Annotated in this window: 50 protein-coding genes (2 of these 50 running past the window's edge); 26 read left to right on the forward strand and 24 right to left on the reverse strand. The window is 77.4% G+C overall.

The window, feature by feature from the left end:
* A protein-coding gene (locus WDV85_RS11865; protein ID WP_339570808.1) for a hypothetical protein crosses the window boundary here: on the reverse strand, positions 1-224 show its beginning. Its footprint begins 367 nt before the window's first position; only the first 224 of its 591 coding nucleotides appear in the window; it begins with the start codon at positions 222-224; its stop codon lies beyond the left edge, outside the window.
* A 100-nt stretch (positions 225-324) separates the two neighbouring features.
* Positions 325-1,191, reverse strand: a complete 867-nt coding sequence (locus WDV85_RS11870; protein WP_339570809.1) for a TrmH family RNA methyltransferase — start codon at positions 1,189-1,191, stop codon at positions 325-327.
* Between the two features lie 125 nt (positions 1,192-1,316).
* On the opposite strand from WDV85_RS11870, the gene WDV85_RS11875 reads away from it, so the two are divergent.
* Positions 1,317-2,174, forward strand: coding sequence for an alpha/beta fold hydrolase (locus WDV85_RS11875; protein ID WP_339570810.1), 858 nt, complete (start codon positions 1,317-1,319; stop codon positions 2,172-2,174).
* Between the two features lie 110 nt (positions 2,175-2,284).
* On the opposite strand, the gene WDV85_RS11880 is transcribed toward WDV85_RS11875, so the two are convergent.
* Positions 2,285-4,090, reverse strand: coding sequence for an immune inhibitor A domain-containing protein (locus WDV85_RS11880; RefSeq protein WP_339570811.1), 1,806 nt, complete (start codon positions 4,088-4,090; stop codon positions 2,285-2,287).
* A gap of 235 nt (positions 4,091-4,325) precedes the next feature.
* Between WDV85_RS11880 and WDV85_RS11885 the strand changes: the two genes are divergently transcribed.
* The gene (locus WDV85_RS11885; RefSeq protein WP_339570812.1) at positions 4,326-5,321 is read left to right on the forward strand and encodes a mechanosensitive ion channel family protein; all 996 of its coding nucleotides are present in this window, start codon (positions 4,326-4,328) and stop codon (positions 5,319-5,321) included.
* Positions 5,322-5,423: 102 nt separating this feature from the next.
* On the opposite strand, the gene WDV85_RS11890 is transcribed toward WDV85_RS11885, so the two are convergent.
* From WDV85_RS11890 to WDV85_RS11915, 6 genes are all read right to left on the reverse strand, one after another.
* On the reverse strand, positions 5,424-5,789 hold the full coding sequence (locus WDV85_RS11890) for a cupin domain-containing protein (RefSeq protein WP_339570813.1): 366 nt from the start codon (positions 5,787-5,789) through the stop codon (positions 5,424-5,426).
* Positions 5,786-7,033, reverse strand: a complete 1,248-nt coding sequence (locus WDV85_RS11895; RefSeq protein ID WP_339570814.1) for an MFS transporter — start codon at positions 7,031-7,033, stop codon at positions 5,786-5,788. The genes WDV85_RS11890 and WDV85_RS11895 overlap by 4 nt, the downstream gene beginning before the upstream one ends.
* Before the next feature lie 67 nt (positions 7,034-7,100).
* Positions 7,101-8,219: a sulfate/molybdate ABC transporter ATP-binding protein gene (locus WDV85_RS11900; protein WP_339570815.1), complete on the reverse strand. Its 1,119-nt coding sequence runs from the start codon at positions 8,217-8,219 to the stop codon at positions 7,101-7,103.
* Positions 8,216-9,031, reverse strand: coding sequence for an ABC transporter permease (locus WDV85_RS11905; RefSeq protein ID WP_339570816.1), 816 nt, complete (start codon positions 9,029-9,031; stop codon positions 8,216-8,218). The genes WDV85_RS11900 and WDV85_RS11905 overlap by 4 nt, the downstream gene beginning before the upstream one ends.
* Positions 9,028-9,837, reverse strand: a complete 810-nt coding sequence (modA, locus tag WDV85_RS11910; RefSeq protein ID WP_339570817.1) for a molybdate ABC transporter substrate-binding protein — start codon at positions 9,835-9,837, stop codon at positions 9,028-9,030. Before modA ends, WDV85_RS11905 begins: the two co-directional genes overlap by 4 nt.
* Positions 9,834-10,241 (reverse strand): TOBE domain-containing protein, encoded by a 408-nt coding sequence (locus WDV85_RS11915; protein ID WP_339570818.1) that lies wholly within the window; start codon positions 10,239-10,241, stop codon positions 9,834-9,836. The genes modA and WDV85_RS11915 overlap by 4 nt, the downstream gene beginning before the upstream one ends.
* Before the next feature lie 72 nt (positions 10,242-10,313).
* On the opposite strand from WDV85_RS11915, the gene WDV85_RS11920 reads away from it, so the two are divergent.
* Both WDV85_RS11920 and WDV85_RS11925 read left to right on the forward strand, forming a co-directional pair.
* Positions 10,314-10,535, forward strand: a complete 222-nt coding sequence (locus WDV85_RS11920; RefSeq protein WP_339570819.1) for a FitA-like ribbon-helix-helix domain-containing protein — start codon at positions 10,314-10,316, stop codon at positions 10,533-10,535.
* Positions 10,536-10,538: 3 nt separating this feature from the next.
* A complete protein-coding gene (locus tag WDV85_RS11925) occupies positions 10,539-10,925 on the forward strand; it encodes a type II toxin-antitoxin system VapC family toxin (protein WP_298805326.1) in 387 nt (128 codons plus the stop codon).
* A gap of 23 nt (positions 10,926-10,948) precedes the next feature.
* On the opposite strand, the gene WDV85_RS11930 is transcribed toward WDV85_RS11925, so the two are convergent.
* Positions 10,949-11,926, reverse strand: coding sequence for a pirin family protein (locus tag WDV85_RS11930; RefSeq protein WP_339570820.1), 978 nt, complete (start codon positions 11,924-11,926; stop codon positions 10,949-10,951).
* A gap of 262 nt (positions 11,927-12,188) precedes the next feature.
* The gene (locus tag WDV85_RS11935; protein WP_339570821.1) at positions 12,189-12,776 is read right to left on the reverse strand and encodes a DoxX family protein; all 588 of its coding nucleotides are present in this window, start codon (positions 12,774-12,776) and stop codon (positions 12,189-12,191) included.
* A 322-nt stretch (positions 12,777-13,098) separates the two neighbouring features.
* Here WDV85_RS11935 and WDV85_RS11940 point away from each other — a divergent pair, with 322 nt between their 5' ends.
* Complete coding sequence (locus tag WDV85_RS11940; protein ID WP_339570822.1) at positions 13,099-13,617, forward strand: DUF427 domain-containing protein; 519 nt, start codon at positions 13,099-13,101, stop codon at positions 13,615-13,617.
* Between the two features lie 103 nt (positions 13,618-13,720).
* On the opposite strand, the gene WDV85_RS11945 is transcribed toward WDV85_RS11940, so the two are convergent.
* Complete coding sequence (locus tag WDV85_RS11945) at positions 13,721-15,535, reverse strand: alkaline phosphatase D family protein (RefSeq protein ID WP_339570823.1); 1,815 nt, start codon at positions 15,533-15,535, stop codon at positions 13,721-13,723.
* A gap of 382 nt (positions 15,536-15,917) precedes the next feature.
* On the opposite strand from WDV85_RS11945, the gene WDV85_RS11950 reads away from it, so the two are divergent.
* Complete coding sequence (locus WDV85_RS11950; protein WP_298805338.1) at positions 15,918-16,310, forward strand: universal stress protein; 393 nt, start codon at positions 15,918-15,920, stop codon at positions 16,308-16,310.
* Positions 16,311-16,369: 59 nt separating this feature from the next.
* Complete coding sequence (locus WDV85_RS11955; protein ID WP_339570824.1) at positions 16,370-17,326, forward strand: acetamidase/formamidase family protein; 957 nt, start codon at positions 16,370-16,372, stop codon at positions 17,324-17,326.
* A 178-nt stretch (positions 17,327-17,504) separates the two neighbouring features.
* Here the strand turns inward: WDV85_RS11955 and WDV85_RS11960 are convergent, their stop codons facing one another.
* Entirely contained in the window at positions 17,505-19,196 is a 1,692-nt protein-coding gene (locus WDV85_RS11960) for an ABC-F family ATP-binding cassette domain-containing protein (RefSeq protein ID WP_339570825.1), read from the reverse strand.
* 187 nt (positions 19,197-19,383) lie between these two features.
* Between WDV85_RS11960 and WDV85_RS11965 the strand changes: the two genes are divergently transcribed.
* Positions 19,384-19,569, forward strand: a complete 186-nt coding sequence (locus WDV85_RS11965; protein ID WP_339570826.1) for a hypothetical protein — start codon at positions 19,384-19,386, stop codon at positions 19,567-19,569.
* Positions 19,570-19,628: 59 nt separating this feature from the next.
* On the opposite strand, the gene WDV85_RS11970 is transcribed toward WDV85_RS11965, so the two are convergent.
* Together WDV85_RS11970 and WDV85_RS11975 are read right to left on the reverse strand one after the other, a co-directional pair.
* Positions 19,629-21,275, reverse strand: a complete 1,647-nt coding sequence (locus WDV85_RS11970; RefSeq protein WP_339570827.1) for a SpoIIE family protein phosphatase — start codon at positions 21,273-21,275, stop codon at positions 19,629-19,631.
* 288 nt (positions 21,276-21,563) lie between these two features.
* Positions 21,564-22,931 carry an NAD(P)/FAD-dependent oxidoreductase gene (locus WDV85_RS11975; protein WP_339570828.1) on the reverse strand — a complete coding sequence of 456 codons (1,368 nt, stop codon included), beginning with the start codon at positions 22,929-22,931 and terminating at the stop codon, positions 21,564-21,566.
* A gap of 242 nt (positions 22,932-23,173) precedes the next feature.
* Here WDV85_RS11975 and WDV85_RS11980 point away from each other — a divergent pair, with 242 nt between their 5' ends.
* The 4 genes from WDV85_RS11980 to WDV85_RS11995 all read left to right on the forward strand — a co-directional run bounded on the left by WDV85_RS11980 (position 23,174) and on the right by WDV85_RS11995 (position 30,072).
* Positions 23,174-25,210, forward strand: coding sequence for an MDR family MFS transporter (locus WDV85_RS11980; protein WP_339570829.1), 2,037 nt, complete (start codon positions 23,174-23,176; stop codon positions 25,208-25,210).
* Between the two features lie 186 nt (positions 25,211-25,396).
* The gene (locus tag WDV85_RS11985; RefSeq protein ID WP_339570830.1) at positions 25,397-27,280 is read left to right on the forward strand and encodes a hypothetical protein; all 1,884 of its coding nucleotides are present in this window, start codon (positions 25,397-25,399) and stop codon (positions 27,278-27,280) included.
* Positions 27,281-27,361: 81 nt separating this feature from the next.
* A complete protein-coding gene (locus WDV85_RS11990; RefSeq protein ID WP_339570831.1) occupies positions 27,362-27,931 on the forward strand; it encodes a DinB family protein in 570 nt (189 codons plus the stop codon).
* A 38-nt stretch (positions 27,932-27,969) separates the two neighbouring features.
* On the forward strand, positions 27,970-30,072 hold the full coding sequence (locus tag WDV85_RS11995; RefSeq protein WP_339570832.1) for a hypothetical protein: 2,103 nt from the start codon (positions 27,970-27,972) through the stop codon (positions 30,070-30,072).
* Here the strand turns inward: WDV85_RS11995 and WDV85_RS12000 are convergent.
* On the reverse strand, positions 30,048-31,559 hold the full coding sequence (locus WDV85_RS12000; protein ID WP_339570833.1) for a serine hydrolase domain-containing protein: 1,512 nt from the start codon (positions 31,557-31,559) through the stop codon (positions 30,048-30,050). The genes WDV85_RS11995 and WDV85_RS12000 overlap by 25 nt on opposite strands.
* A 240-nt stretch (positions 31,560-31,799) precedes the next feature.
* Between WDV85_RS12000 and WDV85_RS12005 the strand changes: the two genes are divergently transcribed.
* The 7 genes from WDV85_RS12005 to WDV85_RS12035 all read left to right on the forward strand — a co-directional run bounded on the left by WDV85_RS12005 (position 31,800) and on the right by WDV85_RS12035 (position 37,277).
* The gene (locus tag WDV85_RS12005; protein WP_339570834.1) at positions 31,800-32,813 is read left to right on the forward strand and encodes an AraC family transcriptional regulator; all 1,014 of its coding nucleotides are present in this window, start codon (positions 31,800-31,802) and stop codon (positions 32,811-32,813) included.
* Between the two features lie 102 nt (positions 32,814-32,915).
* Positions 32,916-33,578: an NAD(P)-dependent oxidoreductase gene (locus WDV85_RS12010; RefSeq protein WP_339570835.1), complete on the forward strand. Its 663-nt coding sequence runs from the start codon at positions 32,916-32,918 to the stop codon at positions 33,576-33,578.
* A complete protein-coding gene (locus WDV85_RS12015) occupies positions 33,575-34,099 on the forward strand; it encodes an anthrone oxygenase family protein (RefSeq protein WP_339570836.1) in 525 nt (174 codons plus the stop codon). The genes WDV85_RS12010 and WDV85_RS12015 overlap by 4 nt, the downstream gene beginning before the upstream one ends.
* Before the next feature lie 31 nt (positions 34,100-34,130).
* Entirely contained in the window at positions 34,131-35,168 is a 1,038-nt protein-coding gene (locus WDV85_RS12020) for an NAD(P)-dependent alcohol dehydrogenase (RefSeq protein ID WP_339570837.1), read from the forward strand.
* Positions 35,165-36,019, forward strand: a complete 855-nt coding sequence (locus WDV85_RS12025) for a DUF4386 domain-containing protein (RefSeq protein WP_339570838.1) — start codon at positions 35,165-35,167, stop codon at positions 36,017-36,019. Before WDV85_RS12020 ends, WDV85_RS12025 begins: the two co-directional genes overlap by 4 nt.
* Before the next feature lie 11 nt (positions 36,020-36,030).
* Positions 36,031-36,837 (forward strand): hypothetical protein, encoded by an 807-nt coding sequence (locus WDV85_RS12030; protein ID WP_339570839.1) that lies wholly within the window; start codon positions 36,031-36,033, stop codon positions 36,835-36,837.
* Positions 36,837-37,277 carry a hypothetical protein gene (locus WDV85_RS12035; protein WP_339570840.1) on the forward strand — a complete coding sequence of 147 codons (441 nt, stop codon included), beginning with the start codon at positions 36,837-36,839 and terminating at the stop codon, positions 37,275-37,277. Before WDV85_RS12030 ends, WDV85_RS12035 begins: the two co-directional genes overlap by 1 nt.
* A gap of 42 nt (positions 37,278-37,319) precedes the next feature.
* Here WDV85_RS12035 and WDV85_RS12040 read toward each other — a convergent pair whose 3' ends face one another.
* A complete protein-coding gene (locus WDV85_RS12040) occupies positions 37,320-37,922 on the reverse strand; it encodes a DUF4126 domain-containing protein (protein ID WP_339570841.1) in 603 nt (200 codons plus the stop codon).
* A gap of 104 nt (positions 37,923-38,026) precedes the next feature.
* Positions 38,027-38,971 carry a DUF368 domain-containing protein gene (locus WDV85_RS12045; protein ID WP_339570842.1) on the reverse strand — a complete coding sequence of 315 codons (945 nt, stop codon included), beginning with the start codon at positions 38,969-38,971 and terminating at the stop codon, positions 38,027-38,029.
* A 131-nt stretch (positions 38,972-39,102) separates the two neighbouring features.
* On the opposite strand from WDV85_RS12045, the gene WDV85_RS12050 reads away from it, so the two are divergent.
* A complete protein-coding gene (locus WDV85_RS12050) occupies positions 39,103-40,143 on the forward strand; it encodes a hypothetical protein (protein ID WP_339570843.1) in 1,041 nt (346 codons plus the stop codon).
* Here the strand turns inward: WDV85_RS12050 and WDV85_RS12055 are convergent.
* The 3 genes from WDV85_RS12055 to WDV85_RS12065 all read right to left on the reverse strand — a co-directional run bounded on the left by WDV85_RS12055 (position 40,070) and on the right by WDV85_RS12065 (position 43,063).
* Positions 40,070-40,978, reverse strand: a complete 909-nt coding sequence (locus WDV85_RS12055; RefSeq protein WP_339570844.1) for an SMP-30/gluconolactonase/LRE family protein — start codon at positions 40,976-40,978, stop codon at positions 40,070-40,072. The genes WDV85_RS12050 and WDV85_RS12055 overlap by 74 nt on opposite strands.
* Positions 40,975-41,427, reverse strand: coding sequence for a pyridoxamine 5'-phosphate oxidase family protein (locus tag WDV85_RS12060; RefSeq protein WP_339570845.1), 453 nt, complete (start codon positions 41,425-41,427; stop codon positions 40,975-40,977). The genes WDV85_RS12055 and WDV85_RS12060 overlap by 4 nt, the downstream gene beginning before the upstream one ends.
* A gap of 94 nt (positions 41,428-41,521) precedes the next feature.
* The gene (locus WDV85_RS12065) at positions 41,522-43,063 is read right to left on the reverse strand and encodes an MDR family MFS transporter (RefSeq protein ID WP_339570846.1); all 1,542 of its coding nucleotides are present in this window, start codon (positions 43,061-43,063) and stop codon (positions 41,522-41,524) included.
* Positions 43,064-43,200: 137 nt separating this feature from the next.
* Between WDV85_RS12065 and WDV85_RS12070 the strand changes: the two genes are divergently transcribed.
* The 3 genes from WDV85_RS12070 (at position 43,201) to WDV85_RS12080 (ending at position 46,869) form a co-directional block, all read left to right on the forward strand.
* On the forward strand, positions 43,201-43,887 hold the full coding sequence (locus tag WDV85_RS12070; RefSeq protein ID WP_339570847.1) for a TetR/AcrR family transcriptional regulator: 687 nt from the start codon (positions 43,201-43,203) through the stop codon (positions 43,885-43,887).
* Between the two features lie 96 nt (positions 43,888-43,983).
* Positions 43,984-46,173, forward strand: a complete 2,190-nt coding sequence (locus WDV85_RS12075; RefSeq protein WP_339570848.1) for a diguanylate cyclase domain-containing protein — start codon at positions 43,984-43,986, stop codon at positions 46,171-46,173.
* Between the two features lie 132 nt (positions 46,174-46,305).
* A complete protein-coding gene (locus tag WDV85_RS12080) occupies positions 46,306-46,869 on the forward strand; it encodes an HPP family protein (protein ID WP_339570849.1) in 564 nt (187 codons plus the stop codon).
* Positions 46,870-47,040: 171 nt separating this feature from the next.
* Here WDV85_RS12080 and WDV85_RS12085 read toward each other — a convergent pair whose 3' ends face one another.
* Positions 47,041-48,660: an MFS transporter gene (locus WDV85_RS12085; protein WP_339570850.1), complete on the reverse strand. Its 1,620-nt coding sequence runs from the start codon at positions 48,658-48,660 to the stop codon at positions 47,041-47,043.
* Positions 48,661-48,864: 204 nt separating this feature from the next.
* Here WDV85_RS12085 and WDV85_RS12090 point away from each other — a divergent pair, with 204 nt between their 5' ends.
* Complete coding sequence (locus tag WDV85_RS12090; protein WP_339570851.1) at positions 48,865-53,049, forward strand: lectin-like domain-containing protein; 4,185 nt, start codon at positions 48,865-48,867, stop codon at positions 53,047-53,049.
* Positions 53,050-54,349: 1,300 nt separating this feature from the next.
* Here the strand turns inward: WDV85_RS12090 and WDV85_RS12095 are convergent.
* Positions 54,350-55,117, reverse strand: coding sequence for a hypothetical protein (locus WDV85_RS12095; protein WP_339570852.1), 768 nt, complete (start codon positions 55,115-55,117; stop codon positions 54,350-54,352).
* Between the two features lie 160 nt (positions 55,118-55,277).
* Here WDV85_RS12095 and WDV85_RS12100 point away from each other — a divergent pair, with 160 nt between their 5' ends.
* Positions 55,278-55,931: a DUF6226 family protein gene (locus tag WDV85_RS12100; protein ID WP_339570853.1), complete on the forward strand. Its 654-nt coding sequence runs from the start codon at positions 55,278-55,280 to the stop codon at positions 55,929-55,931.
* A 161-nt stretch (positions 55,932-56,092) separates the two neighbouring features.
* Here the strand turns inward: WDV85_RS12100 and WDV85_RS12105 are convergent, their stop codons facing one another.
* The gene (locus WDV85_RS12105; RefSeq protein WP_339570854.1) at positions 56,093-56,419 is read right to left on the reverse strand and encodes a hypothetical protein; all 327 of its coding nucleotides are present in this window, start codon (positions 56,417-56,419) and stop codon (positions 56,093-56,095) included.
* Between the two features lie 589 nt (positions 56,420-57,008).
* Here WDV85_RS12105 and WDV85_RS12110 point away from each other — a divergent pair.
* Positions 57,009-57,064, forward strand: partial view of a hypothetical protein gene (locus WDV85_RS12110; RefSeq protein WP_339570855.1) — the beginning only. The gene runs 268 nt beyond the window's last position; 56 of the gene's 324 nt are visible here — the first part of the coding sequence; its start codon is at positions 57,009-57,011; the stop codon falls past the right edge of the window.

Here is a 57,064-nt window from a genome sequence, read left to right on the forward strand (position 1 = left end):
AGGCGCCGCGCGAGCCGGTACGCGCAGACGACCGCGAGCGCGGCGCCCGCCGTCGCGACGACCCAGACCAGCACCTGCGCCCAGGGGCGCACCGCGCCGTCGCCGTCCACGGCCACCGGCAGGGCGTAGACGTAGCCGACGCAGGCCCACGCCGTCGCGCCGGCGGTGAGGGGCAGCGCGAGGCGCCGCGGGGCCGGCGCTGCGTCGCCGTCTGCTCGAGCCACGGCGCATCCTCGCCCCGAGGGAGGCCGTCCGTCAGCCCTGTCCTCGGACGGGTCAGTCGGCGCCGGGCGCCCGGCGGCGTCGGAGCGCCGCCCCGAGGCCTCAGCGCCGCCGCGGGAACCCGCGCTGGCGCGCCACCTCGTAGAGCGCGACGCCCGCGGACGCGGCGGCGTTGAGCGAGGACGCCGCGCCGCCGATGGGGATGGCCGCGACGTGGTCGCAGGCCCGCCGCCACGCGGCGCTCATGCCCGTGGCCTCGGTGCCGACGACGAGGACGACGGGGCCGGTGAGGTCGAGCGCGTCGAGGTCGGCGCCGCGGTCGTCGTCGGGAGCGGCCTCGTCGGTGCCGACGACGCGCAGCGGGACGCCGCGCTCGCGGTGGCGCGCCACCCACGCCAGCACGTCCGCGGGGGCGGGCACCGCGACGACGGGCAGCGCCAGCGCCGAGCCCGTCGAGGCCCGCAGCGCGCGGGAGTCCGTGGGGTCCGCGGCCCGCCCGCAGACGACGACGCCGTCCGCCCCGAGCGCGTCCGCCGAGCGCACGGCCGAGCCGAGGTTGCCGGGGCTCGCCGGCCGGTCGAGCACGAGGACGAGCGCGTCGGGGCCCACGGGGATGCGGTCGAGGTCGTCGGGCGCCGTCCGCGCCACGAGCACGAGCTCGACGCCGTCCTCGCCCTCCTCGGCGTCCTTCTCCGCGAGGACGGCGAGCAGCTCCGGCGCCATGCGCGCCCGGACGGCGCCGGGGTCGGCGCGGTCCCACACGTCCTGCGCCCAGGGGGACAGCCGCCGGTCCAGCGGCGCGAGGACGGCGGCGAGCGGCCAGTCCCGCTCGACCGCCACGGTGATGGGGCGCACGCCCTGGACGAGCATCTCCCCGGCGCGGTGGCGCTTCGAGCGGTTGCCGCGCAGCGCCTCCCACTGCTGGAAGCGCGCGTTGCGGGTGGTGATGCGCAGGACGTCGGCGGGCACGGGAGGAGGGTCCCAGACGCCGCTGCCCGCGTCGTCGCCCGAGGTGGCGACCGCTGGGCGTGCGACCCCAGCCGTGCGGTGCTGGGGTCGGGGCACCCGACCCGCGCGCACGGAAAGGACCCGCCATGCCGAAGCTGCTCGTCGCCCGCGACGACCGCACCGACGTCGAGATCTGCTACGAGGACCAGGGCACCGGCCGGCCGGTGGTGCTCGTGCACGGCTGGCCGCTGTCGGGTCGCTCGTGGGAGGCGCAGGTGCCCGCGCTCGTCGGCGCGGGCCACCGCGTCGTCACCTACGACCGCCGGGGCTTCGGCGACTCCTCCCGCCCGTGGCACGGGTACGACTACGACACCCTCGCCGCCGACCTCCACGCGCTGCTCGAGCACCTCGACCTGCGCGACGCCGCCCTCGTCGGCTTCTCCATGGGCGGCGGCGAGGTCGTGCGCTACCTCGCCCGGTACGGCACGGAGCGCGTCTCGCGCGCGGTGCTCGCGGCCGCCGTGCCGCCCTACCTCCTCCAGACGGACGACAACCCCGACGGCGGGCTCGACGAGGCGACCATCGCGCAGTTCGAGGAGGGGGTCGCCACCGACCGCCCGGCCTTCCTCGAGACGTTCGTCGAGAGCTTCTTCACGGCGGGCGACGAGGTCGTCGTCAGCGACGCGCAGCGCCGCTTCGCCTGGACGCTGGCGCAGGCGGCCTCGCCGCGGGCCACGCACGCGTGCGTCGCCGCCTTCGGCCGCACCGACTTCCGCGACGACGTCCGCGCCCTCGACCTGCCGCTGCTCGTCGTCCACGGCGACAGCGACGCCGTCGTGCCGTTCGAGGTGAGCGGCCAGCGCACCGCCGAGATGGTCGAGGGGGCGCAGCTCGTCGTGGTCGAGGGCGGCCCGCACGGCATCAACGCCTCGCACCCGCGGGAGTTCAACCGCGCGCTGCTCGACTTCCTCGGCGGGGAGACGACGGCGGCGCGCGCGAGCTGACGGGCCGGCGGCCCGCAGGACGCGCGGAGGGCCCCCGCCCCGACCGGTGCGGTCGGGGCGGGGGCCCTCGTCGTCCTGCTGAGTGGTGCTCGCCGTCGCGGGGCGGCGGGTCAGCGGACCTGGACGGTCATCATCCCGTTGCGGTTGGACTGGACGACGCGGATCTGCGTGCCCGTGCCGGCGACCTTGACGCTGTTCTGCGGGGCGGCCGGGTCGTAGTACGCCATCGGGTCCGAGTCGTCGAAGACGGCGACCGCCGGCCGCGAGGGGACGTCGAGCGTCGTCATGCCCGCCGCGGTCTCGCGGTGGAGGCTGATCGGGTCCGTGGCCTCGGTGCCGAAGGTGGCGTCGAAGGTCTGGATCCGGTTGCGGGCCACCGTGCCGTCGGACCACCGCAGGGCGGCGGGCCGGGCGTCGACGGGCAGGGCCAGGCCCTCACCCGGGTGGCGCAGCGTCTGGTTGTTCGTGAAGGCGGTGTTCCAGTACGTCACGGACAGGCCGTCCTGGTACGGGAAGTGCTCGACGCGGTCGGGGGAGGAGAGGGGCCAGCCGAAGTTGTACGGGCCGGTCGCCAGCGTGCGGTCGTAGCCGACGTACTGGCGGTTCTCCGCGAGGTAGTAGCGGGCGTTGCCGGCGGCGTCGGGGCCGAGGTCGACGACGAGCGCCTGCGCCTTCTTCGTCGCGTGCTCCGCGACGCCGAGCTGGTGCGTGGACCTCTCACCGGCACGGGCCACCTCGTAGTCGAGCCACCCGAGCTGCAGCTTCTCCCAGGCGCCCATGTGGTTCGGGACGGTGCCGATGGCCTCGGCGCCGTCGCCCATCCACGAGCCGGAGCTCATGAGGGTCCAGAAGCCGGTGCCGTTCTCGCCGCCGCTGGTGTCGTAGAGGTCGGGCAGACCGAGGTCGTGGGCGTACTCGTGCGCGAAGACGCCGAGGCCGCCGTTCTCCGGCTCCGTCGTGTAGTCGCGGATCCAGAAGCTCGACTCGCCGACCTGGACGCCGCCGAACTTGTTGAACTCGGGGCCGTCGGTGCCGTAACCGCGCTGGCCGACCGACCAGCGGTGCGCCCAGATCATCCACTTCGGGGCGCCGGCGGACTCGTCCTCGCCCGCGCGGACCGCCTGGAAGTGGTCGATGTAGCCGTCGGGCTCGTCGAAGACGCCGTCGCCGTCGTAGTCGTAGCGGTCCCACTGGTCGAACGTCGCGAGGTACTCGTCGACCTCCGCCGGGGTCTTCCCCGTGGCGAGCTGGTCGGCGTACCAGGCGTCCGCGCTGTCCTGGATGAAGCGCGTCATGTCCGTCTGGCTCTCGGTCATGCCGTAGCTCGCCGAGCTGTAGGGCACCGTGACCCAGTCGCTGACGTCGCCCTCGACCGTGTAGCGGCCGCTGGAGAGCTCCTCGTAGACGCCCGTGAACGAGTCGCCGCCGTCGCCGCGCGCGTCGAAGAACATGTCCATGAAGTGGTCGCGGCCGAGGTCCGGCTCCCAGTACGTCGAGTTGTCGACGCTGCGGTCCGGCTCGGGGATCTCCCCGGCCTTCGGCCCGGACGCCGGGGCGTCGGGGAAGCGCGGGTCGGCCTGGTCGCCGAACTCGACGAGGAAGGTGAGCAGCTGGTCGGTGTCCTGCACGCCGTACTGCACCCACTGGCCCGGGGCGACGCGCACGGACGTCCCGCCGCCGCGCTGCTGCGGCGTCGCCTCGCCGGAGAGGACCATCGAGACGGCCTCCTGCTGCAGGGCGCGCTGCTCGGCGACGACGGGGTCGGGCCGGTCGTCGACGCGCTCGGCGCCCTGCGGGGCGGGCGCGGCGGCGGGGGCGCCCGAGGCGGGCGCCGCGACGGCGGTGGACGAGACGGTGGTCGCGAGCAGGGCGGCTGCTGCCGCCCCGCCGACGACCGCGAGGGTGCTACGGCGCACGGGGGTCCTCCGGAGAAGGGGTCGTGGACGGGTCGTCCTGCGGCGGGGTGCTGCGGGTGGGCAGCGTCGTTTCATCCCTTTCGGGATGCTTGTTCCCCGCCGACGCGCTACCCGACCATACGATCGACGGTGTGTCGAGGCCCCCCTCGCAGATCGGCGGCCGCCGGGGCCGAGCCGGCCCGCCGTACGCTCGGCCCGTGGACCACCCCCGTCGGCGCCCGCGCGGGAGCGTCCGGTGAGCCTGCTCGCGACCGTCCCCGACGTCGTCGGCACCGAGTCCGGCGCCGTCCAGGTCCTCGGCGTGACGCTCATCGGGGTCAGCGCGACGACGGCGGTCAAGCTTCTCTTCACGGGGCTCCTGCTCGCCGCGGTCCTGCTGCTGCGGGCGGGCGCGCTCGTCGTCGTCCGCCGCGCGCTGGGTGGCGACGTCGCCGACCAGCGCCGCTTCTGGGCGCGCCAGGGCCTGCAGGTGGTCGCGGCCGTCGTCCTCGTGCTGGGCGTCCTGTCGATCTGGATCACCCCGGAGACCGACGTCTCGACGGGCATCGGTCTCGTCACGGCCGGTCTGGCCTTCGCCCTCCAGCAGGTGGTCCTGTCCCTGGCGGCGTACGTCGTCATCCTCCGCGGCGACACCTTCGGCGTCGGCGACCGCATCGAGATGGGCGGCGTGCGCGGCGACGTCGTCCGCCTCGGCTTCCTGCGCACGACGATCATGGAGATGGGCCGCCCGCCCTCGGTCGCGTCGTCCGACAGCGCCTCGTGGGTGCACGCCCGGCAGTACACGGGCCGGCTCGTGACGGTCGGCAACGGCGTGATCTTCTCCGAGCCCGTCGCCAACTACACCCGCGACTTCCCCTACCTGTGGGAGGAGATCGCACTGCCCGTGCCGTACGACGCCGACCGGCACCGCGCCGAGGAGGTGCTGCTCGCCGCGGCGCGGGCGCACGCCGTCGTCGACGACCCGGGCGCGCAGGCGGCGCTGGCCCGCATGCGCGCGCACTACGCGATGGCCGACGCGTCCCTCGACCCCGCCGTCTTCTGGCGGATGACGGACGGCTGGCTCGAGATGTCGGTGCGCTTCCTCGTGCCGCACCGCGGCGTCCGGGCGGTCAAGGACGCCATGGCCCGCGACGTCCTCGCAGGCCTGGACGCCGCCGGCATCCCGATCGCGTCGACGAGCATCGACGTCGTCGACGTGCTGCGGCGCGAGGAGCGGCGCTCGGGCAGCTGACGCGGGCCGGACCTGCTCGGCGCTCGTGACCGTGCACGGTCACCTCCGACGAGCAGGTCGTCAGCAGGCGCCGGTCGTCACGGGCCCTCCGCGGTCTGTCTGTCAGGGCAGCTCGCGCAGCGGGGACGTCAGCGGGCCGCCGGCGTCCCCGGTGTTGACCGTCCCGGCCCGCTCGAGGAGCACGGCGTGCACCTCCTCCTCGGCGCGCGGGCGGTGCTCGACGCCGCGCGGGACGACGAAGACGTCCTGCGGCCCGAGGACGACGTCGCGGTCGCGCAGCTCGATCGTCAGCCGGCCGTCGAGCACGAGGAAGAGCTCGTCGGTGTCGGGGTGGGTGTGCCAGACGAACTCGCCCTGGAGCTTCACGACCTTGACGTCGTGGTCGTTGACGGTCGCGAGCCGGTGCGGCGCCCAGTGCTCGGTGATCGCCGCGAGGGCGTCGGTGGTGCTGCGCACGTCGTCGCTCACGGCTCGAGGCTCGCAGCCCTCCGGCCGGTCGGCGAGGCGGGCCGCGTCCGGCGCCCGCGGCCGAGGGCGAGGGTCAGCGCGAGCGCGCCGACGGCCAGGGCGGCGCTCGTCGTCGTCAGCAACGCCTCGTCCCGGGCCAGCAGCAGCCCGCCCGTCCAGGCGCCGACGGCGATGCCCGCGTTGAAGGTCGCGTTGACGACGGCGGGGGCGGCGTCGGGGACGGCGGTCGCCCGCAGCGCCGAGAGCTGCAGGAGCGAGGGCAGCGCGCCGAAGGCGGCTCCCCAGGCGACGACGACGAGCGCCGTCGCGACGGGGGAGCCCGACGCGGGCGCGAGGGACAGCAGGCAGCCGGCGAGCAGGCCGACGGCCAGGCGCAGGGCGGCGACCGGGTGGCGGTCCCCGGTGGCGCCGGCGGCGACGAGCCCGACGACGCCGGCCGCGCCGTACCCGAGCAGCACGAGGCTCACGAGCGCCGTCGGGACGCCGGCCTGCAGCACCAGCGGCGTGACGTAGGTGTAGGTCCCGTAGTGGCCGACCATGAGCACGACCGTCACCCCGGCGACGAGCAGCAGGGCCGGCCGGCGCAGCTCCCCCAGGACCGAGGGGCGGGCGGGCGGCGCCCCTGAGGCGCGGGGCTGCGGGGCGTCCGCCGGGAGGACGAGCGCTGCAGCGACGGCGAGCCCGGCCAGGACGAGGGCCACGCCGGTGAAGGCCCACCGCCACCCGAGGGCCGTCCCGACGGCCGTCCCCAGCGGGACCCCGAGCGTGAGGGCGAGCGCGACGCCGCTGTTGACGAGTGCGACGGCCCGGCCGACCCGCCGGGGCGGCGTCACGGCGACCGCGACGGCGACGACGACGGAGAAGACGGCGGCGTGCGCCAGCCCGCAGAGCAGCCGGGCGGCCAGCGCCCACCGGTGGTCGTCGGTGAGGGCGACGGCGAGCGTGCCGACGGCGTAGAGCAGCGCGAGCCCGACGAGCACCCGCCGCTGCGGCCAGCGCGCGACGAGCGCCGTCACGGGCAGGGCCCCGACCGCCACGACGACGGCGTAGGCCGACACCCAGGTGCCGATCGCCGCCTCGTCGACGCCGAAGTCGCGGGCCAGCTGGGGCAGGAGCCCGACCGGCAGCACCTCCGTGGTGACGGCGGCGAAGACCACGGCCGCGAGCAGCAGGAGGGTGCCGAGCGGGAGGCGGTCCGCGGTCCGGGTGGGCGCACCGGCGGCGGGCGGGCCGGGCGGCGTCACCGCGGCACCGTACTCAGCCGTCGAGCGGCGTCCGGAGGACCTGTTCGACGGAGGTGGTCGTGCACGGTCACGAGCGTCGAACAGGTCCCCCGCGGCGGCTCTCGGGCGTGCCCGCCCGGACGGTCGCTGCTGCCCCGAGGTCGAGCTCCAGGCGGTCGCCGGGGCCGAGGGCTGCAGCACGGCCGGCGGGGAGCGCGACGACGGCGCCCGGCCACCCGTCGTCGGCGTCCGCCCCACGCACGAGGACGACGCCGCCTCGCGGCTCGAGCCCGGCCACCGTCGTGCGGACGGGGGCAGCGCTGTCGCCCGCGGCGGGCACGAGGTCGTCCGGCGCCAGGTGCACGAGCGCGGCGTCGCCGGGCCGGCAGCCGTCGGCGAGGCGGCCGGGGACGAGGCGGCCGTCGTCCGTGCGCAGCCCGCCCTCCTCCGCGGTGCCGCGCAGGACGGTGAGCCCGGACAGGCGCGCGGCGAAGGCGCTGCGGGGGGTGGCGAGGACGTCGGCGGCGGGCCCGGCCTCGACGACGCGGCCGCGCTCGAGGACGACGGCGCGGTCGGCGAGGGCGAGGACGTCGAGCGGGTCGTGCGTGACGAGCAGGGCGGAGCGGCCCTCCGCCCGCAGGACCTCGCGCAGCAGCTGGCGCAGCGCCGGGGCCGCGGCGACGTCGAGGGCGGCGAGCGGCTCGTCGAGCAGGAGCAGCCGCGGCTCGGCGGCGAGCGCCCGCGCGAGCGCGACCCGCTGCGCCTGCCCCCCGGACAGCTGCGCGGGCCGGCGGTCGGCGAGGTCGCCGGCGCCGACCCGGTCGAGCCAGCGCCTCGCCGTCGCGCGGGCGTCGGTCCGGCCAGCCCCGCGGGCTCGTGGTGCGAAGGCGGCGTTCTCGAGGGAGGTGAGGTGGCCGAAGAGCAGCGGGTCCTGCGCGAGCAGCGCGGTGCGACGCCGGTGCGGCGGCACCCACGTGCGCGCCGCGCCGTCGTCGCCGGCCTCGGCGAGGACCTCGCCGTCGAGCACGACGCGCCCCCGGTCGGGGCGCAGCAGCCCGGCGACGAGGCTCAGCGCCGTCGACTTCCCCGCGCCGTTCGGGCCGAGGAGGGCGACGACCTCGCCGGGGGCGACCGCCAGGTCGATGTCGAGACCCCGCGCGTCCACGGCGGTGCGCAGGGCGAGGCCGGCGACGTCGCGGCCGCTCACAGCGCCGGCCGCCCGCGCACGGCCACGACGACCACCGCGGCGACGACGACGAGGAGCAGCGCGAGGGCGACGGCGGCGTCCGGGTCGGTCTCGCGCTGCAGGTAGACCTCGAGGGGGAGCGTCCGCGTCGTGCCCTGCAGGCTGCCGGCGAAGGTCAGGGTGGCGCCGAACTCTCCGAGCGCCCGCGCGAAGGACAGCACCGCCCCCGAGGCGAGGCCGGGCAGGACGACGGGCAGCGTCACGCGCCGCAGCACCGTCCACGGGCCCGCGCCGAGGACGGCGGCGACCTCCTCGTGGCGGTGGCCCGCCGTCCGCAGCGCCCCCTCGAGGCTGACGACGAGGAAGGGCAGCGCGACGAAGGTCTGCGCGAGCACGACCGCCGCCGTCGTGTAGGCCACCGAGACGCCGAGCGCCTCGAGCTGTCCGCCGAGCAGGCCGCGCCGGCCGAAGGCGTAGAGCAGCGCGAGCCCGCCGACGACCGGGGGCAGGACGAGCGGCAGGAGCACGAGGGAGCGCAGCACCCGCAGCCCGGGCAGCGACGTGCGCGCCAGGACGAGCGCCATCGGCACCCCGAGCAGCACGCACAGCGCCGTCGCCGCGGCCGACGTGCGCAGGCTGAGGGCCAGCGCCGCGCGGGAGGCCTCGCTCGTCAGCAGCGCCGGGAGCTCGGCCCAGTCGACCCGCAGCACGAGCGCCGCGAGCGGCAGCAGCACGAGCAGGGCGCCGACCGCCGCGGGCACGAGCACCCAGCGCGGCAGCTCGGCGCCGGCGCTCGCGGGACGCCGCCCTGCCGTGCGCGGGACCGGGCTCACGACCCGTCGGGCGCGCCGAAGCCCGCCTCTGCCAGGACCTCTCGCCCCTCGGGCCCGGTGAGGAGGTCGACGAAGGTCCGCGCGGCCTCCGGCTCGGCGGCGTCGTCGAGCACCGCGACGGGGTAGGTGTTCACCGCGCCGTCCGCCGCGGGCACCTCGACGGTGCGGACGGCGTCGCCCGCCCGCCGCGCGTCGGTGGCGTAGACGACGCCGGCGTCGGCCTGCCCGCTCGTCACCGCGCCGAGGACGTCGGTGACGGAGCCGGCCTCGCTGACCGGGGACAGCGCGGTGCCCGTCAGCTGCTCGAGCCGCGCCGTCGCCGCGCCGCACGGCACCTGCGGCGCGCAGACGACGACGGCCAGGCCGGGGCGGGCGAGGTCGGCGAAGGAGGCGACGCCGCCGGGGTCGTCGGGCGGCGTGACGACGACGAGCGTGCCCGTCGCGAACGGCGCCGGGTCCGCGGCGAGCCCGGCGTCGACGACCCGCTGCATCGTGCGCTCGTCGGCCGTCGCGAGGACGTCCGCGGGCGCGCCCTGCTCGACCTGCGCGGCGAGGTCGGAGGAGCCGGCGAAGGACGTCCGCACGGTGAGGCGGGGGTGCTCCTGCTCCATGACCGTCGCGAGCTCGCCGACGACCTCCGTGAGCGACGCCGCGGCGAAGACGGTGAGCGTGCCGTCGAGGTCGTCGGCGGCGGGGGCGGGGGCGGTCGCCCCCGCGGGGGCGGTGTCGGGCGGGGCGTCGCCGTCGCTCCCGCACGCGGCGAGGAGCAGGACGGCCGCCGCGAGGCCGGGCAGCACCCGCCTCACGACGCGCCTCGCGGGGTCTCGACGACGACCGTCGTCGCCTTGACGACGGCGACGGCGACCGTGCCCGGCTCGAGCGCCAGCTCGCGGGCGGCGTCGGCGCTCATGAGCGAGACGACGGCGTGCGGGCCGCACTGCACCTCCACCTGCGCCATGACGCCGTCGACGACGACGCGGGTCACGAGCCCGACGAAGCGGTTGCGCGCCGAGCGCGCGACGCCGGTCGGGTCGCTCGCCGGGGCGCCGGCGTGCTCGCGGGCGTGCGCGGCGAGGGCGGCGCCGTCGACGACGAGACGGCCGGCGTCGTCCTTGGTCGCGTCGAGCGCACCCGTGTCGACCCAGCGGCGCACGGTGTCGTCGCTGACGCCGAGGAGATCGGCGGCGTCGCGGATCCGGAAGTGCGGCACGAGAGCCAGCCTAGAGCCGCGTGTGCGGCTCTGTATCCGCCCGCCATCCCAACGCTGCTAGCGTTTTGCGACATGGCGACCCTGTACCTGCGGAACGTCCCCGACGAGGTCGTCGACCGCCTCCGTCGCCTCGCGGAGCGGGAGGCCACGTCGGTCAACGCCGTCGCGCTGCGCGAGCTCGCGAGCTCGACGCGTCGCGTCGACAACCCCGCGCTGCTGCACGACCTCCCGGACCTCGGCGTCCGGCCGTCCGACTCGGTCGACGCCCTGGACGCGGCGCGCGAGGGACGCTGACCGGTGGCCGTCGTGCTCGACGCCTCGGCGGCGGTGCACGGGCTCCTCGGTGACGGGGACGCCCGTGCGCTCATGGCGACCGAGGTCCTCCACGTGCCCCACCTGGCGGACAGCGAGGTGGCGAGCGTCCTGCGCCGGCACGTCTCGGCCGGGCGCCTCGCCGTCGACGACGGCCGGCGCGCCCTGGTCACGTGGGGTCGCCTGGGGGTGACGCGGCACCCCGCGGTGGGGTTGCTCGACCGGGTGTGGGAGCTGCGCGGGAACGTCACCGCCTACGACGCCACGTACGTCGCGCTGGCGGAGGAGCTGGGGGGCGCCCTGGTCACGGGAGACGCCCGCCTCGGCCGGGCCCCCGGCCTCCGGTGCGACGTGCTCGTCGTCCCGGGCTGACCGACCGGGCGCCGGGCGGTCCGTCAGTCCCGGCGCCGCCGCGGCACCAGCCGCACGCCCGGCAGCGGCGGGGCGGGGATGCGCGCGTCGCCGTGGCCCGCGACGACGCCGAAGCGGGCGCTGCGCTCCTCCCACTCCTCGCGGGCGGCCACGACCTCCTCGTGCGTGCGGGCGACGAGGTTCCACCACATGAGGAGGTCCTCGCGGAAGGGCTCGCCGCCGAGCAGGAGCACGCGCACGTCGCCCCGGACCTCGAGCGCGAGCTCGGTGCGGCCGGTGCCGAGGTGCAGCAGGCCGGGGCGGGCGCCGTCCGGCAGCAGGGGCGCGCCGTCGACGTCGAGGTCGGCGGGGTCGCCCGTCAAGAGGAGGACGGCGTGCTCGTCGCGCGGGTCGAGCGGCAGCACGGAGGTGCCCGGGCGCAGCGCGACGTCGGCCGCGAGCGCGCGGGTGTGGACGAGCGCCGGGGACTCCGCGTCACCGAGCCGCCCGACCATGACCGTGCTCGACGACGCCGGCCCCTCGAGCACGGGCAGGCGACGGTGCTGCTCGAAGCGCGGGGCCTGGTGGCGCACCTCGTCCGGCAGGGCGATCCACAGCTGGACGCCGGAGAGCTCGGCGCCGTCGTCGGCGATCTCCGAGTGCGAGACGCCGTGCCCGGCGGTCATGAGGTCGAGCTCGCCGGGGCGCACGACGACGTCGCTGCCGGTGCTGTCGCGATGGCGGATCGGGCCGGACAGCGGCCACGTGACGGTCTGCAGCCCGGTGTGCGGGTGGGGAAGGACGCGCATGGGCGCCGTCGACGGGCCGTACCGGTCGACGAAGCACCACGCGCCGACGGTCGGGACGTCGCGCTGGGGGAGGGTCCGCTCGACCTCCGTGCCCCGGACGCCGCCCAGCGGCACCTTGCGGGCGGTGAGGAGCTCGCGCCGCGGACCTCCGGCCGCGCCCATCGGCTCGGCGGGCACCGCGTGCTCGGTGGGGCGGGTGTCGAGGTCGCTCACGACGTCCTCCTGCGGGGGTGGCCTGGCGTCCATGGTGGACGACGTCGCACCCGTGCACGAGGGGGCGAGTCGTCGCCTGTTCGCCCCGGAGCGCGGGGGGGGGGGGGGGGGGGGGGGAGGGACANCGACGTCCTCCTGCGGGGGTGGCCTGGCGTCCATGGTGGACGACGTCGCACCCGTGCACGAGGGGGCGAGTCGTCGCCTGTTCGCCCCGGAGCGCGCGCGGGGCGGGCGGCTGACGGCCCGCCCCGCGCGGTGGCGATCAGGCGCCGGTGGACTCCGCCTGCTCGGCGGCGGCGACCTGCTCGGCCTCGGTCGTCTGCTGCTGCGCGGCGGCCGCGGCGACGGCCTTGCGGCGCTGGGTGATGACGTGGGCGGCGGCCAGGCCGAAGAGCGGCAGCGTGACGGCGGCCATCCACGGCTTGTCGAGCTTGTGGCCCAGGGCGTGGTCGAGGGAGTAGCGGCCCGGGCCGGCGACGGCGAGGGCCGAGCCGACCGTCGCGAGGACGGCGTTGTACTCGAAGCCGCCGTCGGTCACCCAGAAGCCGGCGGGGCCGTGCACGGTGCCGGCCGTCGTCATGGTGGCGGCGGCCGCGGCGCCGGCCGCCGGCGTCGCGAGGCCCAGCGCGAGGGCCGCGCCGCCGCCCGCCTCGCCGAGGCCCGCCATGAGGGCGCTGCGCTTGCCGGGGGCGAAGCCCATGGACTCCATGGCCCCGCCGGTGGCCTCGAGGCCGTAGCCGCCGAACCAGCCGAAGAGCTTCTGGGCGCCGTGGGCGAAGAGCGTGCCGCCGACGCCGGCGCGCAGCGCCAGGAGGCCGAGGTCGGTGCGCTTGCTGCGGTGGTGCGTCATGGGATCTCCTCGCCGACGCGGCGACGTCCGCCGGTCGACCGGTCGTGACCGCCGGTCGGCGGTCCGTGGTCGGTGTCGGCGACGTCGGTGGCGCCGCCGATGACGGTACGTCGATCTAGTTGAGCGCACAAGCAGCCGTCGCGGGACGGGCCGTCCGGAGGGTCGCTCCGCGCCGACCGGAGCGCTCGTCCGCCGGCGGAGCGCCGCTCCGGTCGCCCGCCGGAGCGGGCGGCCGCCGTCGTCGCCGCCCGCCACGCTCGCACGCCCCGGTCGGCAGCGCCCGCCCGCGCCGGTGCCCCGCCGGCGGCGCAGACTGCTCGTCGTGAGCCCCGCCCGCCGTCCTCAGCCCGTGCCCCCGGGCCCCGGCCAGGAGTCCGTCTGGGACTACCCGCGCCCGCCCGCCCTCGTCCGCAGCGAGCGCCTCGTCGAGGTGCGCCTGTCCGACGACGGCCCCCTGCTCGCGACGACCCGCCGCGCCTGGCGCGTGCTCGAGACGAGCCACCCGCCGACCTGGTACGTGCCGCGCGAGGACGTCGCCGACGGCGTCCTCGCCCTCTCGGACGCCCCGGCGACGACGTGCGAGTGGAAGGGGCGGGCGACGTACTGGGACGTCGCGGAACCCGGTGGCCGTGAGCCCCGCCGCGCGGCGGCGTGGAGCTACGAGGACCCGACGTCGCGCTTCCGCGACCTCGCGGGCGCCGTCGCCTTCACGCCGTCGCAGGTCGTCGCGACGGTCGACGGCGAGCGCGTGCGCCCGCAGGAGGGCGGCTTCTACGGCGGCTGGGTGACGGACGACGTCGTCGGCCCCTTCAAGGGCGGCCCCGGCACCTGGGGCTGGTGACCGGGGCGGCCGCACCCGCGGCCGGCCCGCCGTCGAGAAGGAGGTTGTGGTCACCCGCGGGACCCCTCGGTGACCACGGGCTCCGTCTCGACGGCGTCCGGGCTCAGGCGAGCAGCACCTCGCGGTCGTGCCGCAGGCGGACGTCGTCCGGGCGCCGCACCTCGGTGCCCGGCCCCCGGCCCGGCTCGGCCTTCTCGAAGACGACGCGGGCGCCGGGGCCGGTGAGCTCCAGCGTGGCGAAGCCGTTGCCGAACATCGGCCCGGTGGTCGAGCGCCAGGAGACGTCGAGCGGGGCCGCGCCGACCGAGCGCCGCAGCAGGCGGCCGAGCAGCCGCGCGGGCGCCGTGTGCAGCACCCGGAAGGTCGTCGTCAGGCCCTTCGGCAGGGCGTTGCGCAGCGGCGAGCTGACCACCTGGACGACGGGCGAGCGCACGCCGCGCTCGACGGGGTAGCGCAGCGGCGCCACGTAGCCGTGGTGGACGTCGCCCGAGAGCAGGAGCACCGAGCTCGGCGCCCGCCCGAGCCGGCCGGCCGCGACGTCGCCCAGGCGGTCGACGAGCCGGTGGAAGGAGGACTCGAAGGCGCCCCAGTGCTCGAGGTCCACCGCCTGGCGGATGGCTTCGGCGTGCGGGCGGAAGCGCTCGCCCCACGCGCCCGCCGACGCCGTCTCGGCGTTCCACAGCTCGACGTCGTGCAGCGCCGGCTCGAGCAGCACCGGCAGCGAGGCGGCGACGAGCAGGTGGTCGACGTCGCCGGTGAGGTGCTCCTCGACGTCGGCCCACTCCTGCTCGTCGAGCATCGAGCGGTGCTCCTCGGAGAGCACCCGGCCCGAGCGGGTGTCGACGACGACGAGGCGCGTGCGCCCCATGTCGCGGACGTACGACCACTCCGAGGTGCCGCCGCCGTCGATCTGCTCGTCCGCGGCGGCGGCGAACTCCCGCAGGACCTCGGCGGCGTCGCCCTCGCGGCCGACCTCGCGCACGCGGGCCCACAGCTCGTCCTCGGCGAGCCGCGACGGCATGAGGTTGCCCAGGTGCTGGTGCAGCCAGTACGCCGCGTAGGCGCCCACGATGCGCTCGCGCCACCACGGCAGCCGCTGGACCTGCTCGCGCCACGTGCGCGAGGTGTTCCAGTCGTCGCGGACGTCGTGGTCGTCGAAGATCATCGCCGTCGGCGTCGTGGCGAGCAGCCAGCGCACCTCCGGGTCGGCCCAGCTCTCGCGGTAGAGCCAGGTGTACTCCTCGAAGTCGCCGATCTCGTCCTGCGGCTCGGCGTCCCCGCGCTTCTCGCGGATGCGCGTCCGCAGGTACGGCGACAGGCCCTCGTCGGCGTAGACCTGGTCGCCCAGGAGCAGGAGGAGGTCCGGCAGCTCGCGGCCGGCCTGGCACTCGGCGGACAGGGCGACGAGCGCGTCGACGCCGACGCCCTCGGGGTGCTCCTGCGCCGTCCGGGTGAACGGCGGCTCCATGGGACGGTCGACGCGGCAGGAGCCGAGGGCGATGCGCAGCCGCGGGTCGCCGCCCGTGCTGCGGGTCTCGCCGCCGGGCGCCGGCAGGGGCCGCACGGTCGGGGCCGGGCGGGGGTCGTCGGGCAGCGGCCACGCCCGCTCGCCGTCGAGCTCGACGACGTAGGGCACCTGCCGGTCCGGCTCCAGGCCCTCGACGACGACCAGCGCGTAGTGGTGGCCGCCGACCGTCACCGTGCGGTCGCGGCCGACGGCGTCCCCGGCCCGGACGACGACCTCGCCGCGGCGCGCCGCCTCCACCCACACCGTGGCGCTCGTGCTGTCGACGTGCCGCAGCAGGGGGCCGAGGACGAGCGGGCCGTCGTCCCGCGTGCCGGGCGGGGTGGGGTCCGCGCCCGCGCCGTGGCCGTCCGCGGGCTCCTCGTGCGGACCCGCCGGGTCCCTCGTCGTCACGCGCCGATGGTCGCAGGCGCCCTCGGGTCCGGCGCAGGGACCACCCGTCCGGGGGCGGGCGCCGCCCGGCCGGGCGGGCTGACCCGGGCCGCGCGGGGCGCGGCGGGGCGACGCACGCCCCGCGCGGCGCGCCGGGGGCGCTCGCCCGCGAGCGGGGGCGCCTGGTCCAGCGTCGCACCGCGCCGTGCGCGCGGCGCCCGGGGGCGGCGCGGGGCCGAGCGGGGCGGGGGCGGCGCGGGCCGGGCGGTGCGTCGGCGGCGGGGCATGTCCTAGGGTCGGGCGACCCTCCGGCGTGCGTCCGAGCCGACGTGCTGCGGCGTCGTCCGGGGGCCGCCGTCCTGGGCGCCGAGGCGGGCGCCACCGTCCCCTGCGAGGAGGCCCCGTGAGCGTCGTGGTCGGCTACGTCCCCAGCCCCGAGGGTCGGGTCGTGCTCGAGCGCGCCATCGCTGAGGCCCGGGCGCGCGGTACGCGGCTGGTCGCGCTCAACGTGCCGCGCGCCGCCGAGTTCGCGCAGGACTTCGTCGCCGACGCCGACGACCTGCAGCACCTCGACGAGGCGCTGGCCGCCGCGGGGGTCGAGCACGAGGTCCGCCGGGGCGCGGGCGACGAGACGCCGGCCGACACGCTGCTCGACCTCGTCGAGGAGGTCGGCGCCGACCTCGTCGTCATCGGGCTGCGCCGTCGCTCACCCGTCGGCAAGATGATCATGGGCAGCACGTCGCAGCGCGTGCTGCTCGACGCCCCCTGCCCCGTGCTCGCCGTCCAGTTCGACTGACGCCCCGGCACCGCGCGGGGCCCGACGAGGGGCCGCCCCGGCCCCGGAGAGCAGGCCCCGTGAGCCCGCTGCCCCTGCCCCGCGGCCCGCACCACCGCCGGTCCCACGCCGTCTGGGACGCCTCGCTCGAGCCCCTGTCCGTCGTCGCCTCGGGCGACGAGGTGGAGGTCGTCGCCCAGGAGGCCTCCGGGGGCCAGCTCCGGCCCGACAGCACGGCCGACGAGCTCCTCTCCCTCGACATGACCTCGCTCAACCCCGTCGTCGGGCCGTTCGCCGTCGAGGGCGCCCGTCCGGGGGACGCGCTCGTCGTCGACGTGCTGTCCATCGGCCTCGACACGTGGGGGTGGACGGCGCTCATCCCCGGCTTCGGCCTGCTCGCCGACGACTTCCCCGAGCCGTACCTGCGGACGTCGGCCGTCGACTCCACGCCCGGGGGCGGCGGGGTCCAGCTGCTGCCCGACGTCGTCCTGCCGCTCTCGCCGATGGTCGGGACGCTCGGCGTCGCCCCGCCCGAGCCCGGCCCGCACCCCGTGATCCCGCCGACGCGGTGGGGCGGAAACCTGGACGTCCGCGACGTGGGACCGGGCGCCCGCGTCGTCCTGCCGGTGGGCGTCGAGGGAGCCCTCTTCTCGCTCGGCGACGTCCACGCCGTCATGGGCGACGGCGAGGTCTGCGGCACCGGCGTCGAGACCTCCGCCGTCGTGCGGGTGCGCCTCACCGTCGCGCCCGGGCGGGCGCCGCGCTCGCCCGTCGTCATCACCGACCGGCAGAGCCTCCGGCTGGAGACGACGGTCGCGACGACCGGCGTCGGGCCGGACCTCGTGGAGGGCGCGCGCGACGCCGTCCGCCAGGCCGTGGACCTGCTCGTCGAGGAGCGCGGCACGAGCCGCGAGGACGCCTACCTCCTGCTGTCCCTGGCGGCCGACCTGCGCGTGTCCGAGGTCGTCGACGCGCCGAACTGGGTGGTCACCTGCCACGTCCCGCGGCGTCTGCTCGCCGGCTGGCCCCACGTCTGACCTGCCCCACCCCCCCGCACCTCGTCGTCGAAGTGCCCCTGAGGGGCGCCTCACGCCGCACTCTGACGACGAAGTGCCTTCAGGGGCCTCTCACAGCGGCACTTCGACGGCGAAGTGCCCTCGAGGGGCGCCCCTCGGCGGCGATGTGACGACGACGTGCGGTGTCCGCGCGGCGGGGTCAGCGCTCGGTGACGGCGCCCGCCGCGACGTCCCAGCGGCGGGTGAGCTGCACGGCGTCGAGCATCCGGCGGTCGTGGGTGACGAGCAGGAGCGTGCCCGTGTAGGCGTCGAGGGCCGCCTCGAGCTGCTCGATGGCGGGCAGGTCGAGGTGGTTGGTCGGCTCGTCGAGGACGAGCAGGTTGACCCCGCGGGCCTGCAGCAGCGCCATCGCGGCGCGCGTGCGCTCGCCGGGGGAGAGCGTCGCCACGGGCCGCAGCACGTGGTCGGCGCGCAGGCCGAACTTGGCGAGCAGGGTCCGGACGTCGGCCGTCGGCCAGTCCGGGACGTGCGCCGCGACGGCGTCGAGCACCGACGGCGCCGCCCCTGGGCCGCTCCCGGCGGCGGCACCGGCGCCCGCTCCCTGCAGCGCCACCGCGCCCAGCGACCGCCGCGCCTGGTCGACCTCGCCGACGGCGACCCCCGAGCCCAGCCCGCCGTCGCCCTCGTCGAGCGGGGTGCGCCCCAGCAGCGCGCCGAGCAGCGTCGTCTTGCCCGAGCCGTTGCGGCCGGTGACGCCGATGCGGTCCCCGACGTCGACCTGCAGGTCCAGCGGCCCGAGCGTGAACGAGCCCCGCCGGACGACGGCGCCCCGGAGCACGGCGACGACCGACCCCGAGCGCGGCGCCGCGGCGATCTCGTACCGCAGCTCCCACTCCTTGCGCGGCTCGTCGACGACGTCGAGCCGCTCGAGCATCCGCTCGGTCTGGCGCGCCTTGGCGGCCTGCTTCTCCGAGCCCTCGCGCGCCTTGTGGGTGATGTGCTTGTCGCCGTCGCTCTTCTTCTTCACGGCGTCGCGCACGCCCTTGGCGAGCCAGTTCCGCTGCGTGCGGGCGCGGTCGGTGAGCGCCTGGCGACGGTCGTCGTACTCCTCGTACGCCTCGCGCGCGTGCCGTCGGGCCGTCGCCCGCTCCTCGAGGTAGGCGTCGTACCCGCCGCCGAAGACGCTGACCTGCTGCTGGGCGAGGTCGAGCTCGACGACGCGGGTGACGACGCGCGAGAGCAGCTCGCGGTCGTGGCTGACGAGCACGACGCCGGCCCGCTGCTCGACGAGGAAGCGCTCGAGGCGGGCGAGCCCGTCGAGGTCGAGGTCGTTCGTCGGCTCGTCGAGCAGGACGACGTCGAACCGCGAGAGCAGCAGCGCCGCCAGGCCCACCCGCGCCGCCTGACCGCCGGACAGGGACGTCATGGCCGCCGAGGTGGCGACGTCGAGCCCGAGGTCGGCGAGCACGGCGCCGGTGCGCTCCTCGAGGTCCGCGCCGCCGAGGGCGAGCCAGCGCTCGAGCGCCTCGGCGTAGGCGTCGTCGGCGTCCGGCGCGCCCTCCGCCAGGGCCGCGGCGCCCGCGTCCATCGCCTCCTGCGCCGCGGCGACGCCCGTGCGCCGGGCCAGGTGCGCGAGGACGTCCTCGTCGGCGCGGCGCTCGACCTCCTGCGGCAGCCACCCCCGGACGGCGCCGGGCGGCGTCGTCGTGACCGAGCCCTCCTGCGGCTCGTCGACGCCCGCGAGCATCCGCAGCAGCGTCGACTTGCCCGCCCCGTTGGCGCCGACGAGCCCGACGACGTCGCCGGGCGCGACGACGAGGTCCAGCCCGGAGAAGAGGGTGCGGTCGGCGTGCCCGGCGGCGAGGCCCCGGGCCACGAGGGTGGCGCTCATGGGCCCCATGGTCCCAGCGGCCCCGGGCCCCGGTCGACGGACTTCCGCCGCGCGCCGGCGCCCGCGGCTCGGTAGACACGGGGGTCGGCGGTACGGGGGCCGGGCGCGCGGCGACGGCGTCCGTCACCCGTCCGCAGCATCGACCTCGACCCGAGGGTCATCACGACCCCCTACCCAGGAGGACACCGTGCCCTTCCTCGTGACCATGTTCCGCCGCTGGGTCCTCGTCGCCGTGGCGCTCCCGCTCGCCGGGAAGCTCCTCGGCCACCTCGCCGGCCGGCTCCGCGCCAGCCGCGGCGAGAGCGGCGTCACCAGGGCGCTGGACTCCGCGAGCCGCGCCGCCTCGCGCAAGCGGCGCCGCGAGAAGCACTGACCCCGCGCTGACCCACCGACCCGGCGGCTGTCCCCCCGTCCCGGGCTCCAGCGGTGGGATCAGGCGGTGGGAGCGGGCGGCGCGTCGTCGTGCAGCCGCACGGCCAGCAGGGCGACGTCGTCCTCGGCGTCGAGCGCGAGCCGCACGACGAGCTGGTCGAGGAGCTCGGGCAGGGGCAGGTCGCCCAGCTCGGCGAGCGCCGCCTCGAGCGCGGCCGTGCCCTCGCGGACGCCGAGGTCGCGGCGCTCCACGAGCCCGTCGGTGTAGAGCAGCACCGTGGCGCCCGGCTCGAGGGCGACCTCGGTGTCCCCGCGCGCGAGCTCGGGCAGGACGCCGAGCATGAGGTCGCCGGCGCCGCGGAGGTCCAGGACCTCGCCGTCGGCGCGCCGCAGCAGGGGCGCGGGGTGCCCGGCCCGGCTCCAGCGCAGCGTCCGCGAGCACGGCGCGTCGTCGGCGGGCTGCTCGACGTGGAGCACCACCGCCGTGGCGGTGCGGCCCGGGTGCAGCCGGTCCATGGCCCGGTCGAGGCGCTGCAGGAGCGCCGACGGCGGCTCCACCCGGTCGGCCGCGAACCCGCGGAGCATCGAGCGGAGCTGGCCCATCGTCGCGGCCGCTCCGACGTCGTGGCCGGCGACGTCGCCGATGACGAGGGTGGTGCCCCCGTCGGGGGCGTCCAGCGCGTCGTACCAGTCCCCGCCCACGCGGGCCGTGCGCGCCGCCGTGCGGTACAGCGCCGCGAGCTCGAGGCCGTCGCGCTGCGGGAGGTCGGTGAGCATCGCCCGCTGCAGCGTCTCGGCGACGTGCTGGCGCTGCTCCAGCAGCGTGGCGCGCTGGATGGCCTGCGCCGTGTAGCCGGCGAAGACCGACAGCAGGCCCCGCTCCTCGCGGCTCATCGCGTGCTCCTCCGCCCACGTGACGGCGAGGGTGCCGAGCACGGCGTCGCCCGCGATGAGGGGCAGGTGGGCCAGGGCGTGCACGCCGGCCGTCTCGAGGTCCGGCCCGAGGTCGGGGAAGTCGGCGAGGGCCTCCTCGCGGCTCTCGTGCAGGTGCGCGCGGCCCGTGCGCGCCGTCGTCGACGGCGGCGTGTGCGCCTCGAAGGGGAAGACGGCCCAGGCCTCGGCGGTCTCCTCCGGCAGCGGGGCCAGGCTCACGTAGCTCATGGACCGCTCGTCGGCGGCGATGAGCGCGATGCCGGCGAAGCTCGCGTCGAAGCCGGAGAGGGCGACGCGCGCGACGACGTCGGCCACCTCGGCCACGGTCCGCGGCCGGGCGACGGCCTCGGACAGGCGCAGCAGGAGGTGCGCGCGGTCGAGCGCGCGCTCGAGGTCCTCGGTGAGGCGCGCCGCCTGGCGGTCGCGGGCGCGCCGCGCGTCGGTCGTGCGGGCCGCGAGGACGACCTCGCCGTCGTCGCCGGCCGTCGCCTCGCCCTCGAGCCACAGCTCGAGCCCGGAGTCGTAGCCGTCGAAGGGCGTGGGCTCCTCGACTGCGCGCGCCGTGGCGATCGCCGTCCGCAGCAGGCCGTCGCGCGCGGGCCGCAGGTCGTCGAGGTGGTGGCCGACGACGTCGGCGACGGCGCCGCCCAGGACGGCCACGGCGCCCTGGTTGGCGTAGGTGACGACGTCGGAGGGGTCGACGACCACCAGGCCGTCGCGGGCGCTGTCGAGGGCCCGCAGCAGCGAGGCCGGTGCCTGCGCCGGTGCCTCCACGTCCACCTCCTCCTCGCGCCACCGCCCCGCGGCGGCCGAGGGGGCCGAGCGCCCCCGTGCCCGTCGACCCTAACGGCCGGGCGCGGCCCGCACCGGCCGCTCGGGGGAGTCCCCCCGCCCGGGGACGCCCGCGGCGGCGGTGGGCGCGGGGTGGTCGGGGCCCGGGGAAGTGGCCCGGGGTGCGGGCGCGCGGACGGGCGACCCCGGACGCAGCGGACCGCCCGCGGCGGGTGCCGCGGGCGGTCCGGGAGGGCGCGGTCAGCGCCCGGTGACGCGGGGGAGGGCGCCTCAGGCGGCGCGGCCGGCCTGCTTCTCGAGCTGCGGGTCGCGCTCGGCCTTCGGCTCGTCGGACTCGTGCCGGCCGGCCTGCGGCACCCGGCGGGGCTCGCCGACGATGACGTTCTGCATGCCGGAGCGGGAGACGTAGTGCGAGGCGATGTTCGTCAGCGCGGCCAGGCGGTTGCGGAAGGAGTGCAGCAGCGTGATGTGCAGCCCCATCCACATGAGCCAGCCGATCGCGCCGGTGAACTTGCCCTTGAAGGGCCACTTGATGTCGGCGACGGCGCTGTAGCGGCCGACGATCGCCATCGTGCCCTTGTCGCTGTAGGAGAAGGCCTCGGTCGGCTGGCCGGCGAGGAGCTTCTTGACGTTGGCGGCGGCGTGCTTGCCCGTCTGGATGGCGGGCTGCGCCAGCTGCGGCAGGGGCGCACCGTCGACCGCGCCGACGTCGCCGACGGCGAAGACGGCGTCGCTGCCCTGGATGCGCAGGTCGGGGTCGGTCTGCAGCCGGCCGCCGCGGCCCTGGGGGAAGCCCCACTCCGACAGCGACTTCGGCGCGGAGACGCCGGACGTCCAGATGGTGAGGGCCGAGGGGATCTCCTCGCCGCCCTTGAGCAGGACGACGTCCTCGCGGACCTCGGCGACGGCCGAGCCGAGCCGCAGCTCGACGCCGCGCTGCTCGAGCGAGCGGCGGGCGTACTGGCGCAGCGAGTCGTCGAAGGGCGCCAGGACGAAGTCGAGCATCTCGATGCAGACGACCCGCACGCGCGAGGGGTCGAGCTCGGGGTAGTTCTCCGCCACGTAGGTGTTGCGGAGCTCGGCGATGGCGCCGGCCATCTCGGTGCCGGTGGCGCCGCCGCCGACGACGACGATGCACGGCGGCTCCCCGCCGGTGTGCTTGGCGGCCGTCTCGAACGCCGTCATGAGGCGGTCGCGCACCTCGACGGCGCCGTTGCGCGTGTACATCGTCAGCGTGTGCTCCTCGGCGCCGGGGATGCCGAAGTAGTTCGCCGCGATGCCGCTGGAGACGATGAGGTAGTCGTAGGCGACGTCGTCGCCGCCCTCCATGCGCAGGACCTTGTTCTCGGCGTCGACGCCGGTGGCCGTGCCCTGGCGGAAGCCGACGCGACGGCGACCGCCGGTGAAGGTGCGCAGCGAGTAGGTGACGTCACCGGGGTTGAGCCCGCCGGTGGAGACCTGGAAGAGCAGCGGCTGGAAGGTGTTGTAGGCGTTCTTGTCGACGAGGAGGACGTCGGCGTCGACACCGTCGAGCTCGCGGACGGCCGACAGGCCGGCGAACCCGGCGCCGAGCACGACGACCTTCGGTCGGCCGGTGGTGCGGCCCTGGGGTCGACCCGTGGTGGCGGTGGTGGACAAGAGGACTCCTCGGGGCGCTCTGGCGGACTCGGGCGGCTCTGGCGGGCCCCAGCGTAGGGACAGCGGGTGACCTGCGTCTCGTCAGGGTCGCCCCGCTCGCCCCGACCCGTCCCCGTGCGTCTCCGAGCGCAGGTGCGCGGACGAGGGCGAGGGGCCCGGGACCGGGGGCGGTCGGGTGCCGTGGGCACCTACCCTCTGCGCTCGGGGGACGTCCCTCCCGCCGACCGCTCGCGAGGACCGCCATGAGCCGCACCAGCCCCGCCACCGCCCCCACCGGGGGAGACCCCGCGCCCACCCCGCCGGAGCGGCAGCAGCGGGCCGACGCCGCGCAGGAGCGCCGTCGGCAGCGCGCCGCCGCGAGCGCGCCGGCGGGCGAGGACGGCGGCTTCTCCCACCGCCAGGTCCTCACCGTCCTCGGCGGCCTCATGCTCGGGATGTTCCTCGCGGCGCTCGACCAGACGGTCGTCTCCACGGCCATCCGCACCATCGCGGACGACCTGCAGGGCTACGACCTCCAGGCCTGGGCCACCACGGCCTTCCTCATCACCTCGACGATCTCGACGCCGCTGTACGGCAAGCTCTCCGACATCTACGGCCGCCGGCCGTTCTACCTCGGGGCCATCGCCGTCTTCGTCCTCGGCTCGGCGCTGTGCGGCGTCTCGACGTCGATGTACGAGCTGGCCGCCTGGCGCGCCGTGCAGGGCGTCGGCGCCGGCGGCCTCATGTCGCTGGCGCTGGCGATCATCGCCGACCTCGTGCCGCCGCGGGAGCGCTCGCGCTACCAGGGCTACTTCATGGCCGTCTTCGGCACCTCGAGCGTCCTCGGGCCGGTGATCGGCGGCTTCTTCGCGGGCCGCACCGAGATCCTCGGTCTCGACGGCTGGCGGTGGATCTTCTGGGTCAACGTGCCGCTCGGGCTGCTCGCCTTCGCCGTCGTCGCCCGGGTCCTGCACCTGCCGCACGAGCGGCGCGAGCACCGCATCGACGTGGCCGGCGCCCTCGCGCTCGTGCTGTTCCTCGTGCCGCTCCTCGTCGTCGCCGAGCAGGGCCGCTCCTGGGGCTGGGGCAGCGGGGGCGCGCTGCTCGCCTACGGCCTCGGCGCCGTCGGTCTCGTGGCCTTCGTGCTGGCCGAGCGGCGCATCGGGGACGACGCGCTGCTGCCGCTCGCGCTGTTCGCCAACCGCACCTTCCTCGTCGGCGGCCTCGGCAGCGTCGTCGTCGGCATGGGCATGTTCGGCGGGCTGCTGCTGCTGCCGCAGTACCTGCAGATCGTCGGGGGCAGCACGCCCACCGAGGCCGGGCTGCAGATGGTGCCGCTCGTGCTCGGGATCATGACCGGCGCGCTGTCCTCCGGCATCGCCATCTCCCGCACCGGCCGCTACAAGGTCTTCCCCGTGACGGGCGCCGTCCTGCTCACCGTCGCGCTGCTCTCGCTGTCGCGCGTCATCGGCGCCGACACGCCCTACTGGCAGCTCGTGCCCTTCATGGTCCTCACCGGCCTCGGCCTCGGCTTCAACTTCCAGCCGGTCGTGCTGGCGGTGCAGAACGCCGCGGGCCCGCGCCAGACGGGCGTCGCGACGTCGTCGGTCACCTTCTTCCGCCAGATGGGCGGCACGCTCGGCACCGCGGTCTTCCTCTCGGTGCTCTTCACCCGGCTGCCGGGCGACATCCGCAGCTCGGTGCAGGAGGCCGCCGCGGCCGACCCGCAGCTCGCGTCGCGGCTGCAGGACGTGCCGACGGCGCAGGGCGCGCTCTCCGACACGTCCTTCATCCAGCAGCTGCCCGACGCCGTCGCGGCGCCCTTCCGCGCCGGCTTCTCGACCTCCATCGACGCCGTCCTCCTCATCGCGGCGTGCGTCGTGGCGGTCGGGATCGTCGTCATGGCCTTCCTGCCGCAGGTGGAGCTGCGCTCGCAGTCGGGCCTGCAGGCGCGCGCCGCCGACGGCAGGGCCGGCGCGGACGCGGGCCCTGGAGCAGGTGCAGGCGCGCAGCCGGAGGCGAGCGCGCCGGACGACCGGGACGCCGGCGCCGACGCCGCGCTCGCGGGCGCCGCCGCCCTCGGCGGCTCCGACGGCGCCGCCGGTGACCGCCGCAGCGCCGCCCCCGCCCCGTCGGACGGGGGAGACGGGGCCGACGGCACGGGCGCCCAGCGCGCCGAGGCCGTCGAGGGGCCCGGCGACGCCGGTGCGCCGCGGCCGCGCCACGCGCGCACCGACGCCGAGGTCGACGCCGAGCCCCGCTCCTCGCGGTCGTCGGGCGAGGGCGCGCACCGGGCCTGACGGTGGCGCGGGCTCCGCGGGCGCCCGGCCGCCACGGACCTGCCGCCACGGACCTGCGCCGCGCCGGCGCCGTCCGGGGCGCCGGGTGAGGCGGACGCGGAGAACCCCTCGAGTCGGCGCCCGGCGTGCCGATGGAGGACCTGGCGGCTGCTGCCGCCGCACGTCCCCGCGCCCGAGGAGCCCGCCATGAGCCGCACCGCCGAGACGACCGGTCCCGCCGACCGCGCCGCCACGAGCAGAGCCGCCACGAGCAGGGCCGCCACGAGCAGGGCCGCCACGAACGGGCTGACCGCTGCGGCCGGTCGGGTGCGGGCGCTCGTCCTCGCCGGGCTCGCGCTCCTCGCGTCCCTGCTCCTCGGCGCGCTGCCGGCGCACGCCGAGGCCGCTCCCGCCGACGCGACCGTCCTCCCCGGCGGCTCCGTCGTCGTCCCCGCCGCGACCGCCGCGGGCGACGACGCCCGGTGGCAGCTCGTGGGGACGCCGGACGCCTCGCTCGTCCGCGCGGCCTCCGTCGACGCCGCCACCGGCGAGCTGTCCGTCGAGGTGGCCCCCGGCTACCGCGGGCGCCTCGTCCTCGTGCGCCGCGCCGTCGACCGCGCGGCGGGCACGGCGACGGACCCCGAGCGCGTCGTCCTCGACGTCGCCGGCGACGCGCCGCTGGCCCCGGGCGAGCGCCTCCGCCTCCCGCTCGCGGCGGACGGCACCGCCGACGTCGCGGTGCCGCTGCCCCCGCTCGAGGACGGCGCGAGCTACGCCGTCGAGGCGGGCCCGTCGGTCGTCGCCGACGTCGACCCGGCCACCGGTGACCTGCGCGTCGCCGCCTCCGCCGCGGGCGCGAGCTCGGTGACCGTCGTCGCGACGGCGGCGGACGGCACCGCCGGCGACCCGCTCGTCGTCCCGGTGGACGTGGCGCCGTCGCTGCCCGGCCTGGCGGGCGCCACCCGCGCCGACGCCCCCGTGCTCCTGCCGCTCGCGGCGGACGACGTCGACGTCGCGGTGCAGCAGCCCGCGACCGGCGCCGCGGCCGCCGTCACGCCCGACGGCCTGGAGGTCGACCCGCGCGGGACGAGCGGCGCCCTCGCCCTCGCCGTCCTGCCCTCGGCGGGCGGCGTCGTCGGCGACCCCGCCCCGGTCGTCGTGGCGGTGGCGCCCGTGGTCGCCCCCGTCGAGCTGGCCGGCGCCCCCGGCGACGTGCTGCGCGCGCCCCTCGCCGTGCTCGGCACGGGCGTCGTCGTCAGCGTGCTCGACGACGCCGGCGGCGCCCTCGCCGTCGAGGGCGACGAGCTCGTCGTCACCGTGCCCGCCGGGGCCGCGGGCGAGCTGCGCGGCTCCATCACCGGCGTCGACGCCGACGGGCTGGTGGGCGACCCCGCCGACGTCGTCGTCGCCGTCAGCGGCCCGACATCGGCCGAGGAGGCGCCGGCCGAGGAGGCGCCGGCCGAGGAGGCGCCGGTCGAGGAGGCGCCGGTCGAGGACGCGCCGGCCGTGGAGCCGCCGTCCGAGGACGCGCCGCTCGAGGAGCCCACCGAGGCGCCGTCCGCGGACGTCGTCGAGGAGCCCGGGGCGCCGTCCCCCGTCCTCGCCCCCGCCCCCGCGGCCGACGACGTCGCCCCGGCGCCCGTCCACGGGCCCGAGGACGTCCTGCGCACCCAGGGCCTCGTGGCCGCGGCGGTCGCACCGGCACCCGGCCCCGCCGACGGCGAGGACCTCGTCGCCCGGGCCGCCGCCGCGAAGCTCGCCGACGAGGAGCTGCGCGCGTCCCGGGCCTTCTCCGCGACGACCCCCCCGGCGCCGGCGCCGGCCATGGAGCTCGCCGCGACGACCGCACCGGCGCCCGCGGGCACGCAGCTGGCACCCGGCCTCGTCCTCCTGGACAGCTTCAGCACGGCGAGCCCCACCACGACGACGACCGCCGTCCCCGCCGGTGCCCTCCCGACGGCCCCGGTGGCGGCCCTGCCCCGCACGGGCGGCGAGCTCGCGGCCGGCGGCGCCCTCGGCGGCCTGGCCCTCCTCCTCGGCCTCGGGCTGCTCGTCGCCGGACGCCGGCGCCTGCAGGTGGGTCGCGGCTGACGGGACCCACGCGGGTGGGCCGTCAGGGCGGCTGCCGACCCGGCGTGCCGGCCGTCGGTGGTGGCTGCCAGCATCGCGCGGGTGATCGAGGACGGGGTGGTCGACGGCGGCAGGCCGCTCGCGCACGGCTGGCTCCCCGGGCCCGGTGACGACGAGCCGCCCCGCGCGGCGGGCGAGGTCCGCGACGTGCTGCTCGCCCAGCTCGAGCTGCACCGCGCGCGCCTGCTCCGGAAGGTCGAGGGGCTGACGGAGGAGCAGCTGCGCCGCTCGGTCCTGCCCTCGGGCTGGACGCCGCTGGAGCTGCTCGTCCACCTGGACGCCGTCGAGCGCCGATGGCTCGTGTGGGGGTTCCTCGGCGAGCCGCTGGCCGACCCGTGGCGCGACGAGGGGCCCGACGGCCGCTGGGCCGTCCCCGACGGCGCGAGCGCGGCCGCCGTCGTGGGCGCCCTGCGCGCGCGGTGGGAGACCTCGCGCGCCGTGGTGGCCGACGTCCCGCTCGAGCGGCGCTCCGCCGTCGGGGGCCGCTTCGCCTCGGCCGATGAGGCGCCCACCCTGGGGTGGGTCCTCCTCCACCTGCTGCAGGAGACCGCCCGCCACGTGGGGCAGCTCGACGTCGTCCGCGAGCTCCTCGACGGGCGGACGGGCGAGTGAGGGCCGCGCCGTGGCGGCGCGGGCGCACCCCCGCGCCCGTGGAGCCGCCAGCGCCCCTGGCGGCGGCGGAGTCGTACGCCTCCCCGGCGGCCACCTGCGACGTCGTCATGCGCGGCGGCGTCACGAGCGGGGTCGTCTACCCCTGGGCCGTGTGCGAGCTGGCGCGGCACCACCGCCTCGTGCGCGTGGGCGGCACGTCCGCGGGCGCCGTCGCGGCCGCGGCCTCGGCGGCCGCCGAGCACGGGCGCCACGGGGGCGCCTCCGGGCGCGGCGGCTTCCCCGTGCTCGCGCGCCTGCCGGGGGACCTCGCCTCGGCTCGCCGCGGCCGCTCCCGCCTCTCCACGCTCTTCGCGCCGCAGCGCGCGACGGCGCCGCTCCTGCGGCTGCTCCTCGCCGTCCTGGCCGCGCGCGAGGCCGGGTCGCTCGCCGCCCGCGCCCGCGCCGCGCTCACCGGCGTCGGCGCCGCGGCCGTGGCTCCCGGCGGCTGGTGGCGGCTCCTCCTCGGCGCCGCCCCGGGCCTCGTCCTGCTGGTGCTCGCCGCGTCGGGCGGTGCGTCCGCCGCCACGGCCGTCCTCGTGGCCGTCGTCGGCGTCCTCGTCCTGCTCGCCGGCACGGCCGCGGGCGCCGCGGCCGTGCACCTGCGGGCGCTGCGCGTCGCCGTCCCCGCCAACCTCTACGGCGTCTGCTCCGGCATGCCCGCCGGTGACGCGCCGGACGACGACCGGGTCCTGGCCCCGTGGCTCACCGACCTCCTCGACGAGGCCGCCGGCCTGCCCGAGGGCGGGGGACCGCTCACCTTCGGGCACCTGTGGGCGGGCCCGGGGGCCGAGCCGCTCACGGGTCTCGAGGAGGCGCCGGACGACGCCGCGGTGCGGCTCGAGGTCGTCACCACCTCGGTGACGCACGGGCGGCCCGTGCGCATGCCGCTGGGCGCGCGGCGCGACGGCGTCCCGCCCCTCTACGTCGACCCGGCCGAGCTGCGGCGGCTGCTGCCCGAGCGCGTCGTCGCCTGGGTCGAGGAGCACCCGCCCCCGCTGCCGGAGGACCCGGCCGAGCGGCTCGAGTGCCGGGCGCGCGACGCCCTCGCGCGCCCGCTCGTGCCCCTGCCGGCGTCGGCGGACCTGCCCGTCGCCCTGGCCGTGCGCACGAGCCTGTCCTACCCGCTGCTCATCAGCGCGGTGCCCTTCCACGTCCTCGACCTCGAGGAGGGCGCCGGTGCGCTGCGGCGCGTCGCCGCGGCGGTCGACGACGTGCTCTCGTCCGCCACCTCCTCCGGGTCCTCCGGGGCGCCGGGCGCCGCTCCGGGCGAGGAGGACCCGCTGGGGGCGGTCCTCGTGCGCCTGCCCGGCGAGGTGCTGCCGACCCGGCGGGTGTGGACGACGGACGGCGGCGTCACGAGCAACTTCCCCGTGCAGGTCTTCGACGCCTTCGCGCCGTCGCGGCCGACCTTCGGCATCACCCTGCGCCCGCAGCGCCCCGGCTCCCCCGTGGGAGGTCCGCTGGACCCGGGCGCACCGGGTCCCGCCGACGACGCCCTCGCCCCGGTGCTGCACCCGCTCGAGCCGGGGGCCGACGGCGCACCCGCCGGCGTCCTGCGCTTCGCGGGCGCCGTGCTGTCGACGATGCAGGACTGGTCCGACACCGTGCAGCTGCCCCTGCCGGGCGTGCGGGACCGGGTGGCGCAGGTCGAGGTCCCCGCGGGGGACGGCGGGTGGGACCTGCGGATGCCGCCCGAGGCCATCGCCCGTCTGGCCGGCCGCGGCCGCGAGGCCGGGGTCGCCCTGCGCGAGCGCTTCACCACCGCGGACGCGTCGGGGTGGACGGGGTGGGAGGTCCACCGGTGGACCCGGCTGCGCGCCTCGCTGCCCCTGCTCGAGGAGGCCGCCGGCGAGCTCGTGGCGGCTCTCGACCCGGCGACCGCGGGCCCCGGCGAGCAGGACCTGCGCGAGATGCTGCGCCTGCCGCCCGAGGAGGTGCCGGTGCACCCGTGGACCGGCCGGTCGCAGCGGCGGCGCGCGCAGCGGGCCCTCGCCGGGCTGCTGGAGTCCTCGCCCGCGGGCGTCCCCCCGGAGGACCGGCTCGGTGCCGGCGCCCCCCAGCCGCCGCTGGCGCTGCGCTACGGGCCGCGCGACGGCGTCTGAGGTGCTGCCGGCCGGCCCACGGGCGCCCGCGGGAGCCGGCGGCCGGGCCCCGTCAGGGCGATCCCCAGCCGGAGGACGGCCCACAGCACCCCGGTGGCGGCGCCGGCGACGAGCACGAGCGCGAGGTCGGGCTGGAAGAGGCCGAGGGTGGCGACGGTGGTCCCGAGCAGGCGCGGGACCAGGTCGAGGACCACCCACGCCCCTGCCGTCGTCGTCAGCAGCGGGAGACCGATGCTGAGCACGCCGGCGGGTCCCCGCTTCGCGCGGATCGCGTCCCGGTGCCGCCACGCCCACGCCGCGCTCAGCACGTAGCCGACAGGGAGGAGCACGAGGGAGGCGAAGAGCAGCGACCGGGGCCAGCGCGGCCCGGCGTCGACCTCCGCGAGGCCCAGGGCCGCGGCGGTGACGCGGTCGCGCAGCACCGTGGTCTCCCCGACCCCGACGCCGCTGCCGGCGTTGACGAGGACCACGGCCGCCCGGCCCTCCGCGGGCACCATCGTCGCGAGCGTCTCGACCCCCGGGGTCGAGCCCGAGTGCCACACGGTCCCCCGGTCGCTGTCCACGGACCACCCGAGGCCGTACCAGGGCGACGCCCCGCCCGCCGGGCTCGTGAGCAGCGCCTCGCCCCGCGCGCTCACGACGTCGTCCTCGCCGTCCACCATGGCCGCCAGGTAGCGCGCCACGTCCCGGGCGCTGGCCACGACCCCGCCGGCCGGGGCGCCCGCCCGGTCGGTGCCGTCCTCCGGCAGCGGGTGCTTCGTCCAGAACCACGGCCGGTGCCCCGTCGCCATGACGTCGTGCGTCCGTCCGTCCGCCACGAAGCTGTCGTCCATCCCCAGGGGCCGGAGGACCTCCTCGGTGACGTAGCGCTGGTACGTCCGCCCGCTCACCTCCTCGACCAGGCGGCCCAGCACGAGGTACCCGGCGTTCGAGTACTCCCACCGCTCGCCGGGCGCTCGCGCCGGACCGGCGGCCGCGAGCCGGGCGACGCGGCGCTCCAGGTCGTCCTCCGCCCCACCCCGACCGGGGCTCCCCTGGCGCGTGGAGAAGCCCGCCGTGTGGCTGAGGAGCTGGCGGACGGTGACGTCCGCAGCCGGGCCGCCCGCGAGGGAGGCGACGTAGCGCGAGGCCGGAGCGTCCAGGTCGACGTCGCCCGCCTCGACGAGCTGCACGACGGCGAGCGCGGTGACGCCCTTGGTGATGGACCCGAGGGCGAAGGGCGTGGCCGGGGTGACGCGCTCGTCGTCGCCGAGCCGGGCGACCCCGGCGGCTCCCGCCGGGCCGACCTCGCCGTCGAGGACGACGGCCCAGGCGACCCCCGGGGCGCCCGAGGCGTCCAGCTCGGCCGCGACGACCTCCTCGACCGCTCGCGCGACGCCCTCGGCGCTCTGCGGCGCCGAGATCGCCGTCGTCCGGGCCCCGGAGGGCCACGGCGGGGCGACGGCCAGCACGAGACCGAGCGCGAGCGCCGGGAGCAGCAGCCTCACGTCCTGCACCTCCTCTGCCGGTCGTCGTGCGGAGCCGGGGAAGGTACCCGCTCGCGGCGGGCCCGGACCGGGGCACTCCGGCCCTGTCTCCCCCTGCGGCCGCCGTCGGAGCCTGGGCCGAGCAGAGCCCGAGCGCCGCCGCGGGCGCCCGTGGTCCGGAGGCCGGAGGTGGCGCCGGGGCGACGGCAGGGCGGCGCCGACGACGCCCGGCGGGTGCGAGCGTCCGGGAGGGGGAGACCGGTGCCAGGGCAGTCCACCGGCGTGGTCCGGCTGCTGGTCGCCGCCTACGGCGGCCCGCTGGAGCGCGCGGACCTGCTCGCGGACGTGGGGCTGGCCCCGGCCCCCCGGCCCGACGACCCCCTCGTGGTGCCCGCCGACGACGCGTGGGCCCTCCTCGAGCGGATGGCCGCGCACGGCGGGGCGGACCTGCCGGCGCGCTTCGCCGCGGCCGTCTCCCCGGACCACTACGGGGTGCTGGGGCTGTGCGTGAAGACGGCCGCCTGCCTGCGGGAGGCGCTGGAGCGCGTCGTCCGCTACTTCCTCGTCGTCACCGACACCGCCACGTACGAGCTGCGCGAGACGGCCGGTGGCGCCGACCTCGTCATGCGCCGGGAGGGCGACCGGCCGGGCCTGCTGCTGGCCGACGAGTGCGGGCTCGCCGCGCTCGTCTCGGTGCTGCGCCAGGTCGCGGTCGCGCCCGTGCGCCCACGGGCCGTCTGCTTCCGCCACCCGGCCCCCGCCTCGACGGCGGACCTGCGCCGACTGTTCGGCTGCTCGGTCGCCTTCGGCGCCCCGGAGGACGTCGTCGTCCTCGACGAGGACGTGCTGCGCACCCCGACGCGGCTGGCCGACGAGGGCCTGTCGGACTTCCTCCTGGCCGGCCTCGACGAGGAGTGGCGGCGCACGCGGGAGTCGACGACCTTCGAGGGCCGCGTGCGCGAGGCCGTGGCCGCGAGCCTGAGCGGAGGGGTGCCGCTCCTGGCGCGGACGGCCTCCCGCCTCGGTACGAGCGAGCGCACGCTGCAGCGCCGGCTCGCCGAGCGCGGCCTGGCGTACTCGGGGCTCGTCGACGAGGCGCGCCGCGAGGTGGCGGAGCACCTGGTGGAGCGCACCGGCACGCCGTTCGCCGAGGTCGCCTACCTCGCCGGCTTCTCCGAGCAGAGCGCCTTCTGCCGGGCCTTCCGGCGCTGGACGGGCACCACGCCCTCCGCGCGCCGGTCGGCCGGCCGGCCGGCGGGCGCGCGCGCCGGCTGACCGCGCGCGCCACCGCGGGGGGCGTCCGGTGTCAAGACCGGCGGGCACGGGCGCTCCTAGCGTCGGAGCAGGTCGAGGGACGCCAGACGGAGGGAGCCGGACGTGTCCGAGCCGAGCAGCGTCGCGGTCGTCGGCGCCACGGGCGGGACGGGCCGGGAGGTCGTCGAGCGGCTGGCCGCCGACGGGCACCTCGTGACGGCGTTCGCACGCACCGCGCACCGCCTCGCGCGGGAGGTCGACGGCGTGGTGACGATGGACGGCGACGCCACCGACCCTGAGGCGGTCGGCGCCGCGGTCGCCGGGCAGGACGCCGTCGTCGTCACCCTGGGCATCGCCGAGAACCCGCTGCGGGTCCGGCTCACCGGGCCGGCGCGCACCCCCGCGGACGTGCGCTCGCGCGGCACGCGCACGGTCGTCGAGGCGGCGCGGCGCCACGGCGCGCGGCGCCTCGTCGTCCTGAGCAGCTTCGGCGTCGGTGAGACGCGCCGGCTGCTCCGCCCGCTCGACCGCCTCGTCCTCTCCGCGCTGCTGCGTCCGCAGATCGCCGACACCGAGGCCCAGGAGCGGGTCGTCCGCGAGAGCGGCCTCGAGTGGGTGCTCGTGCGCCCGGTGCACCTCGACGACGGACCGGCGTCCGAGCCCCTCGTCGCGACCGGCGGCGACGTGCGCGGCTGGCGCGTCAGCCGCGCGTCGGTGGCGGGGGTGCTGGCCGAGGCCGCCACGAGCCGGAGGTGGACCGGCAGCGCCCTGGCGGTGTCGGGATGAGCGGTGCCGGGGCGAGCGGGGTCGACCTGTCCGTCGTCGTCACGTCCACGACGGTCGCGGCCGCGGTGTGCACCGGTCTGGTCGCGGGCCTGCTCGGCGGCTTCGCCGTCCTCGTGATGCCCGGCCTGCGCGCGCTGGGCGACCGCGAGCACGTCGCGGCGTTCCGCGCCGTGGACGGCGTCGTCCAGCGCGGCTCGCCGCTCTTCCTCGTCGCGTGGGGCGGCTCGGCCGTGCTCCCGGTGGTCGCGGCCGGCGTCCGCGTCGCCTCCGACGGCGGCCCCTCCCTCGCGCTGCTCGCGGGCGCCGCCGCGGTGTCGCTCCTGGCGGTGCACCTGCCGACGGTCGCCGTGCACCTGCCGATCAACCGCCGGGTCCAGGCGGCCGGCCGGGCCGCACCGGGCGCACCCGCCGCGGCGTCCCTGCGCCACGAGCTGGAGCACCGCTGGTCGCGGTGGAACCGCGTGCGCGCGCTCGCCGCCCTCGCGGCTCTGCTCCTGCTGCTGCTCGCCCTGGTCCGGTGACCCACCGGGCCTCGACCCACGAGGAGGAGAGATGACCGCGACCGAGCCCCGACCTCCCGGTGCGCCACCGGACGGCGCGCGCCCGCCCACCACCCGTGCCGTCGGCCAGCGGGCCTACGGACCGCCCGACGGGCTCCGGCTCACCACCGTCCCGCGGCCCTCGCCGGGGCCCGGCGAGGTGCTCCTCGAGGTGCGCGCGGCCGGCGTCGACCGCGGCGTCTGGCACCTGGTGACGGGCCGCCCGTACCTCATGCGCGTGCTCGGCTTCGGCCTGCGGCGCCCGGCGCGCCCCGTGCCCGGCCGCGACGTCGCGGGGGTCGTGCGGGAGGTCGGGCCCGGCGTCACGGACCTCGCCCCGGGCGAGGAGGTGGTCGGCTTCGGCGCGGGCGCCTTCGCCGAGCACTGCCTCGCCCGCGCCGACCAGCTCGTGCCGAGGCCCGCCTCCCTCGACCCCGTGCACGCCGCCGCCCTCCCCGTCTCCGGGGTGACCGCGCTGCAGGCGGTCCGCGACCGCGCCCGCGTCCGGCCGGGGCAGCGCGTGCTCGTCCTCGGCGCGTCCGGCGGGGTCGGCTCCTTCGCCGTGCAGGTCGCCGCGGACGCCGGTGCGCACGTCACGGGCGTGGCGAGCGGGGCGCGGACCGAGCTCGTGCGCTCCCTCGGCGCCGACGAGGTCGTCGACCGCGCGCAGCGGGACCCGCTGGACGGGTCCCGCCGGTACGACGTCGTCGTCGACACCGGGGGGAGCAGGCCCCTGCGGCACCTGCGACGGGCCCTGGCGCCGCGCGGCGTGCTCGTCGTCGTCGGAGGGGAGGGGGGCGGCCGGCTCCTCGGCGGGGTCGACCGCGGCCTGCGGGCCGCGCTGTGGTCCCTCGTCTCGCGCCGGACGATGGGCACCTTCGTCGCCGCCGAGCGGCAGGCCGACGTCCGCGAGCTCGTCGCCATGGCCGCCGACGGCCGCCTCGCGCCCGCCGTCACCCGCACCTACCCGCTCGAGCGGGCCGCGGAGGCGGTCCGGGACCTCGAGCTCGGTCGGGTCCGCGGGAAGGCCGTGCTGGAGGTGGCCCCGTGACCGCGCGCACCGCAGCTCCCCGCGCCGCCCCGGCTCCCGCGGGTCCGCCCGCCGGCGCGGCGCCGTGGGCCGGTGGGGCGGGGGCGACGACGTCGCCGCGCCGGGCCGCGCTCGTCGCCGGCAGCGGGTACGCCGGCATCTTCGTCCTCGCCGTCCTGGCGAACTTCGTGGTGCTGGAGGACGTGCGGGGCGCGGGCGACCCCGCCGCGGTCGCGCGGGCGGTCGCCGACCGGGAGGTCCTCGTGCGGGCCGCCGCGGCCGCCTTCCTCCTCGTCGCCGTCCTCGACGTGGTCGTCGCCTGGGCGCTCGACGTGCTCCTCGCGCCCGTCCACCGCGACCTGTCGAGGCTCGCGGCCTGGCTGCGGCTCGTGCACGCCGTCCTCATGGGCGCCGGCGCCTCGGTCCTCGTCGTGGCCGCCGGGCCGGCCGGCGGGGGGACGACGACGCCGGCCCAGCGGGCCCAGCAGGTGGGGCTGCTGCTGGAGGTCTTCGACGTCCTCTGGCTGGCCGGTCTCCTCGCCTTCGGCGTCCACCTCGTGCTGCTGGCGGTCCTCCTGGGGCTCTCCCGCCGGGCGCCGGTGCTCCTCGGCGCCGTCCTCGCCGTCGCCGGGGGCGCCTACGCCACCGACACGCTCGCCCGGTACCTGCTGCCCGCCTACGAGGACGTCGCCGCCGTCCTCCTCGTCGTCGTCGCCGTGCCCTCGGTGCTCGGCGAGCTGGCGCTCACCGTCTGGCTCCTCGTGCGGGGCGGGCGCCGTGTGGCGGGCTCCGCCCCGGCGCCCGCCCGGGCGCCCCGCGGGACCGGCGGCCCCGCGCGCCCCCGTCCGTCCGGCCGTCCCGACCACCCGTGAGGAGACTCGTCATGTCGGCCCCCGCCCAGCCCCAGCCGCCGTCCTCCCGGAGGCCGCGCCCCGGGCGCGGCGCGCCCGAGCCCGCCGCCGACCCGCACGAGACCCCCGCGGGTGCCGTGCTCGTCGACCCCGCCCCCTCCTCGCGAGGGACCGCCGCCCGCGCCGGCGCCGTCGCCGCGCTCGTCAAGGCCGCCACCTACCTCCTCGGCCTCGGGCTCGTGGGGCTCTACCTCGCCCCCCGCGGCTTCGTCGAGGCGCAGGGCGACCCGGAGGCCTCCCTGGCCTTCCTCCTCGAGCACCGGGTGCTCCTCCACCTGTGGTACCTGGCGCTCTACCTCGTCGGCGGGGGCGCTCTCGTCGTCCTCGTGCTGGCCGTGCACCAGCGGCTGCGCGGGGCCGCCGGTGGCCTCGCGCTGCCCACGGCCACGGCCACGGCCACGGCCCTCGGCCTGGTCTGGGCCGGTCTCCTGCTGGCGTCCGGGCTCGTCGCCCTCGTCGGCCAGAGCGCCGTCGCGGACCTCGCCGTCGTCGACCGTGACCTCGCGGTGGCGACGTGGTCGTCGGTCGTCGTCGTGCAGGACGCCCTCGGGGGCGGCGTCGAGGTGGTGGGCGCCGCCTGGGTCTTCCTCGTCGGGGTCCTCGCCCTCCGCTCGGGCCGGCTCGGGCGCAGCCTCGGCGTGGTGGGGGTGGGGCTGGGTGTCGTCGGCGCCCTGACCCTCGTCCCGGCGGCCGCCGACGTCGCCGCCACCGCCTTCGGGCTCGTCTTCATCGCCTGGTTCGTCCTCGCGGCTGTCGAGCTGCTGCGGACGAGACCGTGATGCGCGCCGCGAGGAGCGCGGCGGTCGCGGCCGCCGCCCTGCTCGGCGGGGTCGCCGTCGTCCAGGCCGGGGCCGCGGCGGGTGCACCCGTCGGGGCCCACCTCTACGGCGGCCGCGCTGCCCACGTCGACGGCGTGCTGCCCGCGGGCCACCGGGTCGCGAGCGGGGGCGCTGCCCTGCTGCTGCTGGGCCTCGCCGTCCTCCTCCTGGTGCGCGCGGGGCTCCTGCGCGCACCCCTGCCGCCCGCCGCCACCGGGCGGGCGACGTGGCTCCTCGTGGTGCTCATGGCCGCGAGCACCGTGGCCAACGCGGCCTCGACGAGCGCTGTCGAGCGGTGGGGCATGGGGTCCGTGACGGCGGCCGTGGCGCTCCTGGCCGCGGTGGTCGCCCGGTCGCCGCTGCCCGACGCGCGCGCCGTCGGCGTGCCCGACGGGCGCTGACGGGACGCTCGGCGGGGCGGACGCGCCGGCGCCGCGGGACCCTCAGACCGGGCGCACGGCCCGGCGCCGTCGCCGCCGGCGGACGACGGCCACGGCGACGGCGACCAGCACCGCCAGGGCGACGAGCACCAGCACGGGCGCGAGCAGCGCGGAGGCCACGAGCCCGAGGGAGAGGGCGTCCTCGGCCGCCGAGGCCACGGGGGCGCCGACGCCCGCCGTCGTGGCGTTCACGGCGGCCCGGCCCGCGGCCTTCAGCAGGTGGACGACGAGCGCGACCGCAGCGCCCGCCAGGACCGTCGTCCAGTCCACGCCCGCGAGCCACGAGGCGTCCCCTCCGGCCGCGACGGCGCCCCCGCCGTCGGCCCCACCCGTCCCGGCGCTCGCCGCCACCCCGCCGGCGAGCGGCCGGACGACGGTCTGCAGCGCGTCGTTGACGTGGTCGACGCCGGGCACCTTGTCGGCGAGGGCCTCGACGAGCAGCAGCACGGCGAGGACGGCGAGCACGCCCGGATCCGAGAGCCACGCCCACCCGTCGGGGAGCGCGACGACGTCGGTCCACCGCGCGGCCGCGCCGAGCAGGAGCAGGGGCAGCCACGCGTTGAGGCCGGCGGCGCTCGCGAGGCCCGCCCCGGTCAGCAGCTCCACGGGTCCTCCTCCGGCGGTCGGCGCGTCGTCCACGGTACGGACGCGCACCGGGCGCCGCGCGGCGCAGGGCGCGGCTCAGGAGCGTCCGCCGCCGGGCGTCGGCGTCAGCGCGCCGCGCGAGGCTCGTCCGCGGTGGAGGAGGCCGGGTCCGCCCCGCCGACCAGCCGCTCGACGACGAGCAGCGCGACGACGACGGCCGCCCCGGCGAGGGCCAGCCCGAGGATCGCCAGCACGTCGCCGGAGGGCGCCAGCACGTCGCGCTCCTCGGTCTGCCAGGGCCACAGGGCGCGCAGGGAGCCGGCCATGAGGCCGGTCATGACGGCGAGCGTCACGGCCCGGTGGGTGGAGAGCAGGTGCTGCAGCAGCCGCACGAAGAGGGCCAGGCCGATGACGGCGCCGAGCGCGAAGGCACCGAGGTAGCCGAGGTCGCGCGCGTTGACGGCGGCGATGGTCGGCTCGTAGAGGCCGACGGTCGCGAGGAGGAAGGAGCCCGAGACGCCCGGCAGCACGAGGGCGCAGATGGCGACAGCGGCCGCCAGCGAGACGACCGGCAGCGGCGGGTCGGCGGCCGAACCCGGGGGCAGCCCGGTGAGGACGAACGCCAGGACGGCCGCGACGACGGCGACGACGACGAGCCGCGCCGTCCAGGCCCGCCCGACCATCAGGGCCGGGACGCTGAGCGAGGCCAGGACGAGCCCGGCGAAGACGGCGCGCGAGCCGACGGGGTGGTCCTCGAGCAGCGGCTCGATGAGGGAGGCGCCCACGACGACGGCGACGACGGTGCCGAGCAGGAGCGGGACGACGACGAGCCAGGTGCCCTGCGCCAGCTCGGCGCGCGCCCCGCGGACGTCGCCCGTCACGAGCCGGCGGAACGCCGTGACCGTGTGGCCGGCCGTGTCGATGAGAGTCTCGTAGACGCCGGTGATGAGGGCGATCGTCCCGCCGCTGACCCCGGGCACCACCTCGGCGGCGCCCATGAGCATCCCGCGGCCGACGTGCAGCGGCACGTGGCTCACCGGCGTGCGCGAGCGCTGGTCCTGCGTCGTCATGGGAGGACCGTAGGCGGTGGTCCCTCGCGGAGGTGGCGGCACGAGGACGGCGCAGGCCCGTCCTCGTGCAGCCACCTCGGTCGTCCACAGGCCTCGACGCACGCCCCGGCCGGTCGGTCCAGCCTCGTCGCGTGCCGAGGACGTCGTCGCTGCCCGCCTCCCTGGCCGCGCTGGCGTCGCAGCAGGGCGGGTGCCTCTCCCGCGCGCAGCTGCGCGAGCACGGCGTGGACGCCGAACGGGTGGCCTCCGAGGTGCGTGCCGGGCGCTGGTGCGTCGTCGGCCCGCTCGTCGTGCGCACCTCCACCGGTGAGCTCGACGTCGCCGCGAGGCGGTGGACCGCGGTCCTGTCCGGCGGGTCTGGGGCCGCCTTGGCGGGGCTGTCGGCGTCGGAGGTCCACGGGCTGCGGGGGTGGGAGCGCTCGTCGGTCCATGTCCGCGTGGCCCGGGGGCACCGGCTGCCCGCGCTGGCCGGCACGACGGCGACGTCGAGCCGCCGGACCGCGCGGGTGGTGCGACGCGGGGGCCTGCCCGTGCTCGCCGTGGAGGACGCCGCGGCGGAGGCGGCGGGCGCGGCCCGTTCGGCGGCCACGGCAGGGGGTCTGCTGGCGGCGGTCGTCCAGCAGCGGCTGACGACGCCGGCGCGGCTGCGCGCAGCCGTCCTCGTCGCCGGGCAGGTGCGGCACCGCCGTGAGCTGCTCGCCGTGCTCGACGACGTGGAGGGCGGGGCGCAGGCGCTGTCGGAGGTGCGGTCGGTGCGCCTGTGCCGGACGGCGGGTCTGCCGGCGCCGGCGCAGCAGGCGGTCCGGCGCGACGCCACGGGGCGCCGTCGCGACCTGGACGCCCTGTGGGAGGTGGAGGACGGGCGCCGCGTCCTGCTCGAGGTGGACGGCGTCGGGCACGTCGAGGAGGCCCGCTGGTACGACGACCTGCTGCGCGCCGCGGAGGTCACCCGGCCCGGCGAGGTGGTGCTCCGCCTGCCCGCCCGAGCGCTGCGGGTCGAGCCGGAGCGGGTGGCGGCGCTCCTGCGGCGCCATCTCGAGCCGGCTGGCAGCACCAGGACGGCGCAGGCCCGTCCTCGTGCAGCCGACCTCGGCCGGCTCAGCGCGGGGCGAGCACGTGCGCGGCGTCGCGCACGCGCGTGCGCAGCCGGTACAGGCTCGTCGAGGCGGTGACGAACACGTCGGTCCCGCTCGGCCCGCCGAAGCAGAGGTTGCTCACGACCTCGCCGACGGGCACGCGACCGACCTCGGTGCCGTCGGGCCGGATGACCACGAGCGAGGTGTCCGCCGTCGTCCAGACGTGGCCGTGCTCGTCCACGCGGATCCCGTCGGGCAGCCCGGGGTCCACCTCGGCGAGCACGCGCCCGCCCGCGCAGCGGCGCCCGTCGACGACGTCGTAGGCGTGGACCGCGTGCCCGTCACCGGGCGGGTCGTCGTCGCGGGTGGGGGCGCGGGAGGAGTCGGCGACGTAGAGCACGCGCTCGTCGGGGGAGAACGCCAGCCCGTTGGGCATGGCGACGTCGGTGACGACGGCGTCGAGCTCCCCGGTGGCCGGGTCGAGGCGGAAGACGTGGTGGCCGCCGTACTCCTCCTCGCCGGGGTGGCCCTCGGCCCGGCGGTGGATGCCGTAGGAGGGGTCGGTGAACCACACCGTGCCGTCGGAGCGGACGACGACGTCGTTCGGCGAGTTGAGGCGCTGCCCGCGCCAGGCGTCGACGAGCCCGGTGACGACGCCGTCGCGCTCGACCTCGACGCGCCGGCGGCCGTGCGAGCACTGCACGACCTCGCCGTCGAGGCCGAGCGTCCGGCCGTTCGTGAACTCGACGTCGTCGGCGAGGACCCCCCACGCGCGGGTGGGCTCGTGCCACTCCATGACGCGGTTCCCCGGGATGTCGCTGCACCGCACCGCGCGCCGGGCGGGCACCCACAGGGGGCCCTCGGCCCACGTCATCCCGCCGCCGAGGCGCTCGACCGCGGCCCCGGGAGGCAGCAGGTCCGCGAGCGTCACAGGTACATGCTGCCGTCGGCGAACCAGGGCCCGCCGGACGTGATGCGCCGCCCCGTGACCCGGTGCGGGATGACGCGCACCCAGTGCTCGCGCTCGCCCGGCGCCCAGGGCTCCACGCCGGTGCGGCGGGTGCGCTCGGCGAGGTCGGCGGCGTGGTCGTCGCCGACCTCCTCGGCCAGCCCCTGCACGAGCACGCTCCAGCCCGTGCGCGTGGAGCGCTCGGTGTGGTCGACCTGGAAGGCCACGTTGCGGTGGTCGACGCGCTCGCGCAGCGCCTCGCCGGTGCGCACGACGACGACCCCGCCGCTCATGGCGAAGTTCACCGGGACGACGAGCGGGTGCTCGCCCTCCACCACGGCCAGCCGGCCGACCACCTGCGTGCCCAGCAGCTCGTGGCACTGCGCCGTCGTGAGCTCCTCGAGCTTGTTCTCGTGCGGCCTCGTCGCCATGGCTCCCCCTCCGTGCGGCGTGCTCCTCGGGGCCAGGAGACCACCTCCGGGGCCCGGTCACCACGGGACCTCCGGCCCGGGCTGCCTCCCGGCGTCAGTGCGGCACGACCTCGGGCGACGGCTGCTGCGCCGGGCGCCGCACGAGCAGGGAGACGCCCACCGCGACGACCGAGAGCACGGCGCCGACGAGGAAGGCGGCGCGGACGCCGTCGGCCGTGGCGGCCACCGCGTCGGCGCCCTCGGCGAGCCGGGCCGCCGTCGTCGTGCTGAGCAGCGTCACGAACAGGGCGGTGCCCGCGCCGCCCGCGAGCTGCTGCACCGTGCTGACGACGGCGCTGCCGTGGGAGTACAGGCGCGGCGGCAGGGACCCCAGCGCCGACGTCAGCAGGGGCGTGAAGACGAACGCGAGACCGGCGCTGAGCAGGACGTGCGCCGCGACGACGTGCAGCGGCGAGGAGCCGGCGCCCAGCGTCGTCAGCGTCCACAGCGCGGCGCTCACGACGACGACCCCGGGGGTCACGAGCGGGCGCGGGCCCACCCGGTCGAAGAGCCCGCCGACGACCGGTGAGAGGACGGCCATGACGACGCCGCCGGGCAGCAGCAGCAGCCCGGTGCTCAGCGTGGAGAGGTCGAGGACCTGCTGCAGGTAGAGCGGCAGCACGATGAGCGACCCGAAGAGCGCCACCATGCTGATGACGACGAGCCCCACCGCGATCGCGAAGGCGCGCGTGCCGAAGACCCGCAGGTCCAGCAGGGCCGCGTCCACCCGGGCCAGCCGCAGCTGGCGGCGGACGAAGACGGCGAGGGCCGCGGCGCCGACGGCGATCGGCACCCACAGCGGCAGGACGTGCGCGCCCCCGCCCTCCCCGATGCTCGACAGGCCGTAGAGGAGGCCGCCGAAGGCGAGCGCCGACAGCATCACCGAGGGGACGTCGAGGGAGCTCGGGCGCGGCGTCGTCGCGTTGCGGATGCGCGCGGCGCCGAGGGCCAGGGAGACGAGCGCGATCGGCAGCACGAGCCAGAACATCCAGCGCCAGTCGAGCACCGAGAGGACGAGGCCGGAGATCGTCGGGCCGATGGCGGGCGCCACGGCGATGACGATCGAGATGCGCCCCATCATCCGTCCGCGCGAGGACGCGGGGACGAGCGTGAGGACGGTCGTGAAGAGCAGCGGCATCATGATCGCGGTGCCGCTCGCCTGGACGACGCGGCCGACGAGCAGCGCCCCGAAGCCCGGCGCGAGAGCCGCGACGAGCGTGCCCGTGCTGAACAAGGACATCGCCGTGAGGAAGAGCGGCCGGATGTGGAAGCGCTGCAGCAGGAAGCCGGTCACGGGGATGACGACGGCCATGGTGAGCATGAACCCGGTCGTGAGCCACTGCGCCGTCGCCGTCGTGACCTGCAGGTCCTCCATGAGGCGCGGCAGGGCGACGCTCATGATCGTCTCGTTGAGGATGACGACGAAGGCCGACACGAGCAGCAGCCCGATGACGAGCCCGCTGCCGGGAGCCATCCGCTCGGCGGTGCCGGTGACCCCCGTGCCGCTCGCGGCCCCCGCCGCCGGGCTCCCCGTCCCCGCCGCCGGGCTCCCCGTCCCCGCCGCCGGGCTCGTGCCCGGGTCCGCCGCTGCCGTCATGCCGCCACCTGTCCTCGCCCGTCCACGTCCTCGACGCCCGGGACGGCGCTGTCCGTGGCATCGGACCGCAGCATGGCACAGACTGCCACCTCGGCACGGGCTGCTAATGTCGGCCGGAGGCGACCCGAGGAGTCCGCATGAGCGAGGCCGTCGCCGACGGCGGCACCAGCGCCCGGCCCGACCTGCGCGAGCGGCGCCGCCGGGAGACCCGGGCCGAGATCGGCGCCGTGGCCCTCGACCTCGTCGAGGCCCGCGGCTACGCGGCCACGACGGTCGAGGACATCGCGCGCGCCGCCGGCGTCTCCCCGCGCACCTTCTTCCGGTACTTCCCGAGCAAGGAGGCGGCGGTCCTCGCGCCCGACGAGGAGGCCGAGGCCGCGCTGGCCGAGGCGCTCGCGCGGCCGCGACCGGGGTGCTCGCTGCTCGAGCGCGTCGAGGCGGCGTTCGGCGAGCTCGTCGCCCGGCTGGCCGAGGTCCCCCCTGAGGACGTCGTCCCCCGCGTGCTGCGCGTGCGCCGCCTCGTCCTCGCCGACCCCGCCCTGACGGCCGCGGCGCTGGGGCTGCAGTCCCAGCAGGCCGACCGGGTCGCCGAGCTCGTGGCCGCCGTCGCCGGCACGACGCCGCAGGACCTGCGCACCCGCCTCGTGGCCGAGGTCGCGGGGACGGCGGTCCGTCTCACGTGCGACGAGTGGGCGCGCCGCGCCGAGGCCGGTGAGCGCCCCGACCTCGTCGCGCTCCACGAGCGGACGCGCGCCGTGCTCCGCGACGTCGTCGCCCCCGCCTCCGCCGACGGCGCCACCCGCGACGCGACCCCGTCCACCTGACGTCGCAGGGCGCCGCTCGCGCCCGCCGTCCGCCACGATGCCCCCCGGCGCCGCGGGGGCGCCCGCCGCGGGGGCGGCGAGCGCGAGGGGGCGGTCGTGGCGTCGCTGGACGTGCGGAGCGTCTTCCAGCCGGTGGTGCGGCTGGGGACGGGCGAGGTCGTCGGCTACGAGGCGCTCGCCCGCGGACGCTCACCGGGCGGCCCCCAGGCGCCCGGGGACCTCTTCGCCCGCGCCCGCGCCCGCGGCCGCGTGGACGAGCTCGAGTGGGCGTGCCGCGTCGCCGCCGCCGAGGGCGCCCTCGAGGCCGGCGTCGAGGCACCCCTCGTGCTCTTCGCCAACGTCGAGCCGGACGTCGTGACCGCGGCGCCGTCGCACGTCCACCCGCTGCTCGAGCGCGCCGGCGAGCGCCTGCGCCTCGTCGTGGAGCTGACGGAGCGGTCCCTGGCCTGGCGGCCGTCGGAGCTGCTGCGCCTCGTGGGGCGCGTCCGCGAGCTCGGGTGGGCGGTGGCGCTGGACGACGTCGGGCAGGACCCCCTGGCGCTGGCGCTGCTGCCCGTCCTGCAGCCGGAGGTCGTCAAGCTCGACCTCGCCCTGGCCCGCCGGCGACCCGACGCGCTGACGGCGCAGGTGGTCGCGGCCGTCGCCGCCTACGCCGAGCGGACGGGCGCCGTCGTCGTCGCCGAGGGGCTCGAGACCCCCGAGCACGTGCAGCAGGCGCTCGCCATGGGCGCCTCGCTCGGCCAGGGGTACCTGCTGGGGCGGCCGGGCCCGCTCGAGCGCCGCCCGACCGTCCCGGCGCCTCCCCTCGTGCTGCCGCGCCCGCGCCCCCGCCCGCCCGGGGGCAGCGCCTTCGCGCTCGTCGCGGACCGCGACGTCCAGCGGTCGACGAAGCCCCTGCTCGAGGCGGTCAGCCGGCACCTCGAGGCCCAGGCGCTCACCAGCGGCCCCATGACGGTGCTCCTGGCCGCGCTGCAGCACTCCCGCTACTTCGGGGCCCGGACGGCGGCCCGCTACCGCCGGCTGGCCTCCTCGGTGGCGCTCGTGGCCGTGCTCGGGGAGGGCATGGCCGTCCACCCGACCGAGCGGGTCCGGGGCGCCCTCCTCGAGGCCGGCGACCCGCTGCTGCAGGAGTGGGTCGTCGCCGTCGTCAACCCGCACTTCACGGCGGCGCTCGTCGCCCGGGAGGTCGACGGGTCGGGGGGTCGCGCCGACGACGCCCCGGAGGTCACCACCGGGGGGCCGGGCGGGCGGGCGGCGGGCCCGGACGCGGAGAGGGTCTTCGAGTACGTCATCACCTACGAGCGCGAGCTCGTCCTCGAGGTCGCCGCCCGGCTGCTCGCGCGGGTGACGCACGGGCCCGACGGCGACCCGCGGTCGATGGCGTCGGCCGTCGTCGGGCCCGTCACCGACACGACGGCCGCGGCGGACGCCGGGGGGCCCGACTACCGCCGCGCCTTCACCGAGGCGCCCGTCGGGATGGCGCTGGTGTCGGCGGCAGGGACGGTCGTGCGCGCCAACCGCGAGCTCGAGCTGCTCCTGGGCCGGCCGGCGGAGCGGCTCGTGGGCCACGACCTGCCCGAGCTGGCGCGCCCCGACGACGCCGCGGCGCTGCGCGCGGCCTGCCGGTCCGCCGCCCGCGCCGGGCGCACGTCGGTGGAGGTCCGCTTCGCCCGGCCGGACGGCGCGCTCGTGCCGACGACCGTGGCGCTGGCGCCCCTGGGCGGCGCCGCCGACGACGGGGCGCACCTCGTGCTGCACGTCGAGGACGCCGGGCCGCGCAAGGCCCTGGAGGCCGAGCTGAGCCACCGGGCGCTGCACGACCCCCTCACCGGCCTGGCCAACCGCACGCTCTTCCGCGACCGGCTGGCGCACGCGCTGGCGCGCGCGCGGCGGGCGGGGGACGACACGTCGGTCCTCTTCCTCGACCTCGACGGCTTCAAGGCCGTCAACGACGAGCACGGCCACCACGTCGGTGACGCCGTCCTCGTGCAGACGGCGCACCGGCTGCAGGAGAACCTGCGCCCGGGCGACACCGCCGCACGCTGGGGCGGCGACGAGTTCACGGTGCTCTGCGAGGGCGTCGGGGCTCCGGCGGGGGCGGCCGTGGCGGCCCGGCTCGTGGCGGCGCTCGCGCAGCCGCTGCGGGTCGAGGGCCACGTGCTCGTGCCCGGCTGCTCGGTGGGCCTGGCCTCCGCCTCCGAGCTGGACGACCCCCTCGGCGAGGAGGAGCTGCTGCGGCGTGCCGACGCCGCGATGTACGCGAGCAAGGGCGCGCGCCGGCCCTGATCTCCCGCCGGTCCTGACCTGGTCGGCTCTGACCTGTCGCCTCGGTCGCGCGTCAGGCGCCGCGGTAGCCGGGGCGCCGGCCGTGCCCGCCGGCGGGCGCGGGGGCCACGCCCCGGCTGCGACGGTGGGGGCATGGCACCTCGTCGCACGGACCTGCTCGCCGCCGCGCGGGAGCGCTCGCCGAAGGCGGGGCCCGCCGCGTACGCCGGCGCCGTCGCCCTCCTCGTGCTCGGGCTCTGCGGGGCCATCGGCGTCGCCGTCGGCCAGCCGCTGCTGTTCCCGAGCCTGGCGCCGACGCTGCTGCTCTTCGTGCAGAGCCCGCACCAGCCGACGTCGGCGCCGCGCAACGTGCTCGTCGGGCACGGCGTCGGGCTCGTGCTGGGCTTCGGCGCGCTGCACCTCTTCGGCCTGGCCGACCAGCCGCCCGTCTCGGAGGCGGGACTGACGGCCGTGCGCGTCGTCGCCGCCGCCGGCGCGGTGGCCCTGACCGCCGTCGTCCTGTCCCTGCTCAAGTGCCAGCACCCGCCGGCCGGGACGACGACGCTCCTCTTCGCCCTCGGCGTCTTCACGACGCCGGCCGACGCCGCCACGGTCGTCGCGGGGATCGTGCTCCTCGTCGTCGTCGGTGTCGGCCTCAACCGGCTCCTCGGCGTCCGGCAGAGCCTGTGGGCGCCGGAGGGCGAGGCGAACGCCTGACGACCGGCGGCCTCCCGTGAAGGAGGCGTCACCTTCGTGTCCGGAGGGGTCGCCTGGGGTGAAGGGGGCGTCACCTTCGCGTCCGGAGGGCTCGCCTGGGGTGAAGGGGGCGTCACCTTCGCGTCCGAGGCGGCGTCGAGGAGCGAGGCGGCGTCTCCGCGGGCGGGTCGCTCAGTCGGCGACGGCCTCCCGGGCCTCGTCGCCGGCCCCGTCCCGCTCGGCGTCGTCGGCGCGGGCGCGGCGCTCGGCCGGCACGAGGAGGCCGACGAGCGCGCCGCACGCCACGATCGCGGCCCCCACGAGCAGCCCCCGGTCGTAGCCCGCGGCGAGGGCCTCGACGCCCGCGGCGCCGGCGGAGGCCGCCGCGTCGGCGTCCCCCGTGCCCAGCACGGCGGCCGTGCGCGCCGCGGCCACGGTGGAGAGGACGGCGAGGCCGATGGCGCCGCCCATCTGCCGCGAGGTGTTGATGAGGCCCGAGGCAAGGCCCGCCTGGTCGCCCGGCACCCCGGCCGTCGCCGCCGCGGCGAGCTGCACCATCGTCAGGCCGATGCCGAGGCCGGAGAGCATGGTCGGCAGGAGGAGCTCGCTCAGGTAGCTGCCGCTGGGTGACGACGTCGAGAGCCACAGGAGCCCGGAGGCCGACACGAGCGGGCCGACGACCAGGAGCGGGCGCGGCCCCGTGCGGCGCGCGATGCGGGTCGAGGCCATCGAGCCCGCGATGAGCGTGAGGCTCGCGGGCAGGAAGGCGAGGCCGGCGCCGAGGGCGTCGAAGCCGTAGACGCGCTGCAGCTGCAGGGACATGAAGAACCAGAACGAGAACATGCCCATGCCGACGGTGAGCGCCACGCCGTTGGCGGCCGACAGGGCCCGGCGCCGGAAGATGGCCAGCGGCACGAGGGGTCGCGGCGCGTGGCGCTCGACGACGACGAACAGCGCCAGCAGCGCGAGCCCCACGGCGATCGGCACGAGCACCACGGCCGACGTCCACGAGCGGGTCTCGGCGCTGACGACGCCGTAGACGACGGACGTCAGGCCGAGGGTGACGGTGAGGCTGCCCGGGACGTCGAGGTCGCGCAGGCGCCGGACGACCGGCGTCGAGCCGACGAGCGCCCACGCGGCCCCCGCGGCGAGGAGGACGCCGAGCGGCACGTTGACGAAGAGCACCCACCGCCAGCTCAGCGCCTCGGTGAGGACGCCGCCCACGAGGCCGCCCATCGCGCCGCCCGCGCCGCCGACGGCGCCCCAGACGCCGAGGGCCCGGGCGCGCTCGCCGGGCTCGGTGTACGTCGTCGTGAGGAGGCTGAGGGTCGCGGGGGCGAGCACGGCGCCGCCGACCCCCTGGGCCGCCCGCGCCGCCACCAACCACGCCTCGGTCTGGGCGAAGCCCCCCACGAGGCTCGCGACGGAGAAGAGGCCCACCCCGACGAGGAAGACGCGCTTGCGGCCGAAGAGGTCGCCCGCGCGGCCACCGAGGAGCAGCAGCCCGGCGAAGGCCAGGGCGTAGGCGTTGACGACCCACTGCAGCCCCGCGGTCGACAGGTCGAGGTCGGTCCGCATCGACGGCAGGGCGACGTTCACGATGCTCACGTCGAGGATGACCATGAACTGCGCCGTCGCGGCGACGACGAGGACCATCCAGTGCGGCACGTCGCGCCGCTGCCGCGCCGCCCCGCCCGTCGGCGCCCCCTCGGCCCGCCCGGCCTCGTCGGCCGCCGACCCGCCCGGGCCCGCGGGGCCCCGCGGAGGCACGGCGGGGTCGTCGGCGTCGCTCGTGCGGGGGGCGGCGGTCATGGGCGGTGCTCCGTCGGGCTCGGGGGGCGCCCCGGCGCGGTGCCGGGTCGCCAGGGCGAGCGCCGCCCGGGGCTGCGGCATTCCGGTGACGTGCGCCGTCCGGGCTCGAGGGCGGCGGCCGGCGACCGATCAGGACGTCCGACACCCCCGAAGGGGTGGTGCGCGCGCCACCCCGGCGCGTCGCCGGTCCTCCCCGGAGATGCCATGCCTCCCGCCCGCCCCGGTGGCGCGGCCGGCGCCGTCCGCGCGCGCCTGGCCGCGCTGCTCGTCGCCCTCGTGTCGCTGGGCCTCGTGCTCGCGCCATCGGCGGCGGCGTCCGGAGGGGTCCCGGCCGCCGGGACGACGACGACCGTGGCGAGCACGCACCCGACGGGCGGCACCCTCCTGCTCGAGGACGACTTCTCCGGGACGTCCGTCGGCGACCCCCGCTACCTCGTCGGAGGGGCCCGGGACCAGGAGAACGCGACCTGGACGCCCTGCCTCACGGCGGCGTCGGCGCACGCCGAGGGCGAGGAGCCGGCGGGGCCCGTGCCCGGCTGCGGCCTGTCCGCGCCCGACGCCCCCGGCGCGGGCGCCCTGCGCCTGACGCCGGCCGAGAACGGCGTCAGCGGCTTCGTCCTCTACGACCAGGCCCTGCCCATCCGCGCCGGCCTGGACATCACCTTCACGAGCTACCAGTACGGCGGCGACGGCGCGGACGGCATCTCCTTCTTCCTCGCCGACGGCGACCGGCCGCTCACCCGGCCCGGCGGCTTCGGGGGCGCGCTCGGCTACGCCAACCGCCACGACGTCCCCGGCGTGTCGGGGGCGATCCTCGGCGTCGGACTCGACGCCTACGGCAACTGGCCCCTCGAGCCGAGGAACGAGGACTGCACCGCGTCCGGGGCCTTCGTGCCGGAGGCCGGGACGCCGCCGGAGCGCTACGCCCAGCACGTGTCGGTGCGGGGGCCGGGCGACGGCTCCGCCGGCTACTGCCTCCTCGACCGGCCCGGGCCGGTGCCGGGCCTGCGCTCGGGCACCTCCGACCGCCCGGCACCGGTGGTGACGCGCGTCGTCGTCGACCCGGAGAGCGCCGCTTCGCCGGAGGTCGTCGTCGAGGTCGACGGTCAGGTCGTCGTGCGGGTGCCCCGCCCGGACGTCGACGCGCGGACCTTCCGCTTCGGCTGGGGCTCGTCCACGGGCGGGCTCACCGACGTCCACGAGATCGGCTCGCTGCGCGTGCTCTCGATCGAGCCGCTGGCGCCCGACCTCGCGCTCGACGCCGCCGCGCCGGCCGACCCGGTGGCCTCGGGCGAGCCCGCGCGCCTGGTCCTGACGGCGTCGCCCCGGTCCACGGGCGGTCCCCTGCCCGCGGGCGAGACCGCCCGGGTCGTCGCCGACCTGCCCGCGGGTGCGAGCGCCGGGGCGCCGGTCGGGGACGGGTGGGACTGCGCGGGGACCGCCCCGTCGCGCGTCGACTGCACGTGGAGATCCACGGCCGACGTCCGCCCCGGCGCCCACCTGCCACCGCTCGTCGTCCCGGTGACGTCGACCGGGAGCGGCTCGCGCCGCGTCGCCGCCGTCGTGACGAGCACGGCCGACGGCCCCGCCCCGGAGGACCCGAGGGCGTCCGCGGTGCTGCGCTTCGCCCCGGGCCTCGCGGCCGTCGACCTGGGGGAGGTCGACGCCTCGTCCGCCGAGCGCGAGCTGACCGCCGACCTCGAGACCGACGCCACGGGCGCCGTCGTCGTCTCCGTCGTCGGCTCGCCGTCCCCGGTGGGCGAGGTGCGGCCGGGCACGGGGGCGCAGGTGCGGGCGACCGTCACTGCCGGGGCCAGCGGCGTCCTCGCGGCGACCGCCGCGGTGGTGGACGGCGAGGGCCTGCGCAGCCCGGAGGCGCCCGTCTCCCTCGTCGTCCGCCCGCTCGCGCCGCCCGTGCGGGTCTCCGCGGCGAGCGGCGAGGAGGTCGTCGCGCCACCGCCGTCGTCACCGGTCGGCACCGGTCCCTTCACCTACGAGCTCCTCTCGCCGGGCGACCCGGGGCTGATCGAAGAGGCGGTCCTCGACCCCGGCACGGGCGCGCTGCGGGTGCGCACCGCGGCGGGCGCCAGCGGCCGCACCACGCTGACCTACCGGGTGCTCGACGCGGGCGGGACGGCGAGCGCCCCCGCGCCGGTCGTCGTCGAGGTGCGCCCGTCCGCCGCCGGCGACGAGGTCCGCCTCGCCCTCGACGCGGCGGGCGAGGGCTCCGTCGAGGTGGCCCTCCCGCCGCCGAGCGGCTCGGGGCCCTTCAGCTACTCCCTGCTCGTCGGCGCCGACGGGCCCGTCACCGCCGACCTCGCCCCGTCGACGGGCGTCCTCGCCGTCACGGCGCGCACCGGCAGCAGCGGCACCGCGCGGCTGCGGTACGCGGTCGAGGACGCCGACGGGGTCGAGAGCGAGCCGGTCGACGTCGACGTCCGCGTGGCCCCGCACGTCGCCGGCGCGGAGGTCGTGGGCGCCGCGACCGACGAGGTCGTCCGCGTCCCGGCGCCGCGCACCGCCGGCACGGGCCCCTTCACCTACGCGCTCGTCGGCGAGACCCCCGGCGCCTCCGTCGACCCTCGGACCGGCGAGGTGGCGCTCGCCCCCGCCGGCCGCAGCGGTCGGCACGAGCTGCTGCTGCTGGCCACCGACGCCGCCGGGGTCACCGGCGGCGCGGCCGTCGTCGACGTCGTGGTGCTGCCGGTGGCGCGCCCGGTGGCGCTCCGGGCGGTCACCTCGCCCGAGCCGCCGGTGCTGCGGGCGACGCCCGAGGTCGTCGGCGCCGAGGACGTGGCGCTCGCGCTCGTCGGCGGGGGCGACCCCGCCGTGGCCGCGGTCGAGCTCGACGGCGACGACGTCGTGGCCCGTCCCGCGGCGGGCGCCAGCGGTCGGGTCGCGGCCTCCTACACCGCCACGGCCGACGGCCTGACGAGCGCCTCGGCCCAGGTCGACGTCGAGGTGGCGCCGCGCTCGCCGGACGGTGCGGCCGCGGTCGTCTCCGGCCGCCGCGCCGTCGTGCCGCTGCCCGCGCCGCAGGGCACCGGCCCCTTCACCCACCGCCTCGTGGACGCACCGGACCCGGAGGTGGCCGTGGCCCTCGAGGGCGACCGGGCGGTCGTCGAGGTCGCCCAGACCTTCTCGGGCACCGCCGTCGTGCGCTACGTCGTCGTCGACGCCGACGGGGTCGAGAGCGAGCCCGTCGAGCTCGTCCTCGACGTCGCGCCGGACGGTCGGCGGGCGCCGGCCCCCTGGTCGCGAGCGGCCCGACGGGCGCGCCGGTCACCAGCCCGGCGCCGACGCCCTCCGGCACAGGCCCCTTCTCCTTCGTCCTGCTCGAACCCGCCGACCCCGCGCTGGGCACGACGTCGCTCGACCCGGCGACGGGCGTGCTGGTGCTGGACCCGACGCCGGGCTGGAGCGGGGTCGCGACGGCCCGGTTCGCCGTCACGGACGCCGGCGGCCGCGCGAGCGCCCCCGCGACGGCCGTCTTCCTCGTGCGCCCGACGACGCCCGACGCCCCCTCGGTCACGACGACGGGCGGGACGGCGGTCGAGGTCCGGCTCCCGGCGCCGACCGGCACGGGGCCCTTCCGCTGGTCGCTGCTCGCCGCGCTGCCGCCCGCGCAGGGCACCGTCGACGTGGACGCCCTCGCGGGGACCGTCCGCGTGCACCCGGCCCCCGGCTGGTCCGGCGAGCTGGTCTACGCCTTCGCCGTCACCGACGCCGCCGGGCTCGTCAGCGACCCCGCCGAGGGGCGCGTCCAGGTCGCGGGCCGGGACGTCGGCGGCCCCGACAGCCCCGACGCGAGCGGTGAGCCCGTCGACGGCACCCCGGACGGCGGAGTCCCGGACCGGCCGGGCACGGGGGCGCCGGTCGCCGACCCGCCGTGGGAGCGCGCCGTCGCGCCGGCGCCGCCCATCGCGAACCTGCCGCGCACGGGGTACCCGGCAGTGGCGGGTGCCGCGCTGGGCGCGCTGCTGCTCGGCGCGGGCTGGTGCCTGCGACGGCGGACCGCCGGGCCGGCTGGTGCCGCTGCCGGTGCGACAGCACGACGCGGTCGGCCGATGGTCTCGGGCGTCAGCCGGGCGACCTCCGACCGGATCGTCGTGGCCGGGAGCGCGGACGAGTCCCCGGGCGCGGGACGCCAGCCGGGAGGAGCGGCCGGTCATGGCTGAGGTCGAGGCTGGACCATCGGGGTCCGCGACACGGGACCCGTCACGGCTCGCTGAGCTGCGCGAGCAGTACGTCCCATCGACGACCTCAGGGATGGCGCCGTGCCTGAGCCGACTGCGGCCGCGTCCCGTGCAGCGCCCCTGTGCGGGACGTGCTGTCCGGACAGGGCAACTGGGACGCGAGAGGCGAGGCGCCGGCTCGATCGGCCGCTGACCTGCAGCGTCACCGCTACAGGGTCGGCAAGTGAAACAGCCCTGCTGGCGGACGCGTGACTACGGCTGCCAGGACGACTCGCCCCGCACCCAGTGCAACCAATCGGGGTCACCGGGCAGCTCCTGCGGAGCGCCGCCCTCAGGGCGTTTCCACCAGATCCCAGCAGCGTCGCGGAAGGAGATTGACAGGTACTGAAGATTGTGCATGGACGGCGGCATTATCGAGTAGAGCCTCTCCACGCTACCGCCGGGCGGCAGGACGTTGATCTGGCGATAAATCATATCGATCGAGCGGGGGTCTGGTTCGCCGACAAGCCGCATGACTGAGAAGACGGGTCTATCGGAGTAGTTTTGAACGCGAGCGAATACGGAGTGATCAGCGTGAGGGTCGTCTGGGTTCTCGACTCGATGAAGCCAGCCAACTACTCGCTCCGCCTGGGCTCGGCGCTGGGCGGCGGCGGCGGCGGCGGCTCCGGCAGCCTCGCGGGAATGCGCCTCATCTCGCTCCTTCTCAGCCTTCTTTCGGCGCCTTCGTTCTGCTGTAACCGCCAGTAGGCTGATTACCACGGCGGCTAAGGTGGCGGCCGCACCTATGATCTCCCAGGTGTCGTGCCATCTCGTAGCCCAGGCTTGCACGGCCGACCACGTCATTGGCCAATACTAGCGGTCGACTCTTTCTGCTGGAGTCGATCGCACATCTAATGGTGAACCAGATGCGGTGAAGATATCCGCTACGCCAACACCTCCTCGACTGCCCCGCCCGACGGGCGGGTGCAGGTCCTTACGTTCGTCATGGGGCTCAGTGGCGCGACGCTGACCGAATGGCAATCGTCCGCGGGACCTGTCCGGGTGTGACCTCGACTTCCGCCGCGGGCGCTGTGGGCGCGCCAGACTGATGCCGTGCAGGTGGAGCTTCCTGACGAGCAGTGGGACGCCCTGTCGTCCGGACGACTGGAGGGTCCCGACGGCAGGCGCTACGAGCGGCGGTCGACGCGGATGCGTCGTCGCCAGGTCGATGACCTGCTCAGCAGGCGCGCCGCTCGTCCTGTACTGGTACGGCGGCTCACAGCTCGACTGGTGCGACGGCGAGGACGCGAGCCGTGCCCGGGAGGCAGCACGCAGTCGGCTCACCGCATCGGTGCCCCGTCCGGACGGGGACGTCGTCTGGACCGCCGGCGAGTGGGTCAGCGACGACACGAGCCTGGTCCTGCTGACGGGCACTTGCTGACCCAGCTGGCGATCGTCAGCGACGACGCGAGGCGTCGGTGGACAAGGCCGACGGCCCGTCGTCGATGGTCTCGTCAGCGTGGCCACGCGTGTCGGGGCGCCACCATTCCGACCGCTTCGGCGGGGTCCGGGTGGGTCGGGTGGTCGGAGGTGATCTGGTCGCCCGCGCGGGGGCCGTCGGTGATCGGGGTGCCGCGCAGCCGCGCGGAGAGGGGACGCGCGGCGTCGCCGAGCAGGCAGGTGATGCCGCTGCTGTCGGGGCAGCCGAGGTGGGTGTCGGCGCGGACGAGTGCTGCGAGCTCGTGCAGCCGGTCGGTGCGGGGTGCGGTGAGCTGGCGGGCGAGGTCGTCGTAGAGGGCGGAGCACACCAGGGGCTCGCCATCGTCGGTGGTACCGGCGTCGAGGGTCACCAGGGCGTCGCCGACGAGGGCGCCGCGGGCGAGGACGTCGAGGGCCTCGACGTCCAGCACGGGCACCTCGGGGAGTACGCCCGTGACCAGGTGGTCGACGTCCACGCCGGGGCAGCGGCGCCGGATGACGACGACCGCGGCCACCTCGGCGTCCTCGTCCTGGCGGCCTGGGGCGGCAAGGACCAGCTCGACGAGCCCGCGCAGGTCGTCGGTCGTCATCGGTGCGGGGGTGGTCGTGGTTCGGGCGAGGACGGTGTGGGTGCGCTGCGGCGGCTCGTGGGTGCCCGTGACGACGTAGCCGTAGTCGCCGGTGGGCACGGGTCGCCCGGTGGCCGCGGCGAAGGCGTACGCGGGATGCTGCTGCTCGACCACGCCGACGCGGCACGTGCGGGGGCCGACCTCGACAGTCAGCAGGGTGCGCCACTGCTCCACCTGCCCAGTGTCGACCTAGGGAGAAGGCCAGGCCTCTGCCCGTCGGCTCCTCGCCTTGGTGCCGCTCGAGCTCCCGGCAGGGTCCGTCCCAGCTGCCGATCGACAGCGGGACGCTGTCCGGCCAGCGATCCGCGCTGGGCTCGCCGCCTACCGTCTGGGGATGGATCTGCAGGAGGTGCTGCGGCGTGTCGACACCGCTTTCGCCGAGACGAGCGGGGGCACGCCCGGGTGGCCGAACCCGCACGCGGGCGGCCGGGAGCCGGCACCGGAGGAGTACTCGAGGGAGTCCGACCCGGGGAAGTACCGGATCCTCGCTGCGCGCGTACAGGCCTGGAGTCAAGTGCTGGTCGAGGCAGGAGTCGCTCACGCCGAGGTCCTGGACGGTGCTGCCGTCGCCTGGCGCGGGCGGCTGACGACCGGGCTGCCGGTCGTCGAGGCGGTGAGGCTGTGCCCGACCGACCGGGACGCGGTGCCGCTGGTCCTCGCCACTCGTGCGGAGGTCGACGGTGCTGCCACGGTGCTGTCGGTGGGGGCCGGGGACCCGGCCCACGAGGTCGAGCTGGTGCCCGACTGCAGCTGTGACGCCTGCGACCAGGGGTCTCAGGACCTGCTCGAGTCGCTGGACGAGCGCGTCATGGACGTGGTCTCCGGGGCCCTGGTCCACGTCGCGACCCCGGAGGGGTACGTGCAGGAGCGCCGGGAGGGCATGGCGGCCAGCAGCGGTGGCACTCCCATCGACGCGCGCCGGGTGCTCGCGGACCTCGAGGCCGGACGAAGCAGGTACCCCGTCGTCCGCGGCGGACCGTGGTGGTGAGCAGCAGCGACTGCTGAGGCGGTGGAACGTCGCCGGAGCGCCTACGTCCCATGTGGCGTCTTCACATGGGGATCGACAGCGGGACGCTGTCCGGCCAGCGATCGACAGCGGGACGCTGTCCGGCCAGCGATCGTCTGCGGACACTGGGTGCTGGTGCCGCGTCATGGGTGGGTGCCGGTCGAGGAGCTGGCTGGCGGTTCCGCTCGACACGGCGACGCAGGGGCGTCGGGGTCCTCGTGTTCGATCTCGTACTCGCACTCTCCGCAGCTCGGTCCCTCGAGGCCGTGCTCGAGCCAGACGTGGTGGCACGCCGGGCAGGTCTCTTCGGATTCGGTGCGGTGGAGGAGGGCGGCGGCGCGGCGTCCCAGTCCACTGATGACGAAGTAGCTGGCCAAGGCGATGAGGGCGACGTCGACGAGAACCCAGGGGAGCTCGCGCTGGCCGGTGACCACGTCCTCGAGTCGAAAGACCGCGAGGACGACGATCACCCCTTCCAGATCTGATCCTTGCGGTACCGGTGCTCCCGATCGGACAGCAAGAGGTCTTTTGGCGAGCTCACCGACGCAGTGTGAATGGCGGAGGGTCGTCGAGCATGACGATCGCGCGGGGACGACAGGGCCATCACCTACCCGCGTCGTGCGTCTGCCGGATCTGCCCTGCGCGCGCCAGTGGTAGCCCGGCCGCCACGTCCGAGTCGACGATCGACTGTGGGACGGCCCTAAGCCCCCTGCGGATGACGTCGCCGAGGACGTCGGCGCGCGATGGTGCGGTCGGTCGAGGGGTGCGCGTCGTAGTGACTGACCCTCCTGAGTGACCTTGCCGGGCAGCCGGCACGTTCGGCGCCGGTTCCGGCAAACTCATGTCGACCGAGCGGAACTATCCGATTGAACTCCGCTTGGTTGCCCGGCGCGAAGTGCGGAGGGCATCCTGTGCCCGCATATTGCAGCTACGGCAGCTTGGAGGTCGAATCCGATGGGTCGAGGCTGCGCAGGGACGTCCGTTCAGCCGCTTGACGCGCCTTCCGGTAAGTCGGGCGCCGAGTCAATGCGCGGCGGCGGCGCACGAGTGGTCGAGAGGGTGTCCTACGTCATCCTTGGAATTGACGTCGTCCTTGGTGTCGCTAGTCCTTTCTC

Source organism: Pseudokineococcus sp. 5B2Z-1 (assembly GCF_037482305.1).
GTDB lineage: Bacteria > Actinomycetota > Actinomycetes > Actinomycetales > Quadrisphaeraceae > Pseudokineococcus.

Coding starts and splice junctions, on each gene's coding strand:
- WDV85_RS11875 (WP_339570810.1), top strand. CDS start 1,317: ATGCCGAAGCTGCTCGTCGCCCGCGACGACCGCACCGACGTCGAGATC.
- WDV85_RS11920 (WP_339570819.1), top strand. CDS start 10,314: ATGGCGACCCTGTACCTGCGGAACGTCCCCGACGAGGTCGTCGACCGC.
- WDV85_RS11935 (WP_339570821.1), bottom strand. CDS start 12,776: ATGACGCACCACCGCAGCAAGCGCACCGACCTCGGCCTCCTGGCGCTG.
- WDV85_RS11960 (WP_339570825.1), bottom strand. CDS start 19,196: ATGAGCGCCACCCTCGTGGCCCGGGGCCTCGCCGCCGGGCACGCCGAC.
- WDV85_RS11980 (WP_339570829.1), top strand. CDS start 23,174: ATGAGCCGCACCAGCCCCGCCACCGCCCCCACCGGGGGAGACCCCGCG.
- WDV85_RS11985 (WP_339570830.1), top strand. CDS start 25,397: ATGAGCCGCACCGCCGAGACGACCGGTCCCGCCGACCGCGCCGCCACG.
- WDV85_RS12015 (WP_339570836.1), top strand. CDS start 33,575: ATGAGCGGTGCCGGGGCGAGCGGGGTCGACCTGTCCGTCGTCGTCACG.
- WDV85_RS12020 (WP_339570837.1), top strand. CDS start 34,131: ATGACCGCGACCGAGCCCCGACCTCCCGGTGCGCCACCGGACGGCGCG.
- WDV85_RS12030 (WP_339570839.1), top strand. CDS start 36,031: ATGTCGGCCCCCGCCCAGCCCCAGCCGCCGTCCTCCCGGAGGCCGCGC.
- WDV85_RS12035 (WP_339570840.1), top strand. CDS start 36,837: ATGCGCGCCGCGAGGAGCGCGGCGGTCGCGGCCGCCGCCCTGCTCGGC.
- WDV85_RS12045 (WP_339570842.1), bottom strand. CDS start 38,971: ATGACGACGCAGGACCAGCGCTCGCGCACGCCGGTGAGCCACGTGCCG.
- WDV85_RS12060 (WP_339570845.1), bottom strand. CDS start 41,427: ATGGCGACGAGGCCGCACGAGAACAAGCTCGAGGAGCTCACGACGGCG.
- WDV85_RS12065 (WP_339570846.1), bottom strand. CDS start 43,063: ATGACGGCAGCGGCGGACCCGGGCACGAGCCCGGCGGCGGGGACGGGG.
- WDV85_RS12070 (WP_339570847.1), top strand. CDS start 43,201: ATGAGCGAGGCCGTCGCCGACGGCGGCACCAGCGCCCGGCCCGACCTG.
- WDV85_RS12080 (WP_339570849.1), top strand. CDS start 46,306: ATGGCACCTCGTCGCACGGACCTGCTCGCCGCCGCGCGGGAGCGCTCG.
- WDV85_RS12085 (WP_339570850.1), bottom strand. CDS start 48,660: ATGACCGCCGCCCCCCGCACGAGCGACGCCGACGACCCCGCCGTGCCT.
- WDV85_RS12090 (WP_339570851.1), top strand. CDS start 48,865: ATGCCTCCCGCCCGCCCCGGTGGCGCGGCCGGCGCCGTCCGCGCGCGC.
- WDV85_RS12100 (WP_339570853.1), top strand. CDS start 55,278: ATGGATCTGCAGGAGGTGCTGCGGCGTGTCGACACCGCTTTCGCCGAG.